Source organism: Pelotomaculum propionicicum (genome assembly GCF_048984525.1).
GTDB classification, from domain to species: domain Bacteria; phylum Bacillota; class Desulfotomaculia; order Desulfotomaculales; family Pelotomaculaceae; genus Syntrophopropionicum; species Syntrophopropionicum propionicicum_A.
Genome location: NZ_JBMGJC010000001.1, coordinates 56,670 through 113,240 on the forward strand (window position 1 = coordinate 56,670; position 56,571 = coordinate 113,240).

Consider the following 56,571-nt stretch of genomic DNA (forward strand, 5'->3'; position numbering starts at 1 on the left):
AAAAACCGGCCTGCTGAATACAGGATCAGGTAAAGGAGCATTATCTGGCCGTCAAATGATTTTCGTTTGAATAGATAAAAAAGAAATGAAAAGACAGCCAGGTCCCACAGGGATTCGTACAGAAACGCGGGATGGTGGTATTGGTTGCCGATATACATCTGCTTTTGGATAAAGACAGGAAAATGGCTGATATACTGCCTGCTTACAGGATAACCATAAGCCTCCTGGTTTATAAAGTTGCCCCACCTGCCTATGCTCTGTCCCAGGATAATGCTTGGGGCAACAACATCAGCGAATTTCCAGAAATTCAAATTATACTTTCTTATATAAAGGTAACCTACAATGACGCCGGCGAGCAGGCCCCCGTGTATGGCCAGGCCGCCGTGCCAGATCGCAAAAGCTTCCAGGGGGTTATACGCGTAACTTTTCCAGTTGAATATGACATAATATAACCTGGCGCCGATCATGGCCGCCGGAATGATTAAAATAATCATATTTAACAGGTGCTCTGTGCTTAGTTGAGATTTTTTCGCATGGTAGTACGCCAGCGCCACGCCGAAAATAAAAGCGGTATCGATAAGAATACCATACCAGTGTATGGATATTGGTCCGGCCTGGATGGCCACGGGGTCAATCATGACAGTTCCTCCATAGAATAAAAGGTTTCTTATCAATAATATTAAAGAAAGGCTGGTTTTTCAACCAGCCTTTCGGTTTTTCAACCATACTGTGGGTTTATAACGCATTTTATTTTTTATGATTTCATTTTAAAGGTTTCACATTTTGTCTGATCGGAATTATCAGCCATGCTGGCGTGGTTATGGTCCACCTGGATCATGGGAGCGTGGCACTCTACAGCGTTGTTCCACTTGCATTCTGTTACGGAACATTTTATATTTGGCAAATAAATCACCTCCAGTGATTGTTTTTATTATATTTTCCACAATTATAGGTTTTATACTTGCCGCAGGCAGTGGTTAAGTTTAAGATATCAATGAAATTAAATAACTATTGCGGCCATAAAGTGGCCGACGGTGAAACAGCTAATTGATAAAAAGCCCATATAAATATAAGGAATCCTATAAAAAATAAAACTCTAGCCCATTTCGGTAAATTTTCAAACCAGTCTTCATTGCGTGGTTTTTTACTATTTATCCAATTAGCCAAACCAATTGCCGCAATAACAGAGACAACAATATAACCAGCAATCTGCTCAATTTCCATTATTATAGCTATCTCCTTTTCGCAAAAACACTTATGGCATCAACACCTTAAAAAAACAAACAGTATTAACTCTATCATAAATTCGAACCTTCAGAGGCATTTTGCATTTTTTTAAAACTGGAGAGTGCTTTTGGCCGTAAAAGTAAAAAAAACAAGTCCTCAAAACCTGTTCCCCAAAATATATCTTGCCAAAATCCGTCTTTTAACTGGCGGGAGTGCGTGGGAATCGAACCCACCCAGGACAGGAGCACTGCCCCGCGACTGGTTTTGAAGACCAGGAGCACCACCAGGCACCATCCACCCCCGAGATATTGAAATTTAATCTTTGAACGAATTCATATTATATAAGATTTTTCGCGAAAAATCAAGCTGCCATGAGAAATGGATAACTAACATTATATGTATAGCGCCGCATTATGCCGCCTTGCTTTTTTGAAAAAAATATATATTATACTTTAAAGGAATATCTCATAACGTTCGAGAAATTATTTTATATTTCGCCTAAATATATAGATGCAAATTCTTTTTAAGGGTTGAATAAGCAGGTGGAGATATGCTGGAGTTATTCGTAGATATAAAAGATGAACTACAGGCCGTTGAAAGTGCATTAAGAAAAATAGTCCAGGCGGATTATCAAATATTAACGGAGACTTCCACCCACCTCCTTAACGCGGGCGGCAAGCGGCTGCGGCCGGCGCTTGCCATATTCGGGGCAAAATTTTACAATTTTGATTTGGAACGGGTAATACCACTGGCGGCGACCCTTGAACTTATCCATATGGCGTCCCTTGTCCACGACGATGTGGTCGACGCGTCTATGACCCGCAGGGGTAAGCCTACGGTGAAAGCCATGTGGGGAAACAGGATTTCAACCCATATAGGCTCATATCTTTTCGCAAAATCTCTAATCCTGATATCCAAATACGAAGACATGCCGATAATATCCGGGGTTTTATCCGACACAAGCGTGCAGATGTCCCAGGGTGAAATTATACAAATATCGTCTTCCTTTGATATAAACCAGAGCAAGAAGAACTATTTTTACCGCATCAAATGCAAAACCGCTCTTCTGATCGCCGCGAGCGCTCAACTGGGGGCGGTATCCTGCGGCGCTGACAAAAGCATATATTTACCACTGAGAAGGTACGGGTACAATATCGGGATGGCCTTTCAGATTACCGACGACATCCTCGACATGATCGCGGAACAGCGCCAGCTGGGCAAGCCGATCGGCGGTGACCTGAGGCAGGGTATTATAACGCTGCCGGTGATATACGCCCTAAAACGCTGTAAAGACAAGAAACGACTCGCTGAGCTGGTGACGAAAGTGGAAAAAAGCGAAGACGAGGTTAATGAAGCATTAGAAATTGTCAGGAACTCCGGGGCTATCGATTATTCTTTTAATATTGCGCATAAATATATCGTCAAAGCAAAAAGTGATTTAAAAGAGCTGCCTGATATTCCAACCCGGCGGACCCTGAGCATGGCGGCGGATTTTGTGTGTGCCAGGAAGTTTTAAGCAGGCTTAGTTTAAAAATAATTTATTTTGCAGGCGGTAGGCATGGCTGGACGCTACCTGGTATCTCTGGATTTAGAAAATAAAAAATGTTTGGTCGCCGGCGGGGGAAATGTCGCGGAGCGCAAGGTGCGCTCCCTGCTTGAGTGCGGCGCCCAGGTCAGCGTGGTCAGCCCGGTGATAACTCCCGCCTTGGCGTCCATGGCTGAAGAAGGTTTGATTTTATACAGGCGGGGCGGTTATCAGTGCTCGGATTTGGACGGTGTTTTCCTGGTCTTCGGAGCCACCGGCAGAGAAGAAGTAAACAGGCAGATAGCAGATGATTGTGCCAGCCGCGCACTGATCGTAAATATTGTTGACGACCCGGCGAAATGCAGCTTTTATGTGCCGGCTACCGTAAGGAGAGGGTCTCTGTCCATAGCAGTCTCAACCGGCGGAAAAAGCCCGCTGCTGGCCAGGAAGATCAGAGAAGAACTGGAGTCGGTTTACGGGCCGCAGTATGAAGAATTTCTGGAAATGCTTGGCGCCTTGAGAGAAGAAGTAATCAAAAATGTGTCTGATCCCGGAAAGAAGAAAAAAATACTGGAAGACCTTTTAAGTGATGTTATCTTGGACATGCTTAAAAATGGCCGGCTGGATCAGGCAAAGGAGATGTTATTAGGTGCTTATCACGGTAGTGGGTCTTAACCACAGGACCGCGCCCGTTGAGGTCCGGGAGAAACTGTCTTTTCCCGGATACACGCTAAAAGATGCTCTGAGGCGGTTGAAATCCTATCCTGTTATTGAGGGCTGTGTTATTTTATCCACCTGCAACAGGACTGAAATATATGCCGCGACCCTTGAGATGGACGAAGGGATAAATGCCATCTGGGATTTTCTCTCCCGCTGGTCGGGGGTAAACAAATCGGAAATTAAGAACTATACTTACTGCCACACTTTGTATGATATGATCCGCCATACTTTTCGCGTCGCTTCAGGGCTGGACTCGATGCTGCTGGGCGAGACTCAGATCCTGGGACAGTTAAAGTCCGCCTACATGGACGCTGTAGAATACGAGGCCACCAACCGTGTCATCAACACGCTTTTCCAGCTTGCGCTTACTGTAGGCAAAAGGGTCCGCACGGAGACAGGCATTGACCGCAACGCTGTCTCAATCAGCTATGCCGCGGTTGAATTGGCCAAACAGCACCTGGGGGACTTAAACAAGCGCCAGGTGCTGATTATCGGCGCGGGTAAAATGAGTGAGCTGACTGCCAGGCATCTCGTTGACAACGGTATTTCAGGCGTCATTGTTTCAAACCGCTCGTTTGAACGCGCGGAAGCCCTCGCCGCCCAGTTCAGGGGCAAAGCCGTCAGATTCAGCGAATTGTATAAGTATATGGAAAGCGCGGATATTGTTATCAGCTGTACCGCGGCGGCGCACTCTGTGGTCAAAGCTGAAGAGATGCGGCTGGTCATGGAGAAAAGAAAAGGCAAAAAGATATTCATGGTCGACATAGCGGTGCCGCGTGATATTGAAACTGAAGCGGGCAAACTGGCGGGAGTAACCCTTTATGATATAGACGACCTGAAAACCGTGGTTGACCACAACCTGACCGAGCGTAAAAACGCCGCCAACAAGGCCGAGTTAATCATTGAAGAAGAGCTTGAAAAGTTCATGAAATGGCACAGCACCCAGTTTGTCATACCCACTGTCGCAGCCCTTAAAAACTGGGGCGAAGAAATAAAGCAAAAAGAATTGCAGCGGGCCTTGAACCGCCTGGGTGACTTATCGGAACATGACGAAAAAGTTGTCTCCTCTCTGGCAAACTCAATAGTCAACCAGGTATTGCATGTTCCCATCACTCAGCTGAAAAAGTATGCCCTGACCGTGGAGGGGCACCTGTACACCGAAATCATGCAAAATTTATTTGACCTGGAAGTGCCGGGCCAGAAACCGAGGAAACAGCCGGACCAGGTTGAAACCGAAAAACACCGGATGATTAAATAACAATAAATTGCAAATCATAAGCAAAACACCACAGCAGGACAGTAAATTTGGTTCAAATAATTATTAGGGGATTTTGTATTGAAACAAGAGATTGTTGTGGGGACAAGAGAAAGCAGGCTTGCCATGTGGCAAGCCTGCTGGGTGGTTGAACGCCTGAAGAGTTTGAGCCCCGGACACAGCTACCGGATTAAAGGCATCCGCACTCAGGGAGATAACATCCTTGATGTCGCCCTGGCTAAAATAGGAGACAAGGGCCTTTTTACCAAAGAACTGGAGTACGCCATACTGCGCGGGGAAATTGATATGGCTGTGCACAGCATGAAAGACTTGCCCACAGACCTGCCGGACGGCCTCACCATCGGAGCGGTATGCGAGAGGGAATACCCTGGTGACGTATTAATTTCACGCGGCGCTAAAACCCTGGCAGAGCTTCCGGCAGGCGCGGTTATCGGCACCAGCAGCCTCAGGCGGGCCGCCCAGGTCCTTCACTACCGGAACGATTTAAAAACGGCAAACCTGCGGGGAAACGTCCAGACCCGTATCAAAAAACTGGATGAAAACAGGTTTGACGCGACAATTCTGGCTTACGCCGGGGTGCACCGCATGGGCCTCGACCACAGGGTAACACAGGTGATCCCTTTTGAAATACTCCTGCCCGCGGTTGGCCAGGGGGCGGTCGGGGTGGAAGCAGCCTCTGACAATGTTGAAATGCTCGCCCTGCTTAAAAACATAGATCACAAAGAGTCGCGCCTGGCTGTAAGCGCTGAAAGGGCATTACTAAGAAAACTCGAAGGCGGCTGCCAGGTGCCGATCGGTGCGCATGCTGCGGTTGAAGGAGAATGTCTGCGCCTGGAGGGAGCTGTTGTCAGCCTTGACGGCGCGGAAATGGTGCGCACATCCTTGATTGGAGACGCCGCGGACGCTGAAGACATTGGTGTCAGGCTGGCAGAAAAGCTTTTGGAAACAGGCGCGGGCGAAATATTAAACATGATGCGACAGGAGAACAGGTGCGATGGATAAAGGTATCGTTTATCTGGTAGGCGCGGGTCCCGGCGATCCAAAGCTGATCACTGTAAAAGGCCTGGAGTGCATCCAGAAAAGTGACACGATTATATACGACCGGCTGGTCAGTGATAGGATGCTCTCGTTCGCCAGGCCCGGAGCGGAGATAGTATATGTCGGCAAATCGCCTGAGCGCCATACCCTTACCCAGTCGGAAATAAACAGGCTCCTGGTTGAAAAGGCTTTAAAAGGTAAGACTGTTACCAGGCTTAAGGGAGGAGACCCTTTTGTTTTCGGCCGGGGCGGGGAAGAGGCTGAGGCTCTGGCGGCCGCCGGTGTGCTTTTTGAAATTGTGCCCGGAGTTACTTCCGCCATCGCGGCGGCGGCATACGCGGGGATCCCGGTGACGCACCGGGACTTCACCTCTACCTTCGCCGTCATTACAGGCAATGAAGACCCTTTAAAAGAGGATTCAAGCATAGATTGGGCCAAAATATCGACTGGGGCGGGCACCCTGGTCTTCCTGATGGGGATGGCGAACCTGCCGCACATTACAAAACGCCTGGTGGAAAACGGCCGGTCTCCCAAAACTCCGGCCGCCCTCGTAAGGTGGGGCACCAGGCCGGAGCAGCGCACGCTGGTGGGAACGCTGGAAGACATCAGCCGGAAGGCGGAAAGTGAAGGATTTAAGAATCCCGCCCTGATTATTATAGGAGAGGTCGTCAGGCTGCGGGAAAAACTGAGCTGGTTTGAAAAAAAGCCCCTATTCGGCAAAAGGATTTTAGTGACACGTTCAAGGGAACAGGCCAGTGTTCTATCAGAGGCGCTTGAGGCGTTGGGAGCGGAACCTCTGGAGTTTCCAACTATCAGCGTGGTGGAGCCGGAAGATTTTGGCCCTCTTGACCTGGCTTTGGATAACCTCGGGAGTTACCAGTGGGTAATTTTCACTAGCGTCAACGGCGTGGAGTCATTTTTTAAGAGGCTGCGTTATCACCGCAAGGATGTCCGTGAACTTTACGGTGCAAAACTTTGCGCTATCGGTCCCAAAACAAGGGAAGCCCTGGAAAATTACGGACTCATTGTGGATTATGTGCCTGTTGAATTCCGTGCCGAGGAAATACTGAAGGTTTTACAGGGAAAAGTGGCGGCGGGAGACAGGGTATTAATGCCGCGCGCCGACATCGCCAGAAAAATACTGCCGGAGTCATTGTCACGCCTGGGCGCCCAGGTTGACGAAGTGACTGCCTACCGCACCGTGCCGGGAGAGGGACAGGGCGGCCGCATAGCGGAGATGTTGAAAAAAGGCGAAATACATGGCATAACATTTACCAGTTCCTCCACTGTGCGTAATTTTGTCAATATGCTCGGCGCCACCGATATAAAAAGCTTACTGGGGAATGTGACCGTGGCCTGCATCGGGCCTGTCACTGCGGATACCGCCAGGGAGATGGGCATCGAGGCGGACCTGGTGGCGGAAGAGTATACGATTGAAGGACTGATCAAAGCCATATTGAATTATTATAAGAGTATATAAATTAAGGCCATTTAAAAAATTCAAAACATTTGAAAGAAATATAATTCGAAGTAAAGGTGTGAGATGGAATGATCAGTGTGACCAAGCTATTATGCGATACAGAATACTTTGGTGACTCGCTGCGCTACAGCCAGAATTCAGTGGGGCAGGTCAACGGCGCGTTTGCAGGACACGGCCCGGTAGTCGTCTGGAACAGCACCCGTACCTGCAACCTTAAATGCATCCACTGTTATTCAAACTCCGAGTCAAAAAAATACGAAGGCGAGCTGGACACCAAAGAAGCGCTGCGTTTTATCGACCACCTGGCTGAATTTAAGGTGCCGGTGATCCTTTTTTCAGGCGGGGAACCGCTGTTGCGGGAAGACCTGATGACCCTGGCGGCCCACGCGAAAAGCAAGGGGATCAGGCCGACCATTTCGACTAACGGTACACTGTTGAACCGTGAGCTGACCGCATCATTAAAGAACCTGGGTATAGGCTATATTGGTGTCAGCCTGGACGGTATCGGTGAAAACAACGACCGTTTTCGCGGCCGCGAGGGGGCCTTTGCAGCTGCCCTGGCAGGGATAAGGAGCTGCCGGGAGGCAGGCCAGAGAGTCGGGCTGCGCTTTACTATAAACAGGCATAATTACAGTGAATTGAACGCCATCTTCGATCTTATTGAAGAAGAGAATATACCCAGGGTATGTTTTTACCACCTGGTTTACGCCGGCCGGGGCAGCAAGATGGTGGACGAGGACGTTACCAGAGAAGAAGCCCGCCAGGCTTTGGACCTGATCATGGAACGCACCATGGAATTTCACAGGCGCGGCCTGCAAAAAGAAATCTTAACAGTTGATAACCATGCGGACGGAGTTTATATTTACCTGAAGCTAAAAGAAAAAGACCCGGAGCGGGCCAGGCAGGTGTTGGAGCTGCTGCGCCTGAACGGCGGCAACCGGACCGGCATAGCCATAGGCGCCGTTGACTGGTACGGCAACGTACACCCGGACCAGTTCACCCAGAACCACACCTTCGGCAACGTCAGGGAAAGGAAGTTCGGTGACATCTGGACGGATACCACACAGCCGGTCCTGGCCGGCCTGAAAAACCGCAAGCCCCTGCTCAAGGGCCGCTGTGCCGCCTGCAGGTGGCTGGACGTCTGCAACGGGAATTTCAGGGCCAGGGCTGAGGCGGTAACAGGAGATTTCTGGGCGTCGGACCCCGCCTGCTATCTGACCGACGAAGAGATCGGGTTAAGTTAAAAAAAACAATTTTCACAAGATTAACAGGATTTAGAGGATTAACAAGATTAAATAATCTAAATAAAATTAATATATATAATGATTTTTAAAATTATTGTAATATTGTATAAATATATTTCCAATTTATTATTTAATCCTGCAAATCTTGATAATCTTGTTAATCCTGTGTAAGTGCATTATTTAGTTCATTATTAATCCAGTAGATCTTAATAATATTCTAAATCCTGTGATAAATATTTAGTTTTTGGAGGGATTATGCATGCCATTTCCTGAACAGCGGCCGAGGCGGTTAAGAATTAATGAAAACATACGCCGCATGGTTCGCGAGAACAGCCTGTCTGTGGACGACCTGGTCTACCCTGTCTTTGTCTGCCACGGCAGCGGACAGTCCTTTCCCATAGATTCAATGCCCGGTATATACCGATATTCTGTGGACATGCTGCTCAGGGAGCTTGAAGAGATAGTAAAATTAAAAATACCCGCCATACTTCCTTTTGGCCTGCCGGCCCAAAAAGACGAAGCCGGCTCCGGGGCATATGCCGAGGACGGCATCATCCAGCAGGCAGTGCGGGCGGTCAAAAGAGAGTACCCGGACCTGACGGTTATCACTGATCTCTGCCTCTGCGAGTATACGGATCACGGTCACTGCGGCATTATTCTGGATAATTACGTTATGAATGACCCCACCCTTGAGCTGCTGGCAAGGACCGCGGTGTCGCACGCCGCTGCCGGGGCTGATATAATAGCACCTTCCGATATGATGGACGGCAGGGTGGGCGCCATACGCACAGCCCTTGATAAAAATGGTTATGTCAACATACCGGTCATGGCTTATTCAGCCAAATACTGCTCGGCCTTTTACGGGCCGTTCAGGGACGCGGCTGATTCAGCTCCCAAATTCGGTGACAGGAGATCATACCAGATGGACCCGGCCAATTCGGACGAGGCGCTGCGCGAGGTCCGGCTAGACATAGAAGAAGGGGCGGACATTGTTATGGTTAAGCCTGCCCTGGCCTATATGGACATTATAAGGCGGGTCAGGGATGAATTCGGCTTCCCCGTAGCGGCCTACAATGTCAGCGGGGAATACAGCATGGTCAAGGCAGCAGCCAATAACGGCTGGGTTGATGAAAAACGTATCGTGATGGAAATACTGACCGGCATCAAGCGTGCCGGCGCCGATATTGTGATCACCTACCACGCCAGAGAAGCAGCCAAGTGGCTGCAAGATTAGTCTTCGGACGTCAGACGTCGGAAAAGAAAAAACCACTTTATAGATTACGGAATGGGGAAACGCCACCTGTAGGTGCGGCTTCAGCCGCACAATGGCCGGATAAATCCGACCCTACAAAAGCAAAGCTAATTACTGCGGGATGAAACATGATAGGGAATTATATAATTCCCGATTAAATGCTCAGATAAATCCGACTTAAATTCTGACATCTGACCTCTGACCACCGACTTCTGAATAAGGGGGGATAAATTTTTGATTATTTCCTGGAACACAACCAACGCGTGCAACATGTACTGCAAGCACTGCTACCGCGACGCGGGCGCCAAAGCGGCGGATGAACTGGACACTGCTGAAGGGAAGGCGCTGATCGACCAGATTGCCGAAGCCGGCTTCAAGATAATGATCTTCAGCGGCGGCGAGCCGCTCATGCGTGAAGATATCTTCACACTGGTAAGCCACGCCAGGGAAAGAGGACTCAGGCCTGTCTTTGGCACTAACGGTACCCTTATTACCGGTAAGGTTGCGCAGAAACTGAAGGAATCAGGGGCGATGGCCATGGGCATCAGCCTGGACAGCACTGATGCTGAAAAACACGACCAGTTCAGGGCTACCCCCGGCGCCTGGCAGGGAGCTTTAGACGGCATGGCTGCGTGCCGGGAGGCTGGCCTGCCTTTTCAGATCCATACGACTGTTATGGACTGGAATATGGACGAGGTGGAAAAACTGACAGACCTGGCGGTGGAAATCGGGGCCATCGGGCATCACATATTTTTCCTGGTGCCCACGGGGAGGGCGGTTGATATCGAAGCGGAATCACTGAGGGCCGAACAGTACGAAGAACTTCTGCACAGGATCATGAAAAAGCAGGTTGAAACAAAAATAGAGCTCAAGCCCACCTGCGCGCCCCAATTTATGAGGATTGCTTCACAGCTGGGAATAAAGACCCGTTTCAGTAAGGGGTGCCTGGCTGGAATATCTTACTGCATAATCAGCCCCAAAGGAATAGTCCAGCCCTGCGCGTACCTGAACATATCCGCCGGAAATGTCCGCGAAACACCTTTTGGAGATATCTGGCGCAATTCGGAAATATTTAATAACCTGCGTACGGAGAAATACAGCGGCGGCTGCGGCGCCTGCGGTTATAAAAAAATCTGCGGCGGCTGCCGGGCCCGGGCTTATTATTACCATAATGACTACATGGCGGAGGAGCCATGGTGCCTGTACCAGGGGCGGAAGGGCTATTAAATTATGAAGACTGATCAAGTTGACAAGAAGCTGCTCAACCTGATCCAGGCAGATTTCCCGCTGTCGCCTGAACCTTACCGGGAAATCGGGGAGGCGCTGGGCATAACCGAGGAAGACGTGCTGGCAAGGCTCAGGCATATGATCGACAGCGGGCTGATACGACGCCTCGGCGGCATATTTGATTCGGGAATGATGGGCTACCACAGCACTCTCTGTGCCATGAAGGTTGATAAAAATAGGATAGATGAGGTCGCCGCCGTGGTTAACTCGCATCCCGGTGTCACTCACAATTATTTGAGAGAGCATGATTTCAACATGTGGTTTACGGTCACGGCCCCGTCTAAAGAAGAACTTGACGAAATTATATTTAAAATTAAAAGAGATACCGGCATTAAAGATGTTTTAAACCTCCCGGCGCAAAAGCTTTTTAAAATAAGAGTAAACTTTGAACTTTAATCGGGGTGTCTGTATGCTTTCAGGTTTGGACAGGCAAATTATTAAAGAACTGCAAAACGGGCTGCCCCTGGCAGTCCGTCCCTATAAAATAATCGGCGACAGGCTGAACATGACCGAAAAAGAGCTGATAGACCGGGTCAGGTATTTAATTGAAAACGGTTTTATCAGGCGTTTCGGCGCGGCTGTAAGGCACCAGGACCTGGGCTTTAAGGCCAACGCCATGGTCGTTTGGGATGTTCCAGACGAAAGGGTAAATGATATTGGCGTCATAATGGCGGGATTCAGGGAAGTTACCCATTGCTACCAGCGCCCCCGCTTTCCCAACTGGCCGTACAACCTTTTTACCATGGTGCACGGGCGCTCCAGGGAGGAGTGCGCCAAAATTGCCGGATTTATTTCACAGGCCGTTGGTATTAAAAAATACGATCTTTTGTTCAGCACCGCCGAGCTAAAAAAAATCAGCATGCGTTATTTTGAATGAAATAAAAAACCTTGATTGATTTTAAAGGGGGATAAATAAAAAATGCATAAAGGCTATGCCAGGTCCATATCTTTGTACAATGAAGCGCTGAAGTACATACCGGGCGGCGTCAACAGCCCTGTAAGGGCATTTAAATCGGTGGGTTTAAACCCAGTTTTCATTAAAAGAGGCGAGGGCTCGAAAATATATGATGAAGACGGCAATGAATACATAGACTACGTGGGGTCCTGGGGACCTCTAATCTTGGGGCACCGTCACCCGCGTGTTATTGAGGCGCTGGAGCGGTGCTTAAAAGATACCGGGACCAGTTTTGGGGCGCCAACCGAGCTTGAAACAATACTGGCCTCCATGGTTATTGAAGCAGTGCCGTCAGTCGAAATGCTAAGGCTGGTAAACTCCGGCACCGAGGCCACAATGAGCGCGTTGAGGCTGGCCCGTGGTTACACCGGAAGAAATAAAATAGTAAAGTTTGCAGGCTGTTATCATGGCCATGCCGATTTTTTATTAATAAAAGCGGGATCAGGCGCTCTTACGCTGGGAGTTCCCACCAGTCCCGGGGTGCCCGCTGAAACAGCTGTTAATACGATAACAGCTGACTATAACAACATAGATAAGCTGAAAGAGATATTTGAAAAAGTTGGAGAAGATATCGCCGCTGTTATTGTTGAGCCTGTGGCGGGCAACATGGGTGTTGTTCTTCCCGCGCCGGGTTTTCTGGAAGGCCTGAGGGAAATTACCAGCAGTTATGGCAGCCTTTTGATATTTGACGAAGTAATGACCGGTTTCCGGGTATCATACGGGGGGGCGCAAGAACTTTATGGCGTTACTCCCGATCTTACAACCCTGGGCAAGGTTATTGGCGGAGGTCTTCCAGTAGGCGCGTACGGCGGGAAAAAAGAAATAATGGAGCACGTCTCTCCGGCCGGGCCGGTATACCAGGCCGGAACATTATCCGGAAACCCTCTGGCGGTTACCGCCGGTATAGCCACCCTGGAAATATTAAAACAACCGGGTATTTACAATGACTTGGATAGGAAGGCGGCAATGCTGGAGGACGGGCTGAAAGAATCAGCCTCGGAGGCAGGGGTAGACTTGAGCGTAAACCGGGTAGGGTCCATGCTCAGCGCTTTCTTTACCGGCGGCAAAGTAACCGATTTTGCCACCGCATGTTTGTCAAACACTGAGTATTTCAAGTCCTTTTTTAAGTCGATGATTGAATGCGGCGTATATATCGCGCCTTCCCAGTATGAGGCGGCTTTTATATCCACCGCTCATAGTGATAATGATATTGTATACACATTGGCATCAGCCAGGAAATCAATACACTTAATCAAAAAGTATTAAAGATATTTTTCCAATTTTGTTTATCATTTAAAATATAAAAATGAATTAAATTCTTGCAATTATTAGATAATTTCTAACCATAAAAACCTTTATTTTAAAAATTTAATTTTATTAAGTATTTTTTTTAATACAGAAGTTTTTCCAGAAGGAATATTAACATTTTTACAGAATCCTTCTGGTTAATATTTGTTTAGGAGCTTAAATATATTTTATCTCTTAAGTGTGGGAGGAGGTGGATTGAGGCAAAAGTAGCTTTTTGAGTTCAGCTTTGTAGTTTTTTAGCGGTGTAAGACTTTAAGGTATTAAGCAAGGGAGGTACAGACTTGTGGTAGCATGTGCGAGCAATTGTGGTGGAGATGAATTAACCAAAAAACTAGATAAGATTATTGATCCGTACAGAGGTAATCCCGGCGGATTAATCCAGGTGCTTACAAAGGCCCAGAATCTTGTAGGATATCTTCCCAAATGGGTCCAGGTACAAATAGCAGAAGGGTTGGGGGTATCTCTTCAGGAAGTTTACGGGGTTATTACTTTCTATGCGTTCTTCTCCCTGATTCCCAGGGGCAGGCATAAGATCAGCGTGTGTGCCGGTACAGCCTGCTACGTGAAGGGAACTAAAATGGTTACCAAAACTCTCAGAGATCTGCTGGATATTAAACCAGGCCAGACTACTCCCGACAGCCGGTTCACCCTTGAGATCGTGCGCTGTATCGGAGCATGCGGTCTTGCGCCGGCAATGATTATAGACGGCAAAGACGTCCACGGCCGTCTTGAGCCAGAACTTATTCCCGCGGTGCTTGAGCAGTACGCATAGTAATAATGGAAATCCTACTTGATATCCCGTTTATTGAGTAATTCAATCAGTTAATCTTTATGACCAGGGATATCTTCAGAATTGGCTGGAGGATTTAAACGGAGGTGTAATTAAGTGAAGTCTTTGGACGAACTGGCAAAGATAAAGGAAAGCAGGCGGGCAGCCCTTAAAATTCGCGAGGGAGTTCCGTCCGCAACTGAAAAAGCACACGTAATGATGTGCGGCGGCGCGGGATGCATATCTTCCAAGTGCCTGGATGTAGTAGACGCCATGAAGGAAGCCCTCAGCAAAAACGGTATCGCTGACCAGGTGCAGATCATTCTTACCGGCTGCATGGGCCCCTGTGATATGGGCCCGGTTGCAATCGTGTATCCTGACGCAACCTTCTACCGCAGGCTGAAGCCTAAGGATGCCGAAGCGATTGTTGAGGAACACATCATGAAGGGGAACCTTGTACAGCGTCTCATGTACAGGTCACCCGGCGCGAAAGAACCTACTCCCAAGGTCGATGATATAGACCTGTTCGCAAAACAGAAAAAGATCGTGCTCCGCAACAACTTCTATATTGATCCCACATCGATTGAGGACTTTATTGCCAACGACGGGTATGCGGCCCTTGGTAAAGCTCTCACCCAAATGCAGCCCGCGGAAATTATCGAAGAGGTCAAAAAATCAGGCCTGCGCGGACGCGGCGGCGCTGGTTTCTCCACCGGCATGAAGTGGGGATTCACAGCATCTGCCAGCGGGTCACCAAAATATGTTGTCTGCAACGGTGACGAAGGCGACCCGGGCGCATTCATGGACAGGTCCGTCCTGGAAGGCGACCCGCACAGCGTCATTGAGGGTATGGCCATCTGCGGCCGCGCTATCGGCGCCGAGCAGGGTTATGTATATGTAAGGGCGGAATATCCGCTGGCAATTGAAAGATTGGACTATGCTATCCAGAAAGCCCGTGAAAACGGACTGCTGGGTAAAGATATTTTAGGCAGCGGCTTCAACTTTGACATTGAGATCAGGATCGGCGCCGGCGCATTTGTGTGCGGCGAAGAAACCGCCCTGCTTACGTCCATCGAAGGCAAGCGCGGCGAGCCGAGGCCAAGGCCTCCGTTCCCGGCCAACGCCGGAGTTTGGGGCAAGCCGACCGTTCTTAACAACGTTGAAACATGGGCAAACATTCCGGAAATCATTCTTAAGGGCGCTGACGCTTATGCGGCCATCGGCACTGAGAAGAGCAAAGGCACCAAGGTATTTGCCCTGGCCGGCAGAATTAACAACACCGGTATTATCGAAGTTCCGATGGGCACCACTTTAAGGGAAATCGTCTTTGAAATCGGCGGCGGCATCCCCAGAAAGAAAGCTTTTAAAGCCGTCCAAACCGGCGGTCCGTCCGGCGGCTGTATTCCTGCCGATTACCTGGACACTCCTGTCGATTATGACTCCCTCGGAGCCCTGGGCGCAATCATGGGTTCCGGCGGTATGATCGTCCTTGACGAAGACACCTGCATGGTTGACATCGCCAAGTTCTTCCTCGATTTCGTTGTTGACGAGTCCTGCGGCAAGTGCTCCCCCTGCCGGATCGGCACCAAGCGGATGTACGAAATTATTGACAACATCAGCAACGGCAAGGGCAAAGAAGGCGACATCGAGCTTCTGATCGAGCTTGCTACCACGATCAAAGCAACTGCGCTGTGCGGCCTCGGCCAGACTGCTCCCAACCCCGTTCTCAGCACAATAAGGTACTTCCGGAACGAGTACGAGGAGCACATCAAGGACAAGAAGTGTGCATGCAACGTCTGCGAGTTTAAGGAATAAAAGCCGCTCCCGCAGCTTTTTGAAAACGGTATGTAGAAAAATACGGGAGTTTGGAGGGAAAAAGTGAAAATGATAAATTTAACAATTGATAATCAGAAAGTAGCGGTTGAGCCAGGGACTTCGATTCTTGAAGCCGCTCAAAAAGTGGGAGCCAGGATCCCGACGCTTTGTTATTATAAAGACCTGAACGTAATTGGGGCCTGCCGTATCTGCATGGTAGAAGTGCAGGGGGCCAGGACCTTTATTCCGGCTTGCGTTGCTCCGGTTGCCGAGAACATGGTTGTTAAAACAAACACACCGGCAGTGATCAAGGCCCGCAAACTGATCCTTGAATTAATCCTTTCCGACCACCCGCAGGAATGCCTTACCTGCGCCCGTAACCAGAACTGCGAACTGCAGAAACTGGCGGAAGAGTTCGGTATTAAAGATGTTCGCTTTGACGGCGCCAAGACCGAGTACCCGATTGATGACTCCAGCCCGTCCATTCAAAGAGACCCGCGCAAGTGCGTGCTATGCCGCCGCTGTGTTTCAGTGTGCAGCAACGTTCAGACCGTGCAAGCTCTCTGCGCTGAAAACAGGGGCTTCGACACCCTGATCGCGCCTGCTTTCAACGAAAAGCTGGCCAACATGGAGTGCGTCAACTGCGGCCAGTGCTCACTGGTCTGCCCGACCGGAGCTATTGTTGAGAAGGATGAAACAGAAAAAGTCTGGGCCGCGCTGGCCGATCCCAAGAAGCACGTTGTCGTCCAGACTGCGCCTGCCACCAGGGTACAGCTTGGTGAAGCGGTTGGAGCGGAGCCGGGCAGCATCTTTACCGGGCAAATGGTTGCCGGTCTGCGCCGCCTTGGCTTTGACAAGGTGTTTGACACCGACTTTACAGCTGACCTGACCATCCTGGAAGAAGGCAATGAGCTGCTGCAGCGCGTGACCACCGGCGGCACCCTGCCTATGATCACCTCCTGCAGCCCCGGCTGGATTAAATTTATTGAACATTTCTACCCGGACTTGCTTGCTCACCTGTCCACCTGCAAGTCGCCGCAGCAGATGTTCGGCGCACTGGCAAAAACCTATTGGGCACAAAAGGCGGGCGTAGACCCGGCCGACGTTTATTGCGTATCAATCATGCCGTGCACAGCCAAGAAATATGAGTGCCAGCGGCCTGAGATGTTCAGCAGCGGTTACCAGGATGTAGACGTGGTCCTCTCTTCCCGCGAACTGGGACGAATGTTCAAGCAGGCCGGCCTTGACGCATCCAACCTGCCTGAAGAAGACTATGACGCTCCCCTTGGAATTTCCACCGGCGCAGGCGAAATCTTCGGCGCTTCCGGCGGTGTTATGGAAGCTGCGCTGCGGACTGTATATGAGGTTGTTACCGGACAGACTCTCGAAAACATTGACTTCGAAGTATGCCGCGGCCTTACCGGCGTAAAAGAAGCCACCGTCCAGGTGGGCGACCTGCCGGTCAAAGTGGCCATCACCAACGGCCTGGGCAATGCCCGCAAGGTCCTGGACAAGATCCGCGCCGGCACAGCTGACTACCACTTCATCGAAGTCATGTGCTGCCCCGGCGGCTGCATCGGCGGCGGCGGGTCACCAATTCCGACCAACACGGAAATCCGCCAGAAGAGGATCGACGCCACTTATACCGAGGACGAGCGCATGGTGCTGCGCAAGTCCCATGAGAACCCGGCTGTCACAAAGCTCTACGAGGAGTTCCTCGAGAAGCCTCTTGGCCACAAGTCCCACGAACTGCTGCACACCAAATACACCCCGAGAGGTGTGAACAAGTAATAACTTATTAATTAAGGTCCCTTTCCATAACTGGAAAGGGACCTTAATATTTTTATGTACCCTGTACCCAGGAGGCAATTAAAGGACCATGCAATTCTCGCTTCCCACGTTTCATTTCACACCTGCCATTTGACAGCCCATTAACCAGGTGTTATAAAAAATATGGAAATCAAATCAAGGGAGATGAGGGCCTTGAGCGTAAAAATATTCACAATAGAGGTGCAGACGCGGCAGAGAAGCCATTTTGTCGACATTACACCCGAAGTGGAGCGCATAGTGTCGCAGAGCGGCGTTAAGGAGGGCACAGCACGGATCTTTACCCTGCATACCACCGCCGGGCTGACTATCAACGAGAACGCCGACCCGGCCGTGACTGAGGACATACTGATGGAATTGAACAAGATTGTGCCTTTAAACGACGGGTACAGGCATATGGAAGGCAATTCGGCGGCGCACATTAAATCCTCGCTTTTTGGCGTATCCCTGTCGGTATTTATCACCGGCGGCAGGCTTGTCCTGGGCACCTGGCAGAGCCTTTACTTCTGCGAGTTCGACGGGCCCCGGCAGAGGAAAGTCCTCATAAAAGTTATAGAAGAATAAAATAAATTTTAAAAGTGGTGATTCGATAAATATTTACAAAAAGTTAATCCCCCTGTAAGATAAATTTAATATGAATATACTAAAATATTTATGTGATAGTTTTTGAGAGGGGAGGTAGATGCAGTGTCGCACTGGATGGTAAGATGGATAATCAATGTAATTGTGATCATTGTTGCAGCTTATATAATTCCAGGGTTTGATGTTACAATTATAGGTGCGATAGTGGGTTCCATTCTTCTGGGCCTGGTGAACGCCACGATCCGCCCGGTTATTCTTCTGGTTACCCTTCCACTTAACATTATGACGCTGGGCCTGTTTACCCTGGTCGTAAACGGCTTAATGTTGTGGCTGGTCAGTTCTATCATAAAAGGCTTTACTGTCCAGGGCTTTGGCGCCGCTTTCCTGGGAGCCCTGCTTATAACAGTCATCAGTTCTGTGATTAGCTTTCTGGTGAAAGATTAAACTGTTCTTCAATAAAAAATAACATTGTTTTATTTAAAAAACCTTTTCCTGCCGGAATCACCGGACAGAAAAAGGTTTTGTTATTACAGGTTTGCTAGTTGGTAAGGCTGCTGATTGGGGCGGGAATGCGTCCTCCCCGGCGGACAAACGCCGCCGATGAAAACGGTTTCACCGGGATTACGGGCGCCCTGCCCAGGAGGCCGCCGTATTCCACGTAATCGCCGACTTTTTTGTTTATGGCCGGGATCAAGCGCACAGCGGTTGTCTTTTTATTTATAACGCCAATCGCAGCCTCGTCTGCAATAATTGCCGCAATGGTCTCGGCGGAGGTGTCACCCGGTACCGCGATCATATCCAGGCCCACCGAGCAAACGCAGGTCATGGCCTCCAGTTTATCAAGGGTTAACGACCCGGCTTCTATCGCCTTGATCATGCCGGCGTCCTCGCTGACTGGAATAAAGGCGCCTGAAAGGCCTCCCACGTAAGATGAAGCCATAGCCCCGCCTTTTTTCACGGCGTCGTTCAGGAGCGCCAGCGCGGCCGTGGTCCCGTGCGTCCCACAGCGTTCCAGTCCCATCGACTCCAGTATCTCAGCCACACTGTCTCCGATGGCCGGGGTCGGGGCCAGCGACAAATCAACAATGCCGAAAGGGATACCCAGCTTGCTGGCCGCGGTGCGTCCGACGAGCTCTCCCATCCGGGTAATCTTGAAAGCAGTTTTTTTGATGGTCTCGGCCAGCAGGCCGAAGTCCCCGTCTCCCACTGTCTCAACTGCTTTTTTTACCACGCCGGGGCCGCTCACCCCCACATTAATAACGCATTCAGGCTCACCTATCCCGTGAAAAGCTCCTGCCATGAAAGGATTATCTTCGGGCACATTGGCGAATACCACCAGTTTGGCGCAGCCAAGTCCGTCTTTGTCAGCCGTAAGTTCCGCTGTCTTTTTTACAGCCTGTCCCATCCTGTACACGGCGTCCATGTTTATACCAGCTTTGGTTGTTGCCACGTTGACTGATGAGCAAACCCGTCCGGTCTCGGCCAGCGCCTCCGGGATGCTGTCGATCAGCTTGTGGTCGGCGTTGGTAAAACCCTTGTGCACCAGGGCTGAAAAGCCGCCGATGAAATTAACCCCGACCGCCTCCGCCGCCTTGTCAAGGGTCATGGCAAAGCCGGTAAAGTTATCTGTAAGGCTGCTTTCCGCCACAACAGCTATCGGCGTCACAGATATCCTTTTATTCACAATAGGGAGGCCGTATTCTCTTTCGATGTTTTCGCCTGTTTCGACCAGATTGCCCGCCAGCCTGCAAATTTTGTCGTAAATTTTTTGCCTGGCCGCGCGAGGGTCCGGGTCGGAGCAGTCCCGCAGGCTGATGCCCATGGTAATAGTGCGGATGTCCAGGTTCTCCTCCTGGACCATATTAATTGTTTCGATGATTTCCTGCAAAGTGAGCATAAAAAAAACCTCCCGGTTATATCCTGTGCATGAAACTGAACACGTCTTCGTGCTGGGCGTCTATCCTGACGCCGATTTCCCGGCCTTTCTCAGCAAGTTTGTCCTTGAGGTCAATCATGTCTTTGGTGCTTTCGCTCATATCCGCCACCATTACCATCACCAGGTATTCCTGGAGGATGGTCTGGCTTATATCGAGTATGTTAATTTTGTTGGAAGCGAGCACCTGTGCCACACCGGCAATAATACCGACCTTGTCCGGGCCAATAACGGTAACGATGATCCTGTTGCCTTTAGGATCTTCCTTTTTTATTTTTGAAAGCATGGGCGGCTGTCCCCCTTGTAAAAAAATTAAAGCTGTCTCGCAGCTTCACGTTTCCAAAAAGATTTACTCATGGGTCCAAAGGAAGTTAACATGAAATAATATTAACTTTGAGACAGGGAAATGTCAAACCTTTTTGACGGCTTTTAATCTATAAAAAACTGAAGGCGGGAGGGGCTCATACCGGTTGAATTATATTCTATCAGGGCTGGTAATAGCGCATTTTAAAGTTGTCAAAATCCCAGCTTGCAAAGAAGCTTTCAGCTGCGTTCACGCCTGATATGAAAAGGTCTTCCTTTTGTTTTTCAATAATGTCAAAGTCGGTCGTTTTGATCCCCATCGAGGTGATAGGAATGGTGCGGACCATACTCCTGGGGTCCAGCTCATAAAGCCTGTCGTGCGCTTCCAGCATGGTCGTAAGCGTAGCCTTGAACAGGTCAAAGGGATTGTAGATACGCATGGGATTTACACTGTCCGGTTCTATAATCTTGAAGCCGAAAGTAGGCCAGGGCGGCGTGTCATCCCCGTCAAATATCCAGACCGGGAAGTTGCTTAAAACCCCTCCGTCTATGATGTAACTGTATTTTTTGTTTTTTTTGTTTTCGAAATATGGCAGGGTGTACGGCTCGTAAAAAAACGGCAGGTTTGCGCTCATCCTCACTGCTGAGGCAACGTCAAGGTCGTCCGGTTTGATATTGTAATCTTTAATATCGTGGGGCAGCCTCAGCAGCCTGCCCCTGGATACATCAGTCGCAATAACAACAAGTTTGTAACGGCATTTGCTGTCGTTTTCAAATTCTTTCAATACAAGGTTCTTAAAAGTATGAATACCTTTCGCGGCCAGGATTTTTCTGACCCAATTTTCCAGGAAACCGCCTTTGTACAGGCCGTTTTTAAACCAGAGCCTGAGGGCCGGTCCTAAATAAGGTATTTGTCCGATCCAGTCTTTGTCCCTGAACTTTTTAAAATCAAGGCTCCACACCAGTTCCTTGATTTCCAAGGCGGTATAGCCTGCGGCAACAAAAGAAGCAATAATAGCCCCGGCGGATGTGCCGGCAACATTAACCCAGTTATAGCCCCTTTTCTCAGCCTCATAGAGGGCGCCAAGCATGGCAAAGGCTTTTACACCGCCCCCTTCGAATATACCATCAGCGAGCATTGTCAATTTCAATCACCCCCGGATATAAAATATTGGGGGGGATTTTAAAACGTTACAGTCAAAAAGAACCAGCCAAATTTTTTCGGCTGGTCCTTTTTGTCACTTTTTCTTAAAAGTTTCACACTTGGTTTGATCCGACTTTACTGCCTGTTCAATGTGATTGCGTGTGACTTCAATCATCGGGGCGCTGCACAGTACATCTTTATTGAAATTACATTCTGTAACAGTGCACTTTATTTGCGGCATCTGCACCACCTCCTTAGTATTTCAAAAAGTTTTAAGCGACTAATAGAGTTCTACAATTCTAATAAAAATATTCCAGCTATTATTAAAAACGATGTTGACAGAACACCAGTTCGCTGATAGTATATAAGCAAACATATGTACGAGCGGGGAGGGTTAACCATGGAAAGAACATGGAACGAAGATGATAGCTTCATGAAGACAGGGACTGGGTGTTGCAATATCGTTGATTATATTCTTAGTTGGCTGGAAAGTGATGACACTGAGTTTGAAGTGGTCTTTGGCTACAGTATCTGCCTGGCTGCGGTAACCTATTTTATTGCCCGGTTGTTTGTGTCCTGGTAGAATTGTTCCCGGTAACAATATCATACAGGTAAGACATCAGTAAAAGCCCGCCGATAAGTACGAAATAGCTGTACGTAATCTTCCAGTTGTGGTATTCGATGGCGCCGGCGCTGAACATTACTGCCTCTAAAGCCAATAGGAGCACCGAGAAATATATAGTATAAAGTATCCTTCGCCCCCAGGACCTGGGATTCCAGTTTAAAAACAGTATCGAGATTAAATAAATATAGACGGTGTGAAACACCGGTATCGCTCCGAAATATAGTATGCCTTCCGGGTAGCTGTAATAATTAAGCTTAATATTAAGGCTGTCGGCGAACAGCATTATCCCGACACCTATTGCGCCTCCTTTCCACATTTTTGTGACTTTTTCTTTAAGTAAACATATTGTGATTACTGCGCTGACCGCCGCAAGAATTAAGTGGTGCATTTTACTCCTTAGTAGTTTTTTATTAATTTGTTTATTTAGTGTTGTTATTATCCATAAAAAAAGTACAGGTTTCTTTTGTAGAAACCTGTACTTTTTTTGATGTTTGGTGCGGCAGAAGGGACTTGAACCCCCACGAGCGTACGCCCACAAGAACCTGAATCTTGCGCGTCTGCCAATTCCGCCACTGCCGCATGTTAAAATTTTCAATACCACAGCTCGCAAGCCGCTTTATAAATATAGCATAATGAAATGCTGCCTGTCAATAATTCCGGATGCTGAAAAATACTGTGCGGCAGGGAAAAGGAAGGAATAATGAGTATCCTGCCGGCATCATAATTTTAAAAATTAGAAATAGAATCAGAAAACCAGGGAAATAATTATGCTGAGGAGGGAGAAATATATGAATAAAATGAAAAAAGGAAACCAGAAATCATGCGGGAACAATGAAACTACGAAAAACGGATACCAGGAACTATGGGACACCGGCAGGGCACATAATATAAAAAACAAAAATAAGGTTACAGGTACAAACCGGCCCAGTGTATGAAACCAGTCTGGCTTTTCGGGTATCTATGTTACCTGAAAACCAGATACATATATTGTATGAGGTAACCCAGATCTGTTCTAAATGATGGATTAAGAATAATATAAATTGCGATTAGAATTAAAAACATCAGCACCCATTTCAAAAATATCACTTCCGGCAGACAAAATTTATTATATTTTGTGTCATTGCATTCAGTCCACAATGCATAGTTCTCCTATGCTTGCCTTCGTTTCCATAAATATATTAGCAGGAATAGATATGTTAATATATGGTACTTCAGTACCAATTTTAGGACAAAAGAAGCTATACTAAAGTATAGCCGCGATATAAAAAAAAGGCGCGACAATCGTCGCGCCGTGTCTATAAAACTGGTGACCCCACCGGGATTCGAACCCGGGTTACCGCCGTGAAAGGGCGGTGTCTTAGACCGCTTGACCATGGGGCCTGGACTTCAGGATGGTCGGGATGGAGGGATTCGAACCCCCGGCCTCTTGCTCCCAAGGCAAGCGCGCTAGCCAAACTGCGCTACATCCCGCAAAATCATACAAATAGAATTATAACTTACCCGGAAAAACGCGTCAAGTTATAACTGGGGCGCAGCAAACAAAAAAAATGTCCAGCTTGCGCTGGACGGGGAGAGATAGAACTCACCAAAGCGGAGTATCCATATTATGTACTGTTTAAAAACATATTATACAGAAAAATGTTTTTTTATTGCCTCGTGCACAAAAAATTGAAACAACAGGTAAATTCAGATAACTGCAGGAATAAAGGTCTCGTTTGTAGAAAAAGCAAGATATAGTTTATAAAGTTTGGAAGAAGGTGGACCGGTGATCATAGCGGAGCAAAAACCGCTGTCCGAAATAGCGGGACTGCTTGAAGGCTGTAAAAACATTCTCCTGCTCGGATGCGGAAGCTGTGTTACGGTATGCCTGACCGGCGGCGAAAAGGAAAGCGAAATACTGGCCAGCGCACTGCGGATTAAACGCCGTTTGGAAGGAAAACCAGTTAATATAAAAACTTTTACCGTCACCCGCCAGTGTGACCCCGAATTTATTGAAAGCCTGGGGGATATGGTAAGAGACTCCGACGCGGTTGTTTCCATGGCCTGCGGGGTGGGGCCGCAGTACCTGGCTGATAGATACAGGGATAAATATGTAATACCGGCTATGAATACAAGGTTCGTCGGTGGTTCAAAACAACAGGGGATATGGGAAGAGCAGTGCAGCCTGTGCGGAGACTGTACAATTCACCTGACCGGCGGTATCTGCCCGGTCACACGCTGTCCGAAGAGCATTTTAAACGGACCGTGCGGCGGCGCCCAAGACGGCAAATGCGAGATAGACAAAGAGCTTGACTGCGCGTGGGACTTAATCTGTAAGCGCCTGGAGGAGCAGGGCAGGCTGGATTTGCTGAAAACAGTCGCGCCGCCAAAGGACTGGTCCAAAGCACGTGATGGCGGGCCGCGCAGGATGACCAGGGAGGACATATAAAAATGCTGAAATCAGGTGGCAGCAACCTTGAAAAAATATTAAGAAGCGGCCTGCACGCTGTGACAGCGGAAATCGGGCCGCCCAAACATTCATCGCCGGAAAAAATAATAGGGCACACCGATATGCTCAGGGGCTATGTGGACGCGGCCAATATTACCGACTGCCAGTCTGCTGTCGTCCGCATGTCCAGTATCAGCGCGGCTCTGCATATTCAGAACAGCGGTCTTGAATCAGTTATTCAAATAACCTGCCGGGATCGGAACAGGATTGCCATTCAAAGCGATCTGCTCGGCGCTTACAGCCTTGGGCTGAAAAATGTGCTCTGCCTGTCCGGAGACCACCAGGTCTTCGGCAACCACCCGACGGCTAAAAATGTGTATGATATAGACTCAGTCCAGCTGATCCAGCTTACAAGAAGAATGCGGGATGAAAAGCTGTTCTTCTCCGGGGAGCCAATAAAAGAACACGAGCCGAGATTTTTTATCGGAGCGGTGGCCAACCCGTTTGCAGACCCGTTTGAATACCAGGTCGACCGGTTGGAGAAAAAGATAAACGCCGGGGCTGAATTCATTCAAACCCAGTGTATCTATGACATGGAACGGTTTGCCCGGTTCATGGAGTTATGTGTGGAGCGCGGAATCCACGAAAGAGCTTATATCCTGGCTGGAGTCACGCCTCTTAAAAGTGGGCGCGCCGCCAGGTTCATGCAGACCTGCGTGCCGGGAATCACAGTGCCGGAGGATATAGTACGGCGGCTGACGGACGCCCCGGATCCAAAAGCGGAAGGAATCTCGATTTGTAAAGAACAAATCAGGTTTATAAGTGAAAATATTAAAGGCCTGTCCGGATTCCATATCATGGCTATTTCCTGGGAAGAAGCAGTGCCTGAAATTGTAAAAGGCGCCGGCTTGTGCCGGCGCCAGTAATCAGTTATCTCCACCGCCTGCCGATATAGGCAGCCAGGTCCACGACCCTGTTTGAATATCCCCACTCATTGTCATACCACGCCACGACCTTTGCCAGAATGCCGTCCACAACCATTGTCGACAGGCTGTCCACTATTGATGAGTGGCGGTTGCCGTTGAAATCGCGTGACACCAGGGGCAGTTCGCAAAACTGCATGACGCCCTTTAGCGGTCCTGACGCGGCATTTTTTAGCTCGCCGTTTATTTCTTCTACTGAAGCCGGTTTTGCCAGTTCCGCCACCAGGTCCACAACGGAAACATTAGGTGTGGGAACACGCATGGACAGCCCGTTCAGTTTTCCTTTCAGCTCCGGTATTACAAGCGCAACAGCTTTTGCCGCGCCGGTGGTTGTCGGAATAATGGACATCGCCGCGGCCCTCGCCCGCCGGAGGTCCTTGTGAGGCAGATCTAAAATTTGTTGGTCATTGGTGTAAGAGTGGACTGTAGTCATTAGACCGCGCACCACGCCAAACTTATCGTGTATGACCTTGACAACCGGCGCCAGGCCGTTTGTGGTGCATGAAGCATTTGAAATTATATGGTGTTTTTCCGGATCATATTTATCCTCATTAACACCCATCACTATCGTTATATCTTCATTTTTAGCGGGGGCGCTGATTAAGACTTTCTTAGCGCCGCCGTTCATATGTTTTGAGGCCCCTTCCCGGTCAGTAAAGCGGCCGCTGGATTCGATCACCACCTCAACGCCATATTCGCCCCACGGGATGGCGCCTGGGTCCGGTATAGCGAAAGCCTTGATGTCTTTGCCGTTTACCCTGAATTCCCTTTCTTCGTTGGCGTAAATTTCAGCTTCAAGAGTCCCGTGCACGGAATCATACTGCAGCAGGTGGGCGAGAGTACAGGCATTGGTAAGGTCATTAACAGCCACAATTTCAATTTCATTACTGTCCATAGCCGCCCTGAAAACATTTCTGCCTATCCGGCCAAAACCGTTAATTCCTACCTTTAGCGCCATAAGAAAAATACCTCCTGTTCTTAATATTTTAGACTGCCCAATGAAATAGAGATATACTATTGAAATAATATGGTAATAAATGATGGCAGGTTTTGCCTGTAAGAACTATTAATAAATAATAACATTTTTAGTCGAAATTTATATACAAAAAAAATAAATATGTTTTAATAAAATAATATTATTATGTCCCAATATTACCCGAGTGGTCAAAAATGACGCTTGAATGGATAATTATGAGTCTTAATAGCATTGTATTTTATTCAAAATCCTGTATACTGAATTCATAATGCTATAATCCAGAATTATGTATTAAATTTTGGGGGGAAGACTCATCATGCATCCTTTTATTCAGCCGGTTCAAGCCTCAAAAATGATTGTTAACCCGAGCCTGAAACAGTTGAGGGAAATGGCCAGCCCGGAAGAGAAAACTACATGTTTCGGCAGTGCCAGCTTCATTTCAAAGGTAAGGAACCGGAGCGCCAAAAGCACCTACATACTCGACGGTGACTACCTGGGGGTGGACCAGCACGGAATTCCGCTGTCCAAAGAAAAAGAAATAGCGTCCAGGGTTTATGAATACCTGAGAAAAAAAGAAGTAATCAGCTTGACCCGAAAACTTGGCAATAACCCAAGCTTCGACCTGAATTGCAGATTATACATTACAAAGGAATATGCCCGCATCCCGTTTATGTGGTACAACATGCTTTTCGATCCTGACCTGACGAAATCTGAGCCGGATCTGATCAGCGTCTATGTGCCGGAATGGCCGGAGCGGGTTATTTTTGTGCACCCGGAAGCCGGCATAACCTTTATCCTCGGCACTGACTATTTCGGTGAAGTAAAGAAATCATTTTTAAGAATGGCGTTATATATGTGGAAAAAACGGGGCGGACTTGGTTTTCACGCGGGAAGCAAGGTCTTAAGAGTCCGTACCGCCAAAGGCGCCCTGGAGGATATCGGCTTTATCCTGTTTGGCCTGAGCGGGACAGGCAAGACTTCTCTTACCATCCACGACCACGGGCTGACGGGCGAGGAGACAGTCTTTATCAGGCAGGACGATATGGTTATGATGGACGAAAGGGGATACTGCTTCGGCACTGAAAACGGTTTTTATATTAAGACAGAGGGGCTGGAGCCAACCCAGAAAGTATTGTACGACGCCGCCATATCCCCCAACGCTATCCTGGAAAACGTAAAGGTTTTTGAAGACGGCAGCGTGGACTTCACCAACTCTGAGCTTACTTCCAACGGCCGGGCGGTCATTAAAAGGTGCGAAGTGGCCGACACGGACAACAGAATTGACCTGGACAAGGCCAACCGGATCATTTTTATCACCAGGAGAGACGACATTATTCCAACAGTGGCTAAACTAAACCCCGAACAGGCAGCGGCATACTTCATGCTGGGCGAGTCAATTGAGACTTCCGCCGGAGACCCGACACGCGCCGGAGAATCAAAGCGCGAGGTGGGGACAAATCCGTTCATGATCGGCAAGGAATCCGAGGAAGGGAACAGGCTTCTGAGCATTCTCAGAAAGAACCCGGATATTGAATGCTACCTGTTAAACACCGGAAGCGTCGGCAAGGGCGGTAAAATGCCGGGTGAAAAGATCTCTATCAAAATATCGACTGCCTTAATGAAACACATTGCCAAAGGCGATATCAGGTGGGCCGTTGACCCTGACTGGCACTACCTGGTACCGGTGGAGATGCCGGAGATCGACATTGCCAGATATAACCCAATTAACTATTTCGATAAGTCGGATTATCAGGACCGGGTTTCAAAACTCCGCGCGGAACGACTTTGCTGGCTGAATAAGTATAAAGGTCTGAAAGACGAAATTGTTGAGGCAATAAAATAAATTATGGAAAGAAGAAACGGCCTGATAAGGCCGTTTCTTCTTTCCATAGTACTCTTAAAAGGCCATTTTTGTTTTTTACACTTGAGAGCAGGAAGAGGGAGACATAAAGTTGAATTATTGTTTATCGTAAAATGGGAGGTAAGAGTGCTATGCCGATAAAAAAATATTTGTGCCTGGCTGCGGTGCTGATACTGCTTGCCGTCAGCGGCTGCGCCGGGGAAAAGTCTTCCGGGATGAAAATCGGCCTGCTGCCGAATGTTGAATCCCTGCCTTTCTATGCAGCTTTAGAAAAAGGTTACCTGAACGATGAGGGTATAAATGTTGAGCTGGTGGTTTTCGAAAGCGCAGTGGAAAGAGACAGCGCTATTCAGGCCGGCGAGGTCGACGGCGCCCTGGGGGATATCCTGGCGGTTGCCGCTCTGAACAACAGCGGCGCGCCTGTCAAGATAGTGTCCCTGGCCCTTGGTGAAACAGGAAGGGAAGGAAGGTTTGCTGTCCTATCTTCACCGGAATCCGGCATCACCAGGCCGGACCAGCTGATAAATATACCTGTGTCAATATCAACAAACTCAATAATTGAATATGTGACTGACAATCTTTTAAAAGACGCCGGTCTAAAGCCTGATGAAATAAAAAAAGAAGCCATACCGAAAATACCGGTCCGGTATAACCTGTTGATGGAAAATAAAATAAAGGCCGCCTGTCTTCCCGATCCCCAGGCAGCCCTGGCTGAAAGCAAAGGCGCCCGGCTGGTGTTGGACGATACTTCTTCGAACCTGTCCCAGACAGTAATATACTTCAGTGACAAATACCTGGATAAAAATAGTAAGTCCGTGCAGAAATTCTTAAACGCGTATGCCAGGGCGGCAAAGGATATAAACGATAACCCGGCTGCTTTCAAAGATCTGCTGATAGAAAAGGCCCGCGTGCCGAAAGAAGCGGTTGAAGTCTTTACCATGGATCACTACCCTGCGCCCAGGCTTCCGGAAAAAGAACAGGTAGACCGGGTTGTAAGCTGGATGTCGTCCAAGGGACTGATAAAAACGCATTTTACTTATGAGGATCTGGCCCGGACGGATCTTCTCCCCACCAGATAGCATGATCAAAGTTGAAGATCTTGAAGTGGTATACCAAAATAAAAACAGCCGCTTAGTCGCCCTTAGTGATGTAGACTTCGACCTGTCTGATGGAAAGACATGCGCCATTATCGGGCCGTCCGGCTGCGGTAAAAGCACCCTTTTATATGTGCTGGCCGGCCTGATGAAACAACACAGGGGGTCTGTCTCCATCAATAATGAGCCCGTGCGCCCAAACAGGCGGGAAACCGCTTTAATCCTGCAGGATTACGGTCTCCTGCCATGGAAGACCGCCTTCCAAAACACCTCGCTGGGCCTGGAAATCAGGGGTGTTTCCCGCGATGACAAGTATGCTGCCGTCAAGGAGGCAATGACCGAACTGGGAATCTGGGATTTCAGATATCACTATCCGGCCCAGTTGAGCGGCGGGCAGCGCCAGCGGGTGGCCATAGCCCGCTCTCTCACCCTGAAGCCCAACCTTTTCCTGATGGACGAGCCATTTTCGTCCCTTGACGCCCTGACCAGGGAAGCCCTTCAGGACACCCTGCTGGAATTCTGGAAGAAAAAAAAGGCCGCCATAGTGCTGGTTACGCACAGTATTGAGGAGGCGGTTTTCCTGGGCCAAAAAATACTGATTTTCTCTAAAAGCCCGGGCAGGATTTTGAACGTTGTTGAAAACAATGAAATGGGCGACCACAGTTACCGGAACAAGCCCTTGTTTTACCAGCGCTGCTCACTGGTCCGCGAGATGATCGAGAGAGGTGCCTGAGGTTGCCTAAAAACAATAATTTAAAAAAAATAAACGATTATATTATCGCCATCTTCATCCTGTTAATAATCTGGGAGATAACCTCACTCTGGTTAAATAGACCCTACTTCCCCGGTCCCTGGACAGCCCTGGCGGCTTTCGGCCAGGAACTCGGCAAAGACCTGGGACAGCACCTTCTGGTAAGCACCGCCAGAGTGCTGGTAAGCCTGGTGACGGCGCTTCTTCCCGCTGTTTTGCTGGGAATGGTCCTGGGCCACGTGGAAAGTCTTGACCGATTCGCGGCGCCGCTTATTTACCTGACTTACCCGGTGCCAAAAATAATATTCCTGCCTCTCGTTGTTACCCTGATGGGGCTTGGCAACCTGTCAAAAATATTTCTGATATGGATTGTTGTGTTTTTTCAGATCCTTGTCACAACCAGGGACGCGTCAAGGCAGGTCAGTAAAAGTATGGTCGATTCAGTGCTTTCCCTGGGGGCATGCCGGCGCCAGATTTACTATCACGTTATTTTTCCGGCCTGCCTGCCAAAAATATTAACCGCGCTTAGAATAAGCCTGGGCACTGCGATTGCAATCCTGTTTTTTTCTGAAACTGTTGCCAACACCGGGGGGTATGGCGGTATAGGGTACTTTGTGATGGAGGCGTGGGCGAGACTGGAATGGAACGACATGTTCGCCGGCATTATAGCCATGGGAATTATGGGTTTTGTCCTCTATCTTTTCCTGGACTGGCTGGAAAAAAAGATTTGCCCGTGGGAGTTTCTGTAAAATCAGGCGCACATGGATAAGAGGACCTGCGTTAATAGGGGGGGAAGAGGCATTTGAAATGCGGTGTCCTGTTTGATTTTGACGATACACTGGTTGAGACCACCATCCATTTTAATGCCGCCAAGGAAAAGTTCGCCGGCATAATGTCGTGCCTGGACTTCCCGGCAGAGGAAGCGCTGGAGGTCCTCAACCGGAATGATATAAGGAATGTCAGGCAGTGCGGCGGCTTTTTCAAAGAATGCTTCCCGCGCGCCCTGGGCGAAACATACGAATATTACTGTAAAATTTTCAACCGCGAAATGGACCTGGCCTTGAAAAAAGAGATCGAGGACCTGGGCTGGCAGGTTTACGAACAGCCCGCGGAACCGGTTAAAGACGCGGGCATGGTCCTGGAAAGCCTGCAACGCAGGTACCCGCTCTATCTGGCAACGCGGGGAGAGCTGTCAGTTCAGGAAGCCAGGCTGGAACAAAGCGGGTTGGCGCGCTGGTTCAAAAAGATTTATGTGCTGTCTGAAAAAAATTGTGCCGCCTACCGGCAAATAGCCCTGGAGCAGCGGCTCACACCACAGTCATCCTGGGTTGTCGGCAACAGCATGAAGTCGGATGTAAACCCGGCTCTCAGGGCGGGCTTTAAAAGTATCTATATATATCATCCTCACACGTGGGACTACGAAGACGAAGAACCCATCGGGGGTCATGTGAATGTTGACAGCCTGCTGGACGTGCTGAGTATAATTTGTTAATAAATACTTCAGGTGGACAAAGTTACGGCATATGCCATAAAATAAGAAAGTGACAGAAGGAAGAGGCCGGATCTTATGACGAAAGGCAACGAAAATATTATAAAATGCGACCATAAAGTTAACATAACCGCAACCTTTGGAGCCGACCTGGTACTGGAGGGGTTTACATCTGTTCCCAATACGCTGATTAAGGTTTACAGCCGTATTGGCATCACTGATTTTCAAATGATACTCCTGATCCATTTAATCAGGTTTAAAGTGGAAGAAAAGGAATACTACCCGGACCCGGAGGCAATCGCCGAGGTCATGGAGACAAATCCCGCCAGGATAAAAAAAGAACTGGCTGACTTGTTGGAAAAAGATATTATTGCAGTCAGTGAATACTACAATAAAAAGAATAATGTGATATTCGAAGGATATGATTTCGAGCCGCTGTTTCTAAAAGTTTCAGACGTATGGGCCAGTACCAGGGCCAGAGAAATTGCGGAATCGGAAAATCTGATCAAAGCGGCTGCCCTGGACCATGATTTTTTAAACATAAAATTACGTGACAAACCTACAGGATTAGTTTCCACATTTGAAAAGGAATTCGGCAGGCCGCTGTCTCCTATAGAAGTGGACCAAATTCAGCAATGGGCGGGAGAAGTGGAGGCATTTCTTGTAATTGAAGCACTAAAAAGGGCGGTGCTGAGAGGAAAGCACAACTTTAAATATATTAACAGCATCCTGATGGAATGGAAAAAGAACAACCTCCAAACGCTTGAAGCTATTGGGGAATACGAACGTGATTTTCTGAAGCGGCGCTCGGCGAGAGGCGCTCTGAAAAAAAACCAGGATGGCTCCGCAAATGGAACGCAGGATGGCGGGAAAGACTCAAGAGAAAAAGCTTTTATCAGATCGCTGTATAGAAAAGGTTAAATATAAATATTTACCCGAATTTCAATGCAATCATTGTCAGAAAGGAAGGTAAAATCTTTGTGGCCTGCGAGATATGTGGCGACCGGGGCATAATACTTGAAGGAGAGGCCGCCGTTCCCTGCGGCTGTGTGAAACTGGCGAAAATTAAAAACCTGATCAAAAATGCGAACCTGCCGGAAAAGTATATCGGCTGTTCACTGGATGTTTTTAGTTTTAAATATTATCCTAAAGACGTAATTGATCCGGAAACAGGCCTTTCCTGCCTTGAACTGGCTAAAATTGCCCACAGGGCAGCGGGGGATTTTATTCAAAGGTTTTTAAAGGACCCCAAAACCGACGGTTTGTTGTTTGCCGGTATGGTCGGCAGCGGGAAGACCCACCTCGCCTGCAGCATTGCCAACGCTTTAATTAAGCACGGGCGTTTGGTGCTTTTTGTAGAGGTATCCGACTTGCTGGACAGGATACGTTCAACCTATGACCCTGGCCGGAGCCCTGACGACCTTTCTGAATTTCAGCTGCTGGACACCGCCAGACAGGTGCCCCTGCTGATACTGGATGACCTGGGTGCGCATAACTACACGGAATGGACTAAAAACAAGATCTATTCCATAATAAATTATCGCTTAAACCAGCGCCTTCCTGTAATTGTCACAACCAATATTAAACTTGACGATATTACTGAATACCTGGGAGAAAGGACGACATCCAGGCTGTTGGAAATGTGCAGTTCTTACCGGCTGACGGTCGACATCGATATACGCGCGGTGAGGCGAAAAGAAAAGGATTTAAAGTATTAATACCGGCGCAACTGTCCTAAATCGCCACCTTAAATGGTGGCCTTTATTTTTCCGCTGGGGCTCAATAAATTGACTGTATGAGCCTTTACCATCTTTACAAGGTGGTATTTTATTCTTTTATATGCAGATAATATTATACGCGGCTAAAAATGTATGTATATAAAAATTTTCGCTGTGCAAAAATACTCTCTGGAATCGGGAAAGGAGGAAATAATGAAAAAACTGGTTCACAAGAACGTTTTAAGACTGGCCGTATTTTTAATTGCAGCGATATTTGCCTTAAATGTATTCGCGCCGGTTGGCGAGTGTTCACAGAGCACAGAAGACACATCTATTCACTGTACCGATTCCGATGTGGAAAAACATACTGTCCGGGACGGCGACACTCTTTACGACATAGCGTCGGAATACCGGATTGCGCTTGACGAGTTAATTAAAGCCAACCAGCTGAAAGACAGCATGATTTTACCCGGACAAACCCTCTTATTGCCGGCTGAGGCGGCCGCTGCCGAGAGCAGGTCACGTATAAATTTATCAACGGAGGAAATGATGCTTCTGGCCAGGCTGATCCATGCCGAAGCAAGAGGTGAAAGCTTTGAAGGGCAGGTGGCAGTGGGCGCGGTTATTTTAAACAGGCTGGCCAGCCCGCATTTCCCCAAAACCATACATGATGTGGTTTTTCAGAGGAGTAAACATGTCTACCAGTTTTCTCCCGTTGGTGACGGATCTATCAACCTGGAGCCAGATGATAGAGCTGTCAGGGCAGCAATTGAGGCCATATCCGGGGAAGACCCCAGCAGGGGGGCGCTCTTTTTCTACAATCCTGATATCAGCGCTGATAAATGGATCAGGACGCTGCCTGTGATCACCAGGATTGGGAACCATGTTTTCGCGACCAGCTATTAAGAATGACGGACACTTTCACAATAAGGTAGGTGCGGCTTCAGCCGCACAACGGTCGGATAAATCCGACCCTACAGGAATTCCCGCATTCTCACGACTCGCTACTCACGTCCCACGACCCAAATATTTTTTGAGGCGACCTTACACGGTAGCCTCAGATACTTTTTTATTCTCAAAGCTGAGCCCTTTTACCTGCACATTGACCGTTTTAACCTGCAGCCCGGTCATTTCCTCCACGGCAACTATAACCCGCTCCTGGATCTCCGCGGCTACCAGGTGCAGCGGATAGCCGAATGTCAGCACAGGGGCAATATCAATGTTAACAATGCCCTCCTGTTCGACGTGTATATTGATTTTCCCGGCCTGGCTGACGCCTGCCACTGAACTGGCGGCATGTCCGGCGATAGCCTCAAGGGCGCTGTTGGAAATGGACAGCTTGCCGTGATAAGTAAATGTCGGGCGGATAATTGACTGCTCCAGCCAGTCCTTTTTGCCGGAAACGCCTCTTTTTTTTAAAAACACCTGCAGCGGGTCAACAAGCGTACCGGGGAAGCTCCTTTTTACCTCCAGGGTGGGAGCGGGAATAACATGCTTGCTGAACTGTGTCCGCTGATATTTTGCTTTCCTGATTTCCTTTTCGCTGGCGATATCCTCGATATTCAGAATTTGGGAAGGGGCGGGCAGTCCCAGCCTGGCTGCTATTTTTTCGGTCATTTCCTGTGATGTGCCCAGTATCAGCACTTTATCAGGAGCTAAGTCTGATAGAGCTTTTTTAATTTCCTGGACTTTATTTTCATCTATAAAGAGAGCTGATTTGATCGCTCCAATTCTTGTCGGCTGCCGTTTGGCTGATGAACCCGCGAGGATGCGGTTCCCCTGGATCAAAATACCGTCGTCAATAATAGCCTGCGCTTCCAGTTGGTGGGCTATGTTTGCCGCCCTGTGGCTTTTGCCGGTGCCGCTGGGGCCTACCAGAGATATGACTTGCAATCATGACACCTACTTTAATTTAGTATTATTGTCACTTTTATCATAACATATTCGGGTCTGGCGGCATAGCCGCCGGTATAGATGATATAAATCAGGATAGAGTATTAAAGTTGAATAAAATAACGGAGGTATAAAGTTTGCAGTGTGCAGGAACATAATCGCTGTCATGCTTGTAGTCCTCTCCATCATGTTAGCAGGGTGCTCCGCGGATAAATATTTAAATGCTGTGGTTCCCGCCGCGTCAAAGGTCCTGGACTCAAACGGCGAATTAATTACTTTCATCAGCCAGGAAAACAGGCTGCCGGTAACCCTGGACAATATTTCGCCATATATGAAGCAGGCAGTTATCGCTATTGAGGACTCCCGCTTTTACAGCCACCACGGGATTGATCCGGTGGGCATTACCAGGGCGCTGTACCGGAATATTAGAGCCCGCAGCGTGGTGGAAGGCGGCAGCACCATCACCCAGCAGCTGGCAAAAAACCTTTTTCTTGATCCCCGCCGGACAGCCGGTAGAAAGCTTGAAGAGCTGGTTCTTACAATAGAATTGGAAAGAAAATATACTAAAAATGAAATCCTGGGCATGTATTTGAACGAGATTTATTTCGGTCAGGGAGCTTATGGCATAGAATCAGCCTCCAGAACGTACTTTAATAAGCCGGCGAAAGACCTGGGCCTGGCGGAAAGCGCCATGCTGGCCGGAATACCAAGGGCGCCCAGTATTTACAACCCTTCTGCCAACCCGGCGGCTGCCAGGGAAAGGCAGGTTATCGTACTGGACAGGATGGCCGCCCTCGGCATGGTCGATGAAAAAAAAGCGGAACAGGCTAAAAATCAATATCTGCAGCCATTAAAAGCCCCTGCACAAATTCTGGGCGCACCATATTTTACAAGCGAAATAATAAGGCAGCTGGAACAAAAGTACCAGGACGATCTAGAAACAGTATATTCCGGTGGCCTGACAATATATACCACATTGGATAAAAACATGCAGGACGCCGCTGAAAAGGCCATGGCGGACGGGCTCAGGGGAAAGGACCCCAACCTGAACGGGGCGCTGGTGGCGATTGAGCCAAAAACCGGCCAGATAAAAGCTATGGTGGGCGGTAAGGATTACATCCAGTCTCAATTCAACAGGGCTCTGTCAAAGATTCAGCCGGGATCAACTTTTAAACCATTTTTATACGCTGCAGCTGTTGATCACGGTTATACCGCAGGCACTGTTGTGACATGCGAACAGGTTTCCTTCACCCAGGCCATGGGGAACCCTTACCAGCCGAAAGACTTCCAGGGCGGCTACCACAACCGCCCGTTCACGCTGAAAGAAGCCCTTTATACCTCTGACAATGTAGTGGCGGTGAAGCTGAACGACATGGTGGGTCCGTCTGTCGCTGCGGCTTACGCCAGGCGGATGGGCGTCGCATCGGCAGTGCAGCCTGTTCTTTCTCTGCCTCTGGGCACTTCAGAAGTCACACCTCTTGAAATGGCCGGTGCTTACTCCACCCTGGCAAATGGCGGTCTCAGAAACGAACCTTATTATATCTCAAAAATAACCGACAGTAACGGGCGCATTCTTGAGGAGCACAGGCCACAACCTGAGCGGGCGCTTGATGAAAGGACTTGTTATATTATTACTGATATGCTGACGGGGGTATTAAAGGCGGGCGGCACGGCGCCTGATGTTTATAATTCCGTTAAGAGGCCCGCGGCAGGTAAAACGGGAACAACCGAGAACTTTAAGGACGCCTGGTTTATCGGGTATACTCCAGACCTGGCTGCCTCGGTATATGTAGGTTATGATGAAAAAACCAAAGGATCGGGACAGACGGGATCCCAGGCAGCCGCGCCTGTCTGGTCGATGTTTGTAAAAGAGGCGTTAAAAGAAGTCCCGGCCAGGGAATTCCCGGCGCCCCAGGGTATTGTTAAAGTAAATATTTGCGCTGATGACGGGATGCTGGCGGGGGGGGTAAACACGCGGGCTATAGAAGCGGCCTTTATTAAAGGGACTGAACCTACGGAAATATGTCCTGGAGCGGGAGCGGGTGTATTCATTGAGCAGTTAACGCCGCAAAATAATGGAGAACGCGACAGCCGGTGGCGTATTAATGACCTGGACAGTTACCTGCCTGGCTTTAACCGGCTGAAGATAAGGGAATATCACGGCTCTGATCGATGAAATACACATGTTTATATATAAAAACACTCTTAATCAAAGAAGTTTTTCTTGCGAAAATAAAGGTATGTCACGATAGCCAGCGGGAACAGAGGCGGAGTCATAAAAATCGCCCAGCCTATAATTTCCGATAAAGGCCTGCCTTTTCTGCGCGTGTCTTTAATAACCCAGACCATCGTGGCCAATGATATAAGCACATATACTACAAGGACTGCGTTTGAAAGAACACTTGACTGGGATTCAGGCAAATCATTTTCCCCCTAAAAATAATATTATTGTATTTTTCGACAAGGCTTAACTTAAAACCTTTAACAGCCATTATTAATACTTGACTTTTTAAGTGGACTGTGACAAAATTATTTTTGCGTCATAAAGGTTCAACGGGGCATAGCTCAGTTTGGTAGAGCGCACGGTTCGGGACCGTGAGGTCGCACGTTCAAGTCGTGTTGCCCCGACCATTATTATTAAAATTACCCGCGGAGTAACTCATGTATTCCGCGGGCTTTTTATCTAAAATATTTTCGGGTAATAAACCGGGCCATAAGCTTTCAGTGATAATGCTTACATGTTATAATAAGCTAGTCTGGTTTTCCAGGAAGATCAAATATTTGTGAGGGATGGCTTGTGAATCTTTTAATTATGGGGCCCCCGGGAGCGGGTAAAGGGACCCAGGCCGAAACACTGGTAAAAAAATTGGGAATCACACATATCTCGACCGGTGACATGTTCAGGTCGGCTATTCAGGCTGGCACTGAAATGGGTTTAAAGGCTAAAGAGTATATGGATAAAGGCGAGTTGGTACCAGATTTTGTCGTTGTGGGCATGGTAAAGGAGAGGCTCTCACAACCGGACTGCGCGCGCGGATTTCTTCTGGACGGTTTCCCGCGGAATGTCGTTCAGGCGGAAGAGCTCGATGAAACCCTGAAATCTATCGGGAGCAGCCTTGACGGTGTTATTAATATAGTCGTGCCGCGTGAAAAACTGATCAAGCGGGTTACCGGACGGCGTATCTGCCGCTCCTGCGGGGCAAGCTACCACACATTGTTTAAGAAACCGCGGGTAGATGATATCTGCGACAACTGCGGCGGCGAACTCTACCAGCGCACCGACGATAATGAAACAGCGGTGAAAAACCGTCTTTACGTATATGAGGCGAGCACAACGCCGCTTATTGATTATTATTCAAAAAGAGGGCTCCTCAGGAATATTAACGGAGACCAGGATATTGACAAGGTTATGGAAGACATTTTTAAGAATATATGCAGTTAAAGTTTTCGCTGGGGCGTCGCCAAGCGGTAAGGCACCGGACTCTGACTCCGGCATTACGTTGGTTCAAATCCAGCCGCCCCAGCCATAACTTTTTTATTGTATAAATATATATTTTCCGGGCCATTAGCTCAATTGGTAGAGCAGGCGACTCTTAATCGTCAGGTTAAAGGTTCGAGTCCTTTATGGCCCACCATTTACAAGTCCTTAAAAGGGCTTTTTTTATCATTTATACATCTTACGCGGCGTCAGAATTTTTATTGATTTGGTTGACTTGGATAACAGCGGTAAGATAAGATTGTAAAAATGGCTGGAAGTTCACGTTTGCCAGGAGGGTGAGAATATGGATAAGAGAGATCTAGTAATCATCGGTGGCGGTCCCGCCGGGCTTTCCGCGGGGATTTACGCCGCGAGGGCTTCTATCGACACCGTCCTTTTGGAACGGGGGGTTCCCGGCGGCCTTGTGATCAGCACCCACTTAATAGAAAATTATCCTGGTTTCAGCGAAGGTATTAGCGGACCGGATTTAATGATCCAGATGGAAAACCAGGCCAGACGTTTTGGAGTCGATATTTCATCAGCTAATGTGCAAAGGATAGAAATTGACGAAAGAAAATTTACTCTGCTGACTGATCACGGCGGGATTGAAACCGGCGCGATTATCCTGGCCACAGGCGTGCAGCCGCAGCTGCTGGGCGTGAAAGGAGAAAAAGAACTGATAGGCCGCGGCGTTTCCTACTGCGCGACCTGCGACGGGGCCTTTTTCCGCGGTAAAAAAGTAGCGGTGGTCGGAGGCGGCGACGCCGCGGTGGAAGAAGCTATCTTTCTGACCAGGTTCGCGGAAAAGGTTTATATAATCCACCGCAGGGGTGAGCTGCGCGCGACTAAAATAGTACAGCACAGGGCGTTTCAGAATCCGAAGATTGAATTTATCTGGCATGGCGTGGTCGATCAGATCCTTGGCACAAATTCGGTGGAAGGAATCAATGTCAGGGATGTCCGGGACAACAGCAAATCGTTATTAGCCGTCGACGGTGTGTTTATTTATATTGGCAGCACCCCAAATTCTTTTTTATTGAAAGAACATGTAAAAACTGATGATAAGGGTTATATAATAACGGATGAAAATATGCTGACTTCGCAAAAGGGTATTTACGCGGCCGGAGATGTTCGCCAGAAGCTGCTCCGCCAGGTGGTAACCGCTGTGGCCGATGGCGCCATAGCAGCTGTTGCAGCGGAAAAATACCTGGCTGAAATAATATTTTAGTCTAAAATTATGAGACATTCATTTGTGCTGATGTGCAAGAAGAAAGAAATTAAAACAAAAGACATAATTAACATGATTTAAATCGATTAACATGATTTAAAAACATATTATGTTTTAATTTAATATTCTATTTAAAATCATGTTAATTCAGTCAAATTGTTTAAGGTGAAATGCCAGACTTATATAATATACTGGATTGGATTTTCATATATTTTTATATTTATGTTTATAGCTTTTATTAGCAAAATGGATATTTCTTTAAAGGATTATCCTGTTTTGCGAAGAATTTATAGAATAAATAGATTTATTTTTCTGACTTTACCATTTTTCATGGTAGTGACGTTTATTATTTGGAATGGGGGGAGTAATTTTGGCAGGAATACCACAGGGATTTTGGGCTGGTGAACACCGGATGCTGGCCAGGGTTATTTCGCTGGTAGAAGATGATATGCCCAATAAGGAGGAAGTCCTCCGCGAGTTATATCCGCATACCGGGCGCGCCTATATTTTAGGGATCACCGGTTCACCGGGCGCCGGAAAGAGCTCTCTGGTTGACAGCATTATGCGTGAAATCAGAAAGCGAAACCAAACAGTGGGAGTCATAGCTGTTGATCCGTCAAGCCCCTTCTCCGGCGGCGCGTTTCTTGGTGACCGCATTCGCATGAATGAACATGCCATGGACGAAGGTGTTTTTGTCCGCAGTATGGCTACCAGGGGCAGCCTCGGCGGTTTGGCCAAAACCACTAAAGAAGTGGTAAAGGTAATGGATGCTTTTGGTATAGACTGGATTATAATCGAGACAGTGGGCGTAGGCCAGTCTGAACTCGATATCATGTACATCGCGGACACCACAGTGGTGGTGCTGACCCCGGGCGCCGGCGACAGTATCCAGTCCATGAAGGCCGGCATAATGGAGATAGCGGATGTTTTTGCTATCAACAAATGTGATATGCCCGGCGCCGATACGCTTTCACTGGAAGTAAATTTAATGCTTGACATGCAGGACGACCATATTAAATGGCGCCCTCCGGTCAAATTAACCGCGACCATAAACAAAGGCGAAGGTATCACTGAACTGCTTGAAGCGATCGAAACACACAGAAATTATCTTAATGAAAAAGGCTTCTTTGCCGAAAGGCGCAGGGAAAGGACAAAAAACGAAACGCTGGATATAGTCAATTACCAGTGGCAGCGGCTGGTGCGCGAGGAAGTTAACCGGCCGGGCCGGGTCAGCGAGCTTCTTGAAAAGGTGGCTGTCAGGGAGATCGACCCCTATACAGCCTCAGACAGCATTATTAATTGGATTATCGCTGATCTAAAAAAGGTTTAGTATTTTAATATTACAATGTGTAGGTTTGTAATTGCGTCTTTATAGACGCAATTTTTGTTTTATAATTTTATGGAAAAGAAGTGAAATCAATAAAATTTTTGGGTATAATTTAAAAGAATATAACAGGGAGGAGATGAAAGAGTGAAAATCAATTTTTTAGGGCACGCCGCGTTCTTAATTGAAGGAAGTAAAAATATCTTAATTGATCCATTTTTGACCGGTAATCCAGTGGCGAAAAATAATCCAAAAGACATAAAAGCCGATCTGATTCTGGTTAGCCACGGGCACGGTGACCATTTTGGCGATACATTGTCAATAGCCAAGCAGTCAAAAGGGACAGTGGTTTCCATGAATGAACTGGCTGTTTTCTGCGGGAGTAAAGGTGTAAATACACACGGCTTGCATATAGGCGGCAGCCATGTCTTTGATGGCGTAAAAATAAAACTTACACCCGCCTGGCACGGTTCCGGGTATGATGCTGAATTCCCAATACACCTGGGCACACCGTGCGGTTTCATCATTAATCTTGATGGCAAAACCATTTATCATGCCGGTGATACCGGACTTTTTGGAGACATGGAACTGATCGGCAGGCTGAACAAGATCGACCTGGCCATGCTGCCTATCGGGGACAACTATACCATGGGTCCGGAGGACGCCCTTGAAGCGGTAAAAATGCTCAAACCGGGCCTGGTCATTCCCATGCACTACAACACCTTTCCATTGATAAAACAGGATCCGTTTAAATTCAAATCAGAAGTAGAGTCACAAACAGGTAGTAGAGTTGCTGTGATATCACCCGGCGAAAGCCTGGAATTTTAAAAAAATGAGGTGCTTTTTTGAAAAAGGCAGTTATAGAAACTGAAAAAGGAAATATCGAAATCGAACTTTTTGAGAAAGACGCTCCAAACACGGTAGCAAATTTTGAATCTTTAATTAACAAGGGATTTTATGACGGCCTCATCTTTCACAGGGTGATACCGGGTTTCGTGGCCCAGGGAGGCTGTCCTGAAGGCCGCGGCACAGGCGGTCCGGGTTATACCATTAAATGCGAGATAAATCCCAACAAACACCTGCGCGGCTCGCTTTCAATGGCGCATGCCGGCAGAAACACGGGTGGCAGCCAGTTTTTCATCTGCTATGACGCTTTCCCGCACCTGGACGGAGTACATACCGTCTTTGGCAAAGTGATTAACGGCATGGACGTGGTGGACAAGATAAAGCAGGGTGACAAGATGGTCAAGGTCACCGTCTCTGACGAAGAGTAAACTTCAACCCCGGCTTTACGCCGGGGTTGAAGTTTATTATTATTTGGTACCGGGTACCTAAGTTATTAAGTTGTTAATAATTTTGAAATTTCAATAACTTAGTAACTTAGGTACCCGGTACCTTTGACAAACGGTATGCAAGAATATAATATTACCTTGCAGTTACTATTATTTTCCCCGCGGAGATTGAAATGGAAAGAAACTATGTTGTTTGCGACCTGGAGACAACCGGCCTGAATCCCCAGACAGACAGGATCATTGAGGTAGGCCTGGTCCGTATCCGGCAGGGTGAAATAGTTGACAAATACCATACCATGGTCAACCCGGGTATGCCGCTGCCATTAAAGATCAAAAGGATTACCGGGATTGATGACTACGACCTGGCAGACGCGCCTGCGATTGCTGATGTGATAAGCAATGTGGTTGATTATATAGGCAATGACGCCATAGTAGGACATAATATCAATTTTGATCTCGGCTTTTTGTCTGCCGCGCACGGCCTTCCCTTAAACAACCCTCATTATGATACTGTTGAACTGGCCCGTCTTTTATTGCCCGGTGCGGTCAGTTACCGCCTGGAATCGCTTTGTTCCAAACTTGAAATCGACGCAGGCGGCAGCCACAGGGCACTTAATGACGCGCTGGCCGCGGCCAACCTTATGGTTATGCTGCTGCGGAAAATGCGTGACCTGGACCTGGGTATATTGATCCAGTTGAATAAATTGCTTGGTGAAGCTCATTCGGAATGGAACGGGCCGGCCAGTGAATTAATAAAAGAACTCCTGACAAAGTTCCCGGACAGGAAAATATCACACCTATCTTACCTGCGCCGCGCAGCGGAAAAGGAAAACCAGTATCCCAGGTCCGTAAGAGGACCATCTGCCGGTGAAAAATTAATACTTGAGCAGGAAGATGTGGTGTCGCTCTTAAAAGAAGGCGGGCCGCTGGCGGATGTCCTTCCGGCATACGAATACCGTCCCCAGCAGGAGGCTATGGTTTGCGAGGTTACCCGCGCCCTGAACGAAAGCAAGTTTTTGCTTATGGAAGCAGGGACGGGTGTCGGCAAGTCCATCGCTTACCTGTTGCCGGCGATACTGTGGAGCATAAAAAACAAAGAAAGAGTACTGGTGGCCACTCATACCATCAACCTGCAGGAACAGCTGTGGTTTAAAGATATTCCCATGCTCACTGAAATAATCAAAGATCCTTTCCATGCCGCTCTGGCCAAAGGACGCCAGAACTATATCTGCCTGCGCAGGTGGTTTGGCGCGCTGGACAGCCCGCACCAGCCTGACGAAGCAGCTTTTTTTGCCAGGGTGCTGTTGTGGCTTGGAGTTACCGAAACCGGCGACAGAAGTGAATTGAACACTACCCCGGCAGAAAGCGATATCTGGCTTACTATCTGCGGGGAGACCGAGGGCTGTCTCGGACCGCGCTGTCCGTACCAAAAAGATTGTTTTGTCAGCAAGGCCAGAAAGAACGCTGAAAACGCCGACCTGATTATCACCAATCACTCTCTTCTTTTTTCTGATATCAAGGCTGAAAACAGGGTGCTTCCCTCTTTTGGGCCTTTAGTCATAGACGAGGCGCATCACCTTGAAGAGTCGGCCACTACTCACCTGGGAATACAGTTCAACAAGAAATCATTTAACAGGTGGCTGTGGATCGCAGGCAGGGAGCTGGCCAAACTTTCGGAAAAGGCTCCGCCGGCCGACGGCGCCAAATGGTTCCAGATGCTCAAAACAGCCCAGGAGACAAGGTTGGAATTACTTGAAGCGTCGCGCCTGTTTTTTGAGCAACTTTATGAAATGGTATCAGGCAGCGCCGCCGATACCGATTACGTTTACAGCAGCATCTCTCTCCGGTTGCCATTTACAGGCGAGAGTTTTGAGGTATTCCTGGAAAACGGCAGGCGCTGCGTAAACCTGCTGCGGAACTTTGCCGGGGATATCAAAGCCTGCGCCGGCTTAATGGAAATATGGGCGCTGTCGGAAGAAGCATGGGCGGGTTTGCTGAGGGATACCGCCAGCCTCGGCCTTGCGGGAGAAACCCTGGCGGGTGACCTGCATTTTATTTTAGAAAATATTGACACGAGGTTTGTTTACTGGGCTGATCTGGAGGTCAGTTCACGCGCTGTGAACAGGAACTGCTCTTTAAACGCCGCCCCGGTTGATGTAGGCAGGTTGTTATTTGACCGACTTTTTAATAATAAAGAAACAGTCGTCCTGACTTCTGCTACACTCACTGTCAGCGAGGGGTTCGACCATATAATCGAAAGGACCGGACTAAACTACCTGAGCGGGGAAAGGCTGTTGAAAACCAGTTTTGATTCACCATTTTCTTATGACAGCCAGGCTATGCTTTGCATAAACCGCGATCTGCCGGTGCAGGGTGCGGTGAATGACGATATTTACCTGGAAAAGCTCGAAAACGCTCTCAATAAACTAATCGTGACTGCCGGCGGCAGGACCCTGGTATTGTTCACGTCACACAGAATTCTCCGCGAAGCTTACAGACGGCTGAAACCCCTTTTGGAAATCCATGATATCTGCCTGTTGGGCCACGGTATCGATGGCAGCAGGTCGCGCCTGCTGGAAGAGTTTAGAGGAGAAGGCAGGACAGCTTTATTTGGATCATTAAGCTTCTGGGAAGGAATTGATGTGCCGGGTGATGCCCTGGCCTGCGTTATTATTGTAAAACTTCCCTTTGCATCGCCTTCCGTGCCGGTTATTGAAGCCCGCCTGGAGGACCTTGCCAGCCAGGGTAAGGACGGATTTAAGTTATTAAGCGTGCCCCAGGCAGTAATACGTTTCAAACAGGGTTTTGGCAGGCTGATCAGGAGCAGCAGCGACCATGGCTGCGTGGTTGTCCTGGACGGGAGGGTCCTGAACAAGAGCTATGGCAGGCAATTCCTTATTTCTCTCCCCGTCCGGCGGCACCTCAGGGGAGGAATAGATTTTATCGCCAAAAAGGTCGCCGAGTGGCTGGAAAACAACCAGGACCGCTGTCCGCGATGTTAATATATGGCACAAAAAAAATAGCACATTCAGGCAGGGCCTGAAATAATATATTAACAGCTAACCTAATGAAGGGATGTGATTATCCTTGCGTATATATTTTGTGAGACTTCCGTCATTTTTGAGATCATGGCTGATGAGAATATGGAAGTAATACATTGCGGCAGGCTGTCATAGTCTGCCTTTTTAATTTAAAAAACAAGTAAATAAATTTATGGGTGTAAAATAATTTACTTTTATTATAATGAGCAGTATAATTGTAACGATTTATGGCCCTTTTTGCCGTGCCGTATTACTCCATGTAATATAATATTAACCACTATCATATTCATAGGTATAGCACACTAGACACATCGCTTCAAAAATCTTATAATATCAAGAGGTCTTGGATTATCTGATTTATTAGTCAATTAAAATAATTATGTTTTAATTGATGTTTTTTGGTTTCTTTAAGCTGCGTGAACGTTGCATCACTTGGTTTATAATTTTCGTTATGGAGAATGGCAGGTGAATGGCATCACGTAACAAAAAATAAATATTTTTCAATGCGGCCGTAGTTTTGTGTGAAGATTTGCCCTTTTGGTTAAGATTTTTCTGCAAAGAGGGGTCTATTATGGAGTCAATTAATGTAAATCAGTCAATTACAAAGAATGCGGATTTTATTGAAGAAATAGGTATTGAGAGCGGACAACCTGTTCAAAAATGCTACCAGTGCGGCAAGTGCACCGCCGGCTGCCCGGTGGCCTTCGCCATGGATTATCCGCCGCAACAGGTTATTCGCATGGTCCAGCTCGGCATGAAAGATGAATTGCTGAAGAGCAATACGATCTGGATCTGCGCGTCCTGCTCCACCTGTTCAACCCGCTGCCCGTGTGAAGTGGAGATCGCCCACGTTATGGAAACCCTCCGGATCATGGCCGGAAAAGCAGGCACCGCGCCTGCAGGAAAAGCCAAATATGTGGAGGTAATGTATAACGCACTGCTCAACACAGTAGAAAAATACGGGCGTACCTATGAAGTCGGGTTGGTAATGGAAAACAATTTAAAAAGCGGAAAACTGTTCAACGGCGCGGACATGGGGCTGCCCATGTTCCAGAAAGGCAAACTCCAGCTGATGCCGTCCAAAGTACAGGGCGCGGCTGAAATTGCCCGTATATTTGCCGAAGTGCGCAAAATGGAAGGTGGTGTGAAATGAGATACGCTTACTTTCCGGGATGCAGCTACCACGGTACCGGCAAGGAATACGAGTCATCAACCCAGGCTGTAGCTAAAAAGCTCGGCATGGAACTGGTTACCATACCGGACTGGAGCTGTTGCGGCGCCACCGCGGCACACGGCAAAAGCCACCTCTTAAACGTGGCCCTGCCGGCGCGCAGCCTGGCCATAGCAGAGGGCATGGGCATTGGTCAAGTGACGACAGGATGCGCGGCCTGCTACCAGCAGCTGGCGCATGCCAATAAAAGAATGGTTGAAAACGGCGAAATCAGGGATAAGGTTAACAAGGTAACCGGGAAAGAATACAAGGGAACCCTTAAAGTAAAATCACTGGTTGAAGCAATCGGCACAGTGGATCCTGAAGCTGTTAAAGCCCAGGTTGTCAAACCGCTGACCGGCCTGAAAGTTGCCGCCTATTACGGCTGCCTGCTGGTCCGGCCGCCTGAAGTCACCGGTTTTGACGATCCTGAGAACCCCATGTTTATGGACAATATGATGAAGTTGGCCGGCGCCGAGGCGCTGGACTGGGCCCATAAGACCGAGTGCTGCGGGGCGTCTCTGGGTGTTTCCAACCTGGATATCGCGGTAAAGATGATCAACAAGATCCTTAAAGCCGCGGTGGAGGCCGGCGCGGACTGTATGGTCGTGGCCTGCCCGTTCTGCCATCTCAACCTTGACTGGCACCAGAAGAGTGTGAATAAACAGCTGGGAACATCCTACGACATGCCGGTATTTTATTTTACCGAGCTCTTAGGTTTGGCAATGGGCATCAGCCCGGACGAACTCGGGCTTAAGACGCACTTTACCGACACCCAGAAAGTATTGAGCCTGGTTGGTTAATTATTTCCTTACAGGAGCGATGTATTATGGCAAAGAGGATTGGTCTTTTCGTTTGCTGGTGCGGCTCCAATATCGGAGGTGTAATTGACGTCCCGAAAGTCGTTGAAGAGGCGAAAAATTTTCCGGGAGTCGCTTTTGCCACCGATTACAAATACATGTGTTCGGAGCCTGGCCAGGATACGATAATAAAAGCAATCAAGGAACACAACCTGGACAGGGTGGTCGTGGCCTCATGTTCACCGAGGCTGCACGAACCCACCTTCCGGAAAACCTTAGTCAAGGCCGGCTTAAACCCGTACATGTATGAGATGGCCAATATCCGCGAGCAGTGCACCTGGGTCCACTCTGATGATAAAGAAGGCGCCACCAGGAAAGCGATCGCCCTTATCAAAAGGGCTCTTTCAAAGGTTTCCAAGGTGGAACCTCTGTTTGAATCATATATCCCGGTCACTAAAAAGGCGCTTGTTATCGGCGGCGGTATTGCCGGCATGCAGGTGGCCATAGATATTGCCGACACAGGACACCAGGTCATCCTGGTAGAAAGGGAGCCAACCATCGGCGGGAAAATGGCCATGCTGGACAAGACGTTTCCCACCCTTGACTGCTCCGCCTGAATAAGCACGCCAAAGATGGTTGCTGCGGGTCAGCATCCTAACATTCAGTTAATGACTTATTCTGAAGTAACAGAAGTAAGCGGCTATATCGGCAACTTTGAAGTTACCATCAAACAGAAGCCGCGCTATGTAGACCACAAGGTATGCACAGGCTGCGGCACATGCTGGGAAAAATGCCCCACCAAGGTGCCGAGCCAGTATGACCTGGGTATAGGCACAAGGAAGTGCATTTATATCAACTTCCCGCAGGCTGTACCAGGCAAACCGATCATAGATCCGGAAAACTGCCGCTATTTAAAAACAGGAAAATGCGGCGTCTGCAAGAAAATCTGCCCCACCGGCGCGGTTGATTTTGAGCAGAAAGAAGAAATTATCAAGGAAAAAGTGGGAGCCATCGTGATGGCTACCGGCTTTGACCTATTCAACTGGGAAGAAGCATACGGAGAGTACGGGTACGGCCGCTTTAAAGATGTTATCACCGGCCTGCACTTTGAGCGTATGTCAAACGCCTCGGGCCTGACAGGGGGCAAAATCATACGTCCTTCTGACGGCAAAGAGCCAAAATCGGTTGTATTTATCAAGTGCGTTGGTTCAAGGGACGAGGCCAAAGGCAAGGAGTACTGTTCCCGCGCCTGCTGTATGTACACGGCCAAGCACGCCCACCAGGTCCTCGATAAAATCGAAGGCTCCAGCGCGTATGTATTTTACATGGACGTGCGCACACCGGGCAAGGCCTATGACGAGTTTTACCGTCGCACGGTTGAGGAAGGCGCCCAGTATATCAGGGGCCGGGTCTCAAAAATATACCAGCAGGGTGACAAGCTGATCGTTATGGGAGCCGATACCCTGCTTGGCAGACCGGTTACAGTGGAAGCCGACCTGGTAGTACTGGCCACGGCCATGATCCCGAGCGAAGGGTCGGACAAAATTGCCCAGATGGTCAGCTGCCCGACGGACAAGGACGGTTTCTTCTCAGAAGCCCACCCGAAATTAAGGCCTGTTGAAACAATGACCGGCGGCTTGTTCCTGGCCGGCGCCTGCCAAGGCCCGAGAGACATCCCTGACACGGTGTCCCAGGCCAGCGGCGCGGCGGTTAAGGTTGTGGCCCTGCTGAACAATGACCAACTGGCCACCGACCCGATGATTACCCAGATAGACGAAAAAATGTGCTCCGGTTGTCTTGTCTGCAAGGGCGTTTGTCCCTACAAGGCAATTGAAGAAAAAACCATTACCGAACGTATTGCTGGCAAACCTGTGGAGCGTGTGGTTGCCAGCGTCAACACCGGTCTTTGTCAGGGTTGCGGCAACTGCACGGTGGCATGCCGGGCCGGCGCCGCGAACCTGAAGGGATTCACTAACCAACAAGTGCTTGCGGAGGTGGACGCCCTGTGTCGATAGCGACTGAATATAATCCGATAATAGTTGGTTTTAACTGTAACTGGTGCAGTTACGCGGGCGCCGACCTGGCCGGGGTCAGCCGGATGAAATATCCCGCCAACGTGCGGGTCATCCGTGTTCCATGTTCCGGCCGGGTTAATCCGTCGTTTGTTTTAAGGGCCTTCCAAAAAGGCGCTGACGGCGTACTGGTCTCAGGGTGACACCCGGGGGACTGCCACTATTCTAGTGGCAATTATTTCACACGGAGACGCTACCTGTTGTTAAAGCGGCTGCTTGAATATGTCGGCTTTGAGCCGGGCCGCTTCCAGGCGCGCTGGATATCCGGTTCTGAAGGGGCTAAATTTACCACGACAATCAAGAATATGACGGAAAAAATCAAATCCCTGGGTCCTAATAAAAAGATGAGGGATGATATCGTATGATGGACGTTATTCAGCAGCTGAGGGAGCAGGCTAAAAAGCTCCTGGAAGAGAAAAAAGTTGATTTGGTAATAGGTTTTGGCCAGGGAACGGAGTTAGCCCGGACTACGCCTGTCTTTATAGACAGCCCCGAAGGCGTATCCGCACTGACCTGGGGACCGTTCTGCGCCAACAACCTGGCCAAGTATGTGGCTGATTATAAAAACGCGCCGGGCAATGTCGCTGTCGTGGTTAAAGGCTGCGATTCCAGGTCTCTGATCAGGCTTCTGGACGACAACCAGATCAGCAGGGACAAGGTAGTAGTAATCGGCGTTCCCTGCCCGGGCCAGCTCGAGTGGCAGAAGGTGGCGGCTGAAGTCAAGCCGGGCGCCAGCCTGAAAGAAACAGCCGACAACGGGGAGAGTTTCTCCGTTAAAACTGACGCTGGCGATTACAGCTTCAACAAAAAAGACTACATGCTGCACAGGTGCCTGGTCTGTGAAAATCCGAACCCGGTAGTGTCAGACATTACCATCGGCAAAGAGCTTCCGGTTAAGAACTACGAGGAAAGATTCGCTGAAGTATCGGAACTGGAGCAGAAGAGCACCGAGGATAAAAGTGATTACTGGGACAAGCAGTTCAGCCGTTGCCTGCGCTGTTACGCCTGCCGTAACGTCTGCAGCGTCTGCACCTGCCAGGTCTGCGTGTTTGACCAGATGCTGCCCATGTGGGTCTCGAAGAGGACTAACCTCTCCGAGAACACGGCATTCCATATTACCAGGGCTTTCCACGTGGCTGGCCGCTGCGTTGACTGCGGGGAATGCGACCGTGTCTGCCCAATGGATATACCGCTGCGCAAACTGAACCAGAAGATCCACAAGGATCTTGGAGATTTATTCGATTCTCCGACACCGGGATCAAAACCGGGAATACCTTCGGCGCTGGGCGACTTCTCGCCTGGTGATCCTGAGGAGTTTATGTAAAAGGAGGTGCTGAGCATGGAAGCAAGAGTTGTAAATAAAGGACAACTGCCTGAATTGCTGGATAAACTGGCGAATGACTATGACCTGGTCGCGCCGGTACAGGATGAATCTGTAGTGCTTTTCAGAAAGATATCAGGCGCCAAGGACGCGTTCCTGGAATACACCAATTCAGACGTGTCTCCCAAAGGGTGTTTTCTGCCGCAGAACGAAAAGACATTCAATTACACTTATACGGGAGACTCCATTGAGATCATCAAGCCTGAAGCCGCGAAGAAAGCTGTCCTCTTCGGAGCGCGCCCCTGCGACATCAAGGCGATCACGACGCTTGACCCTGTTTTCGAGGGGGAGAAGTTCGGTGACGAATATTACTCCGCCAAGCGGGAAAACACAGTAATAATCGGTTTGAGCTGTGCAAAGGTCCTCAGCACCTGCTTCTGCTATGCTTTCGAAGGCGGGCCGTGTGACGGGACCGGTGCGGACCTGTTGTTTACTGAGATCGGCGACAAGTATTATGTCGAGGTTTATACTGATAAAGGCAAAGCCCTGGCGGACGCTTACAGCCAGATTTTCAGCAAGGGCGGGGAGCAGCTGGCCAAGGACAAGGAAGAGCTGGCCAAGAAGCTGGCCGGCGAATTTGTCAGGAAAGTCGACCTGACCGGCGTCAAGGAACTGATGGACAACAATTTCGAACTGCCGTACTGGAACGGGGACGACCAGAAGAAGTGTATCGGCTGCGGGACATGCACATATGTATGCCCGACCTGCCACTGCTTCGATATCTTCGACTACCCGACCGGTGACTTTACCGGCGCCCGGCTGCGCTGCTGGGACTCCTGCATGTACCCGGAATACACGCTCATGGCCGGCGGACACAACCCGCGCCCGACCAGGAAAGAGCGTGTGCGCAACCGCTTCATGCACAAGATTAAATACCACCTTGACCGCTATAACATGGTCGGCTGCGTGGGATGCGGCCGCTGTGTCAGGAAGTGCCCGGTCAATATCGACATCACTAAAATTATCAACGACCTGAAGGAGGTGGCGCAGAATGGCTAATAATCCTACTGCTCTGACGCCATATCCAGTGACAATTACCAAAATCGTCGACGAGACCAGCGACGTTAAAACCTTTACCGTGGTGTTTGACGATCAGGATTTAATGGAGAATTTCGGAAACTTACCGGGCCAGGTATGCATGCTGTCTATATTTGGCGAAGGCGAGTCCACCATTTCCATCACATCCGCGCCGACCAGGGGTAAATTCCTCGAGTTCACTGTTAAAAGAGTCGGCCGGCTGACCAACATCCTGCACCAAATGGAAGTGGGCCAGAAGTTCGGCGTCCGCGGACCGTACGGCAACTGGTTCCCCTTCGATATCATGAAAGGCAAGGACCTGTTCTTCGTGGGCGGCGGTTTCGCCCTGGCGCCTATCCGCTCCCTGATCGACTACGCGCTTTCCGATCAACACCGTAGTGAATACGGCAAGGTGGAAATCCTTTACGGATCACGTTCTTATGAAGACCTCTGCTTTAAGGGCGACTTGTTTGAGCGCTGGCCGGGCCTGTCCAATACAGCGGTATATACCACTGTCGACCGCGGGGGTGACAATTGGCAGGGACGCGTAGGACACGTCCCAGGTTACGTGGAAGAAGTAGCCCCCTCACCGGAAAATAAATTCGCCATCATTGCCGGGCCGCCGATCATGATCAAGTTCGCCCTGCCGGTTATGGAAAAGCTGGGCTTTAAGAACGATCAGATCATAACCACCCTGGAAATGAGGATGAAGTGCTGCCTGGGCAAGTGCGGCCGCTGCAACATCGGCTCCAAGTTCGTATGCGTGGACGGGCCGGTATTCAGCCTGGCCCAGCTAAAAGGCATGCCCCAGGAGTATTAAACAGAACAATGCCATAGCAAACCCCCGGGAAACCCCGGGGGTTGTTTTTATATTATGACAGTCCCACTCCGACCATGCCGCCAAGCGCTCCGGCAAAGGCCGTAACGATAAGTTTATATACAACTCCCACTGCGGCCGCGCCTGTCAGGAAGAGTCCTCCCACCAGCCAGATTACAAAGAAGAAAACTATACCTACAGCGGCGCCGTGATAAATACCCAGGCGGCCTGCATTTTTACCGGCGCTGACAGAACCAAAGAACGAGCTGGCGGCGAGGATCGAAACGGCCAACCATGGAACAGCGTGGTCAGTTATTGATGTAAAATGATAGACCAGGCCGGCGGCCAGACTGAAGATAAGTGACAGCGCCAGGGTTACTGCTGTGCCCCGTATAACAGAGAGCGAATTAATGTTGAGCATAAAATTATCCTTATTTACCAAAGGCATTGCATCACCTCCAGAAACTATTTATAATTATTTTTATGTAACTGGTTGTTTAATATAACTTAAATCTAAACAAACCGACAGGATTAACAAAACTCTTAAAACAATCTGACAGGATTAACAGGATTAAAAACAGATTAAGATAACAAAAATACTAAAATAAACCCATATTTTAAATTTATAAGAATAATTAATCCTGTAAATCTTTAATAATCCTGTAAATCCTGTCAATATGTTTTCCTGAAAAAAAGAACTGCAGATAATGCATCAGTTTGTTTTATTACTTAACTTGTCATATTTTTTTAATTTATTATTAGTAGTATTTACCTTGTTTTTTTTACCGGCTGCGGTATTATCATCAACAAAGTCATGTTCCCATTCGCCGTCCAGGTTAACCATCGTCGCAGACCCGGTTTTTTCCCTGACAAAGCTGCCGCCCTTTTCAAATTTATCCAATCACGAAAACCTCCTTTGTGATAGTATGAAAATGACCTGGTTTTCTTATGCTTAATTGCCACAGAGAATATCGATTTTAAGCAGGGGTAAAATGATATTAGCAGGGAAGGAGTGTACTGATGGATAAAATAACTTTACATGTTGAGGGAATGAGCTGCGGACACTGCAAGGCCGCTGTTGAAAAAGCGCTGAAGGAGCTGGCCGGGGTCCTGGGAGCTGAAGCTGATGTAGCTGCAAAAACAGTTGCGGTAACCTACGATCCAGGTAAGGTAGGCAGGGACGACCTCGCGGGAGCTGTTGCCGGCGCGGGCTATGAAGTTAAAGATTGAGGTTTGAATAGAATGTACGAAATTACAGTGCGGACCCGCTTTGCCGCGGCACATTATTTAAAAGACTACGACGGCCCCTGTGCCAGGCTGCACGGCCATACCTGGCATATTGAGGCGACCTTCAGGGGAAACATGCTTGACAGCAAAGGGATGCTGCTCGACTTTGGAGAAGTTAAAAGAAAAATCAAGGCCATTGTGGATGAACTGGACCACAACACCCTGAACGAAGTAGAACCTTTTTGCGGCAGCAGTGAAAATAACCCGACCGTGGAAAACCTGGCCAGGTACATTTATTACCGTTTGAAAGGCCAGGGTGACGGCCATGACCAGGCTGCTAAAATTTCCCGCGTGCGTGTCTGGGAATCGCCTGATACTTCAGCGACCTATGCGGAGGTATGAGGAGGTATGACATGAAGAGCATCGTGCTTTTGTCCGGCGGGCTCGATTCCGCTGTTTCCCTGGTCCAGGCCATAAAAGAAACAGAAGTCTTATTGTGTCTCACCTTTGATTACGGCCAGCGCTCCGCGCAAAAAGAAAGGGAATCTGCCGCTTTTCTGGCTGCCTATTATAAAGTTAAGCACAGGCTGGTGAAACTGGGTTTTCTGGAAAACATTACAAAGACCGCACTGGTTGCAGCCGCTGCGGATATCCCAGAACCGGAACAGGTCGATCTTGATGATTACAATAAATCCAAAGCAGCGGCCGCAGCAGTCTGGGTGCCGAACAGGAACGGACTGTTTATCAATATCGCGGCAGCTTTCGCTGAAGCTAACGGCTGTGAAATTATAGTCGCTGGTTTTAACCGCGAGGAAGCTGCGACTTTCCCGGACAACAGCGTGGAATTTGTTAACGCGGCAAACAGCGCGCTTAGTTATTCCACATTAAATAAAGTCAAACTGGTAAGTTACACGCAGCCGCTTGATAAAATAGAAATTATCAAACAGGGCATGAAAGAAGGACTTCCTTTTCAGCATATCTGGAGCTGCTACAGGGGCGAAGATAAAATGTGCGGACGCTGCGAAAGCTGCCGGCGCTTTCAGAGAGCCGCGAAAGCGGCAGGCCTTGCCGGGGACTTTTTTATCAATTCATAATTTTATATGCGGAGGATTAAGGGTGAAGAAGCGCTTTACCAGTGAAATTATAAAATATGACGGGACCCAGCTGGGTTCGCTGTGGGCTTTTCGCAATTTTGGCCTGCAGGGTGACAGCATCGTTTCTTTTCAGGGGCCGTGCCAGGTTAACCTTTCAGAAATGGTCGACCTGGCGGACGTGCGCGATAATTCCCCCATTTACAGTGAAAACATGCTGCATTTTATAATTGAGCACTTTGACCTGGACCTGGAAAAGACCATTGTAAGACAGAGGCTTTTGATGGCCATCATTAAAGACACGTTGCAGCAATTCACCGGGGTGGCCCTGCGCCGGTCCGGCGATGATCTGTACCATGAAGATAAAAAATTATCAGTATCCATTGCAACTCTGACGCCGGTTTCCACCATGATCCATACCGGTTTGAACATATTAAGCGACAATGTGCCCGTACCCGCAGTCGGCCTGGCTGACCTTGGGCTGACTGAACAAGACGCGCCGGGATTAGGAGCTGCCATATGTGATTTGTACACCAGGGAGTGCTCGGACATCCGGATGGCCCGCTGCAAAGTGCGGGGAGTGAAATGACATGAGATATCCTGTTACTGAGATCTTTTCCTCAATACAGGGCGAAGGGCTGCTGGTGGGATGCCGCCAGGTTTTCATAAGGATGCATGGCTGCAACCTCAGCTGTGCTTACTGTGATACTATAACAGGTGAATTTCCGGCGTGCTGCCGCGTTGAGGCAACACCCGGCAAAAGTGATTTTAAACTGATCGCAAACCCCCTCGGCGCCGCTGATATAGCCGAAGCGACAGCGTCTCTTGATCTTTCCCGCCACCATTCAGTCAGCCTGACCGGCGGAGAGCCGCTTCTTTACCCGTCCCTGGTCAAAGAACTTACCCCCTTGATCAAGGGAACCAGGCAAGGCATATACCTGGAAACAAACGGGACACTGCCGGACTCCCTGGCTGAAGTAATTGACTGCGTCGACATGGTAGCGATGGATTTTAAACTTCCCGCTATGACCGGGTGCGCCCCCCTCTGGGAAACGCACAGGCGTTTTTTAAAAACAGCTGCCTCTAAATA

Annotated in this window: 60 protein-coding genes and 7 tRNA genes (2 of these 67 running past the window's edge); 50 read left to right on the forward strand and 17 right to left on the reverse strand. The window is 48.7% G+C overall.

Translation table 11 applies throughout. The features are described 5' to 3' along the window. The 4 genes from lgt to ACOBQJ_RS00325 all read right to left on the reverse strand — a co-directional run. Positions 1 to 638, reverse strand: the 5' portion of a protein-coding gene (gene lgt, locus ACOBQJ_RS00310) for a prolipoprotein diacylglyceryl transferase (protein WP_421069721.1). It extends 133 nt beyond the left edge of the window; 638 of the gene's 771 nt are visible here — the first part of the coding sequence; the start codon lies at positions 636 to 638; its stop codon lies off the left edge, out of view. Between the two features lie 116 nt (positions 639 to 754). Then, positions 755 to 904, reverse strand: a complete 150-nt coding sequence (locus ACOBQJ_RS00315; protein WP_421069722.1) for a DUF1540 domain-containing protein — start codon at positions 902 to 904, stop codon at positions 755 to 757. A 104-nt stretch (positions 905 to 1,008) separates the two neighbouring features. After that, the gene (locus ACOBQJ_RS00320) at positions 1,009 to 1,224 is read right to left on the reverse strand and encodes a hypothetical protein (RefSeq protein WP_421069723.1); all 216 of its coding nucleotides are present in this window, start codon (positions 1,222 to 1,224) and stop codon (positions 1,009 to 1,011) included. A 207-nt stretch (positions 1,225 to 1,431) separates the two neighbouring features. Further along, positions 1,432 to 1,529, reverse strand: a tRNA-Sec gene (locus tag ACOBQJ_RS00325). A gap of 248 nt (positions 1,530 to 1,777) precedes the next feature. Here ACOBQJ_RS00325 and ACOBQJ_RS00330 point away from each other — a divergent pair. From ACOBQJ_RS00330 to ACOBQJ_RS00405, 16 genes are all read left to right on the forward strand, one after another. Then, positions 1,778 to 2,743, forward strand: a complete 966-nt coding sequence (locus tag ACOBQJ_RS00330; RefSeq protein ID WP_421069724.1) for a polyprenyl synthetase family protein — start codon at positions 1,778 to 1,780, stop codon at positions 2,741 to 2,743. 42 nt (positions 2,744 to 2,785) lie between these two features. Beyond that, positions 2,786 to 3,427, forward strand: a complete 642-nt coding sequence (locus ACOBQJ_RS00335; protein ID WP_421069725.1) for a precorrin-2 dehydrogenase/sirohydrochlorin ferrochelatase family protein — start codon at positions 2,786 to 2,788, stop codon at positions 3,425 to 3,427. Continuing rightward, positions 3,402 to 4,730, forward strand: coding sequence for a glutamyl-tRNA reductase (hemA, locus tag ACOBQJ_RS00340; protein WP_421069726.1), 1,329 nt, complete (start codon positions 3,402 to 3,404; stop codon positions 4,728 to 4,730). The genes ACOBQJ_RS00335 and hemA overlap by 26 nt, the downstream gene beginning before the upstream one ends. A gap of 78 nt (positions 4,731 to 4,808) precedes the next feature. Then, positions 4,809 to 5,750, forward strand: a complete 942-nt coding sequence (gene hemC, locus ACOBQJ_RS00345; RefSeq protein WP_421069727.1) for a hydroxymethylbilane synthase — start codon at positions 4,809 to 4,811, stop codon at positions 5,748 to 5,750. Further along, the gene (cobA, locus tag ACOBQJ_RS00350; protein ID WP_421069728.1) at positions 5,743 to 7,266 is read left to right on the forward strand and encodes a uroporphyrinogen-III C-methyltransferase; all 1,524 of its coding nucleotides are present in this window, start codon (positions 5,743 to 5,745) and stop codon (positions 7,264 to 7,266) included. The genes hemC and cobA overlap by 8 nt, the downstream gene beginning before the upstream one ends. Before the next feature lie 68 nt (positions 7,267 to 7,334). After that, entirely contained in the window at positions 7,335 to 8,510 is a 1,176-nt protein-coding gene (gene nirJ1, locus ACOBQJ_RS00355) for a putative heme d1 biosynthesis radical SAM protein NirJ1 (protein WP_421069729.1), read from the forward strand. Between the two features lie 259 nt (positions 8,511 to 8,769). Further along, positions 8,770 to 9,744, forward strand: a complete 975-nt coding sequence (gene hemB, locus ACOBQJ_RS00360; protein ID WP_421069730.1) for a porphobilinogen synthase — start codon at positions 8,770 to 8,772, stop codon at positions 9,742 to 9,744. Between the two features lie 252 nt (positions 9,745 to 9,996). Further along, on the forward strand, positions 9,997 to 10,989 hold the full coding sequence (gene nirJ2, locus ACOBQJ_RS00365; protein ID WP_421069731.1) for a putative heme d1 biosynthesis radical SAM protein NirJ2: 993 nt from the start codon (positions 9,997 to 9,999) through the stop codon (positions 10,987 to 10,989). A 3-nt stretch (positions 10,990 to 10,992) separates the two neighbouring features. Beyond that, a complete protein-coding gene (locus tag ACOBQJ_RS00370) occupies positions 10,993 to 11,445 on the forward strand; it encodes an AsnC family transcriptional regulator (protein ID WP_421069732.1) in 453 nt (150 codons plus the stop codon). Between the two features lie 25 nt (positions 11,446 to 11,470). Beyond that, positions 11,471 to 11,926, forward strand: coding sequence for an Lrp/AsnC family transcriptional regulator (locus tag ACOBQJ_RS00375; protein WP_421069733.1), 456 nt, complete (start codon positions 11,471 to 11,473; stop codon positions 11,924 to 11,926). A gap of 42 nt (positions 11,927 to 11,968) precedes the next feature. Beyond that, a complete protein-coding gene (gene hemL, locus ACOBQJ_RS00380) occupies positions 11,969 to 13,270 on the forward strand; it encodes a glutamate-1-semialdehyde 2,1-aminomutase (RefSeq protein ID WP_421069734.1) in 1,302 nt (433 codons plus the stop codon). Between the two features lie 325 nt (positions 13,271 to 13,595). Continuing rightward, positions 13,596 to 14,084, forward strand: a complete 489-nt coding sequence (locus ACOBQJ_RS00385; RefSeq protein ID WP_421069735.1) for an NAD(P)H-dependent oxidoreductase subunit E — start codon at positions 13,596 to 13,598, stop codon at positions 14,082 to 14,084. 213 nt (positions 14,085 to 14,297) lie between these two features. Then, on the forward strand, positions 14,298 to 15,896 hold the full coding sequence (nuoF, locus tag ACOBQJ_RS00390) for an NADH-quinone oxidoreductase subunit NuoF (RefSeq protein WP_421070103.1): 1,599 nt from the start codon (positions 14,298 to 14,300) through the stop codon (positions 15,894 to 15,896). 63 nt (positions 15,897 to 15,959) lie between these two features. After that, positions 15,960 to 17,687 (forward strand): NADH-dependent [FeFe] hydrogenase, group A6, encoded by a 1,728-nt coding sequence (locus ACOBQJ_RS00395; RefSeq protein WP_421069736.1) that lies wholly within the window; start codon positions 15,960 to 15,962, stop codon positions 17,685 to 17,687. A gap of 162 nt (positions 17,688 to 17,849) precedes the next feature. Then, complete coding sequence (locus ACOBQJ_RS00400) at positions 17,850 to 18,287, forward strand: secondary thiamine-phosphate synthase enzyme YjbQ (RefSeq protein WP_421069737.1); 438 nt, start codon at positions 17,850 to 17,852, stop codon at positions 18,285 to 18,287. Between the two features lie 123 nt (positions 18,288 to 18,410). Next, positions 18,411 to 18,749 carry a phage holin family protein gene (locus ACOBQJ_RS00405; RefSeq protein ID WP_421069738.1) on the forward strand — a complete coding sequence of 113 codons (339 nt, stop codon included), beginning with the start codon at positions 18,411 to 18,413 and terminating at the stop codon, positions 18,747 to 18,749. 94 nt (positions 18,750 to 18,843) lie between these two features. Here the strand turns inward: ACOBQJ_RS00405 and ACOBQJ_RS00410 are convergent, their stop codons facing one another. The 4 genes from ACOBQJ_RS00410 to ACOBQJ_RS00425 form a co-directional block, all read right to left on the reverse strand. Beyond that, on the reverse strand, positions 18,844 to 20,202 hold the full coding sequence (locus ACOBQJ_RS00410) for a PFL family protein (protein ID WP_421069739.1): 1,359 nt from the start codon (positions 20,200 to 20,202) through the stop codon (positions 18,844 to 18,846). Positions 20,203 to 20,218: 16 nt separating this feature from the next. Next, on the reverse strand, positions 20,219 to 20,524 hold the full coding sequence (locus ACOBQJ_RS00415; protein WP_421069740.1) for an ACT domain-containing protein: 306 nt from the start codon (positions 20,522 to 20,524) through the stop codon (positions 20,219 to 20,221). A gap of 199 nt (positions 20,525 to 20,723) precedes the next feature. Next, entirely contained in the window at positions 20,724 to 21,680 is a 957-nt protein-coding gene (locus tag ACOBQJ_RS00420; RefSeq protein ID WP_421070104.1) for a patatin-like phospholipase family protein, read from the reverse strand. A gap of 99 nt (positions 21,681 to 21,779) precedes the next feature. Then, entirely contained in the window at positions 21,780 to 21,926 is a 147-nt protein-coding gene (locus tag ACOBQJ_RS00425) for a DUF1540 domain-containing protein (RefSeq protein ID WP_421069741.1), read from the reverse strand. A gap of 159 nt (positions 21,927 to 22,085) precedes the next feature. Between ACOBQJ_RS00425 and ACOBQJ_RS00430 the strand changes: the two genes are divergently transcribed. After that, positions 22,086 to 22,268 carry a hypothetical protein gene (locus ACOBQJ_RS00430; protein WP_421069742.1) on the forward strand — a complete coding sequence of 61 codons (183 nt, stop codon included), beginning with the start codon at positions 22,086 to 22,088 and terminating at the stop codon, positions 22,266 to 22,268. Here the strand turns inward: ACOBQJ_RS00430 and ACOBQJ_RS00435 are convergent. Further along, positions 22,240 to 22,698, reverse strand: coding sequence for a CBO0543 family protein (locus ACOBQJ_RS00435; protein ID WP_421069743.1), 459 nt, complete (start codon positions 22,696 to 22,698; stop codon positions 22,240 to 22,242). The two genes, ACOBQJ_RS00430 and ACOBQJ_RS00435, sit on opposite strands and share 29 nt — an antisense overlap. A 104-nt stretch (positions 22,699 to 22,802) precedes the next feature. Then, positions 22,803 to 22,889, reverse strand: a tRNA-Leu gene (locus ACOBQJ_RS00440). 209 nt (positions 22,890 to 23,098) lie between these two features. Between ACOBQJ_RS00440 and ACOBQJ_RS00445 the strand changes: the two genes are divergently transcribed. Next, on the forward strand, positions 23,099 to 23,245 hold the full coding sequence (locus ACOBQJ_RS00445) for a hypothetical protein (RefSeq protein WP_421069744.1): 147 nt from the start codon (positions 23,099 to 23,101) through the stop codon (positions 23,243 to 23,245). A 369-nt stretch (positions 23,246 to 23,614) separates the two neighbouring features. On the opposite strand, the gene ACOBQJ_RS00450 is transcribed toward ACOBQJ_RS00445, so the two are convergent. Together ACOBQJ_RS00450 and ACOBQJ_RS00455 are read right to left on the reverse strand one after the other, a co-directional pair. Then, positions 23,615 to 23,690, reverse strand: a tRNA-Glu gene (locus tag ACOBQJ_RS00450). A 12-nt stretch (positions 23,691 to 23,702) separates the two neighbouring features. Next, positions 23,703 to 23,780 (reverse strand) — tRNA-Pro (locus ACOBQJ_RS00455). A 277-nt stretch (positions 23,781 to 24,057) separates the two neighbouring features. Between ACOBQJ_RS00455 and ACOBQJ_RS00460 the strand changes: the two genes are divergently transcribed. Continuing rightward, complete coding sequence (locus tag ACOBQJ_RS00460) at positions 24,058 to 24,738, forward strand: methylenetetrahydrofolate reductase C-terminal domain-containing protein (RefSeq protein ID WP_421069745.1); 681 nt, start codon at positions 24,058 to 24,060, stop codon at positions 24,736 to 24,738. A 2-nt stretch (positions 24,739 to 24,740) separates the two neighbouring features. Continuing rightward, positions 24,741 to 25,664: a methylenetetrahydrofolate reductase gene (locus ACOBQJ_RS00465; RefSeq protein ID WP_421069746.1), complete on the forward strand. Its 924-nt coding sequence runs from the start codon at positions 24,741 to 24,743 to the stop codon at positions 25,662 to 25,664. A 4-nt stretch (positions 25,665 to 25,668) separates the two neighbouring features. Here ACOBQJ_RS00465 and gap read toward each other — a convergent pair whose 3' ends face one another. After that, positions 25,669 to 26,679, reverse strand: a complete 1,011-nt coding sequence (gene gap, locus ACOBQJ_RS00470; RefSeq protein ID WP_421069747.1) for a type I glyceraldehyde-3-phosphate dehydrogenase — start codon at positions 26,677 to 26,679, stop codon at positions 25,669 to 25,671. Positions 26,680 to 27,013: 334 nt separating this feature from the next. Here gap and ACOBQJ_RS00475 point away from each other — a divergent pair, with 334 nt between their 5' ends. The 8 genes from ACOBQJ_RS00475 (at position 27,014) to ACOBQJ_RS00510 (ending at position 34,516) form a co-directional block, all read left to right on the forward strand. Continuing rightward, the gene (locus ACOBQJ_RS00475) at positions 27,014 to 28,540 is read left to right on the forward strand and encodes a phosphoenolpyruvate carboxykinase (ATP) (RefSeq protein WP_421069748.1); all 1,527 of its coding nucleotides are present in this window, start codon (positions 27,014 to 27,016) and stop codon (positions 28,538 to 28,540) included. Between the two features lie 149 nt (positions 28,541 to 28,689). Beyond that, the gene (locus ACOBQJ_RS00480; protein WP_421069749.1) at positions 28,690 to 29,637 is read left to right on the forward strand and encodes an ABC transporter substrate-binding protein; all 948 of its coding nucleotides are present in this window, start codon (positions 28,690 to 28,692) and stop codon (positions 29,635 to 29,637) included. A 1-nt stretch (position 29,638) separates the two neighbouring features. Then, positions 29,639 to 30,385 carry an ABC transporter ATP-binding protein gene (locus ACOBQJ_RS00485; RefSeq protein ID WP_421069750.1) on the forward strand — a complete coding sequence of 249 codons (747 nt, stop codon included), beginning with the start codon at positions 29,639 to 29,641 and terminating at the stop codon, positions 30,383 to 30,385. Between the two features lie 2 nt (positions 30,386 to 30,387). After that, on the forward strand, positions 30,388 to 31,152 hold the full coding sequence (locus ACOBQJ_RS00490; RefSeq protein WP_421069751.1) for an ABC transporter permease: 765 nt from the start codon (positions 30,388 to 30,390) through the stop codon (positions 31,150 to 31,152). A 53-nt stretch (positions 31,153 to 31,205) separates the two neighbouring features. Further along, a complete protein-coding gene (locus ACOBQJ_RS00495) occupies positions 31,206 to 31,895 on the forward strand; it encodes an HAD hydrolase-like protein (protein ID WP_421069752.1) in 690 nt (229 codons plus the stop codon). A gap of 75 nt (positions 31,896 to 31,970) precedes the next feature. Then, the gene (locus tag ACOBQJ_RS00500) at positions 31,971 to 32,813 is read left to right on the forward strand and encodes a DnaD domain-containing protein (RefSeq protein WP_421069753.1); all 843 of its coding nucleotides are present in this window, start codon (positions 31,971 to 31,973) and stop codon (positions 32,811 to 32,813) included. A 59-nt stretch (positions 32,814 to 32,872) separates the two neighbouring features. Then, a complete protein-coding gene (locus tag ACOBQJ_RS00505) occupies positions 32,873 to 33,610 on the forward strand; it encodes an ATP-binding protein (RefSeq protein WP_421069754.1) in 738 nt (245 codons plus the stop codon). A gap of 213 nt (positions 33,611 to 33,823) precedes the next feature. Continuing rightward, entirely contained in the window at positions 33,824 to 34,516 is a 693-nt protein-coding gene (locus ACOBQJ_RS00510; RefSeq protein WP_421069755.1) for a cell wall hydrolase, read from the forward strand. A gap of 138 nt (positions 34,517 to 34,654) precedes the next feature. On the opposite strand, the gene ACOBQJ_RS00515 is transcribed toward ACOBQJ_RS00510, so the two are convergent. After that, positions 34,655 to 35,503 carry an Asp23/Gls24 family envelope stress response protein gene (locus ACOBQJ_RS00515; protein ID WP_421069756.1) on the reverse strand — a complete coding sequence of 283 codons (849 nt, stop codon included), beginning with the start codon at positions 35,501 to 35,503 and terminating at the stop codon, positions 34,655 to 34,657. Between the two features lie 142 nt (positions 35,504 to 35,645). On the opposite strand from ACOBQJ_RS00515, the gene ACOBQJ_RS00520 reads away from it, so the two are divergent. Next, the gene (locus ACOBQJ_RS00520) at positions 35,646 to 37,679 is read left to right on the forward strand and encodes a transglycosylase domain-containing protein (protein ID WP_421069757.1); all 2,034 of its coding nucleotides are present in this window, start codon (positions 35,646 to 35,648) and stop codon (positions 37,677 to 37,679) included. Between the two features lie 29 nt (positions 37,680 to 37,708). On the opposite strand, the gene ACOBQJ_RS00525 is transcribed toward ACOBQJ_RS00520, so the two are convergent. Beyond that, the gene (locus ACOBQJ_RS00525; RefSeq protein ID WP_421069758.1) at positions 37,709 to 37,924 is read right to left on the reverse strand and encodes a hypothetical protein; all 216 of its coding nucleotides are present in this window, start codon (positions 37,922 to 37,924) and stop codon (positions 37,709 to 37,711) included. A 133-nt stretch (positions 37,925 to 38,057) separates the two neighbouring features. Here ACOBQJ_RS00525 and ACOBQJ_RS00530 point away from each other — a divergent pair. The 16 genes from ACOBQJ_RS00530 to ACOBQJ_RS00605 all read left to right on the forward strand — a co-directional run bounded on the left by ACOBQJ_RS00530 (position 38,058) and on the right by ACOBQJ_RS00605 (position 53,166). Further along, positions 38,058 to 38,134, forward strand: a tRNA-Pro gene (locus tag ACOBQJ_RS00530). Between the two features lie 166 nt (positions 38,135 to 38,300). Beyond that, a complete protein-coding gene (locus ACOBQJ_RS00535) occupies positions 38,301 to 38,945 on the forward strand; it encodes an adenylate kinase (protein ID WP_421069759.1) in 645 nt (214 codons plus the stop codon). 9 nt (positions 38,946 to 38,954) lie between these two features. Continuing rightward, positions 38,955 to 39,030 (forward strand) — tRNA-Gln (locus tag ACOBQJ_RS00540). 32 nt (positions 39,031 to 39,062) lie between these two features. Beyond that, positions 39,063 to 39,138: transfer RNA gene (locus ACOBQJ_RS00545), tRNA-Lys, on the forward strand. A gap of 147 nt (positions 39,139 to 39,285) precedes the next feature. Continuing rightward, a complete protein-coding gene (gene trxB, locus ACOBQJ_RS00550) occupies positions 39,286 to 40,209 on the forward strand; it encodes a thioredoxin-disulfide reductase (protein ID WP_421069760.1) in 924 nt (307 codons plus the stop codon). Positions 40,210 to 40,579: 370 nt separating this feature from the next. Further along, entirely contained in the window at positions 40,580 to 41,539 is a 960-nt protein-coding gene (gene meaB, locus ACOBQJ_RS00555) for a methylmalonyl Co-A mutase-associated GTPase MeaB (protein ID WP_421069761.1), read from the forward strand. Between the two features lie 141 nt (positions 41,540 to 41,680). Continuing rightward, positions 41,681 to 42,361, forward strand: coding sequence for a metal-dependent hydrolase (locus ACOBQJ_RS00560; RefSeq protein WP_421069762.1), 681 nt, complete (start codon positions 41,681 to 41,683; stop codon positions 42,359 to 42,361). Positions 42,362 to 42,378: 17 nt separating this feature from the next. Further along, entirely contained in the window at positions 42,379 to 42,807 is a 429-nt protein-coding gene (locus tag ACOBQJ_RS00565; RefSeq protein ID WP_421069763.1) for a peptidylprolyl isomerase, read from the forward strand. Between the two features lie 191 nt (positions 42,808 to 42,998). Further along, positions 42,999 to 45,827 carry a helicase C-terminal domain-containing protein gene (locus ACOBQJ_RS00570; protein WP_421069764.1) on the forward strand — a complete coding sequence of 943 codons (2,829 nt, stop codon included), beginning with the start codon at positions 42,999 to 43,001 and terminating at the stop codon, positions 45,825 to 45,827. A gap of 610 nt (positions 45,828 to 46,437) precedes the next feature. Beyond that, a complete protein-coding gene (locus tag ACOBQJ_RS00575; protein ID WP_421069765.1) occupies positions 46,438 to 47,019 on the forward strand; it encodes a 4Fe-4S dicluster domain-containing protein in 582 nt (193 codons plus the stop codon). Further along, positions 47,016 to 47,879, forward strand: coding sequence for a CoB--CoM heterodisulfide reductase iron-sulfur subunit B family protein (locus ACOBQJ_RS00580; RefSeq protein WP_421069766.1), 864 nt, complete (start codon positions 47,016 to 47,018; stop codon positions 47,877 to 47,879). Before ACOBQJ_RS00575 ends, ACOBQJ_RS00580 begins: the two co-directional genes overlap by 4 nt. Before the next feature lie 26 nt (positions 47,880 to 47,905). Beyond that, on the forward strand, positions 47,906 to 49,891 hold the full coding sequence (locus ACOBQJ_RS00585) for a 4Fe-4S binding protein (protein WP_421069767.1): 1,986 nt from the start codon (positions 47,906 to 47,908) through the stop codon (positions 49,889 to 49,891). Next, entirely contained in the window at positions 49,882 to 50,313 is a 432-nt protein-coding gene (locus tag ACOBQJ_RS00590; RefSeq protein WP_421069768.1) for a hydrogenase iron-sulfur subunit, read from the forward strand. The genes ACOBQJ_RS00585 and ACOBQJ_RS00590 overlap by 10 nt, the downstream gene beginning before the upstream one ends. After that, a complete protein-coding gene (locus tag ACOBQJ_RS00595; protein ID WP_421069769.1) occupies positions 50,310 to 51,272 on the forward strand; it encodes a Coenzyme F420 hydrogenase/dehydrogenase, beta subunit C-terminal domain in 963 nt (320 codons plus the stop codon). The genes ACOBQJ_RS00590 and ACOBQJ_RS00595 overlap by 4 nt, the downstream gene beginning before the upstream one ends. 15 nt (positions 51,273 to 51,287) lie before the next feature. Beyond that, entirely contained in the window at positions 51,288 to 52,328 is a 1,041-nt protein-coding gene (locus tag ACOBQJ_RS00600; RefSeq protein WP_421069770.1) for a 4Fe-4S dicluster domain-containing protein, read from the forward strand. Further along, entirely contained in the window at positions 52,321 to 53,166 is an 846-nt protein-coding gene (locus ACOBQJ_RS00605) for an FAD/NAD(P)-binding protein (RefSeq protein ID WP_421069771.1), read from the forward strand. The genes ACOBQJ_RS00600 and ACOBQJ_RS00605 overlap by 8 nt, the downstream gene beginning before the upstream one ends. A 52-nt stretch (positions 53,167 to 53,218) precedes the next feature. Here the strand turns inward: ACOBQJ_RS00605 and ACOBQJ_RS00610 are convergent, their stop codons facing one another. Both ACOBQJ_RS00610 and ACOBQJ_RS00615 read right to left on the reverse strand, forming a co-directional pair. After that, the gene (locus tag ACOBQJ_RS00610) at positions 53,219 to 53,611 is read right to left on the reverse strand and encodes a TIGR04086 family membrane protein (RefSeq protein WP_421069772.1); all 393 of its coding nucleotides are present in this window, start codon (positions 53,609 to 53,611) and stop codon (positions 53,219 to 53,221) included. 264 nt (positions 53,612 to 53,875) lie between these two features. After that, positions 53,876 to 54,064, reverse strand: coding sequence for a hypothetical protein (locus ACOBQJ_RS00615; protein WP_421069773.1), 189 nt, complete (start codon positions 54,062 to 54,064; stop codon positions 53,876 to 53,878). A 119-nt stretch (positions 54,065 to 54,183) separates the two neighbouring features. On the opposite strand from ACOBQJ_RS00615, the gene ACOBQJ_RS00620 reads away from it, so the two are divergent. The 5 genes in view from ACOBQJ_RS00620 to ACOBQJ_RS00640 are tightly spaced (at most 22 nt apart) and all read left to right on the forward strand, a layout consistent with a single transcriptional unit that may run on beyond the window. Beyond that, positions 54,184 to 54,393: a heavy-metal-associated domain-containing protein gene (locus ACOBQJ_RS00620; protein WP_421069774.1), complete on the forward strand. Its 210-nt coding sequence runs from the start codon at positions 54,184 to 54,186 to the stop codon at positions 54,391 to 54,393. Between the two features lie 12 nt (positions 54,394 to 54,405). Continuing rightward, the gene (queD, locus tag ACOBQJ_RS00625; RefSeq protein WP_421069775.1) at positions 54,406 to 54,792 is read left to right on the forward strand and encodes a 6-carboxytetrahydropterin synthase QueD; all 387 of its coding nucleotides are present in this window, start codon (positions 54,406 to 54,408) and stop codon (positions 54,790 to 54,792) included. Between the two features lie 11 nt (positions 54,793 to 54,803). Continuing rightward, a complete protein-coding gene (queC, locus tag ACOBQJ_RS00630; protein WP_421069776.1) occupies positions 54,804 to 55,484 on the forward strand; it encodes a 7-cyano-7-deazaguanine synthase QueC in 681 nt (226 codons plus the stop codon). 22 nt (positions 55,485 to 55,506) lie between these two features. Continuing rightward, positions 55,507 to 56,070 (forward strand): DUF366 family protein, encoded by a 564-nt coding sequence (locus ACOBQJ_RS00635; protein WP_421069777.1) that lies wholly within the window; start codon positions 55,507 to 55,509, stop codon positions 56,068 to 56,070. A 1-nt stretch (position 56,071) separates the two neighbouring features. Next, positions 56,072 to 56,571, forward strand: the 5' portion of a protein-coding gene (locus tag ACOBQJ_RS00640; protein ID WP_421069778.1) for a 7-carboxy-7-deazaguanine synthase QueE. It continues 238 nt past the right edge of the window; only the first 500 of its 738 coding nucleotides appear in the window; its start codon is at positions 56,072 to 56,074; its stop codon lies off the right edge, out of view.

Bases quoted from the DNA above. Each gene is read 5' to 3' on its own strand.
- queC (WP_421069776.1), top strand. From the start codon at position 54,804: ATGAAGAGCATCGTGCTTTTGTCCGGCGGGCTCGATTCCGCTGTTTCC.
- ACOBQJ_RS00510 (WP_421069755.1), top strand. From the start codon at position 33,824: ATGAAAAAACTGGTTCACAAGAACGTTTTAAGACTGGCCGTATTTTTA.
- ACOBQJ_RS00480 (WP_421069749.1), top strand. From the start codon at position 28,690: ATGCCGATAAAAAAATATTTGTGCCTGGCTGCGGTGCTGATACTGCTT.
- ACOBQJ_RS00435 (WP_421069743.1), bottom strand. From the start codon at position 22,698: ATGCACCACTTAATTCTTGCGGCGGTCAGCGCAGTAATCACAATATGT.
- nirJ1 (WP_421069729.1), top strand. From the start codon at position 7,335: ATGATCAGTGTGACCAAGCTATTATGCGATACAGAATACTTTGGTGAC.
- ACOBQJ_RS00465 (WP_421069746.1), top strand. From the start codon at position 24,741: ATGCTGAAATCAGGTGGCAGCAACCTTGAAAAAATATTAAGAAGCGGC.
- ACOBQJ_RS00605 (WP_421069771.1), top strand. From the start codon at position 52,321: ATGGCTAATAATCCTACTGCTCTGACGCCATATCCAGTGACAATTACC.
- ACOBQJ_RS00320 (WP_421069723.1), bottom strand. From the start codon at position 1,224: ATGGAAATTGAGCAGATTGCTGGTTATATTGTTGTCTCTGTTATTGCG.
- ACOBQJ_RS00410 (WP_421069739.1), bottom strand. From the start codon at position 20,202: ATGCTCACTTTGCAGGAAATCATCGAAACAATTAATATGGTCCAGGAG.
- ACOBQJ_RS00570 (WP_421069764.1), top strand. From the start codon at position 42,999: ATGGAAAGAAACTATGTTGTTTGCGACCTGGAGACAACCGGCCTGAAT.
- queD (WP_421069775.1), top strand. From the start codon at position 54,406: ATGTACGAAATTACAGTGCGGACCCGCTTTGCCGCGGCACATTATTTA.
- ACOBQJ_RS00610 (WP_421069772.1), bottom strand. From the start codon at position 53,611: ATGCCTTTGGTAAATAAGGATAATTTTATGCTCAACATTAATTCGCTC.
- gap (WP_421069747.1), bottom strand. From the start codon at position 26,679: ATGGCGCTAAAGGTAGGAATTAACGGTTTTGGCCGGATAGGCAGAAAT.
- hemL (WP_421069734.1), top strand. From the start codon at position 11,969: ATGCATAAAGGCTATGCCAGGTCCATATCTTTGTACAATGAAGCGCTG.
- ACOBQJ_RS00420 (WP_421070104.1), bottom strand. From the start codon at position 21,680: ATGCTCGCTGATGGTATATTCGAAGGGGGCGGTGTAAAAGCCTTTGCC.
- cobA (WP_421069728.1), top strand. From the start codon at position 5,743: ATGGATAAAGGTATCGTTTATCTGGTAGGCGCGGGTCCCGGCGATCCA.
- ACOBQJ_RS00580 (WP_421069766.1), top strand. From the start codon at position 47,016: ATGAGATACGCTTACTTTCCGGGATGCAGCTACCACGGTACCGGCAAG.
- ACOBQJ_RS00415 (WP_421069740.1), bottom strand. From the start codon at position 20,524: ATGCTTTCAAAAATAAAAAAGGAAGATCCTAAAGGCAACAGGATCATC.
- ACOBQJ_RS00500 (WP_421069753.1), top strand. From the start codon at position 31,971: ATGACGAAAGGCAACGAAAATATTATAAAATGCGACCATAAAGTTAAC.
- ACOBQJ_RS00575 (WP_421069765.1), top strand. From the start codon at position 46,438: ATGGAGTCAATTAATGTAAATCAGTCAATTACAAAGAATGCGGATTTT.
- ACOBQJ_RS00485 (WP_421069750.1), top strand. From the start codon at position 29,639: ATGATCAAAGTTGAAGATCTTGAAGTGGTATACCAAAATAAAAACAGC.
- ACOBQJ_RS00475 (WP_421069748.1), top strand. From the start codon at position 27,014: ATGCATCCTTTTATTCAGCCGGTTCAAGCCTCAAAAATGATTGTTAAC.
- ACOBQJ_RS00595 (WP_421069769.1), top strand. From the start codon at position 50,310: ATGATGGACGTTATTCAGCAGCTGAGGGAGCAGGCTAAAAAGCTCCTG.
- ACOBQJ_RS00600 (WP_421069770.1), top strand. From the start codon at position 51,288: ATGGAAGCAAGAGTTGTAAATAAAGGACAACTGCCTGAATTGCTGGAT.
- ACOBQJ_RS00370 (WP_421069732.1), top strand. From the start codon at position 10,993: ATGAAGACTGATCAAGTTGACAAGAAGCTGCTCAACCTGATCCAGGCA.
- ACOBQJ_RS00330 (WP_421069724.1), top strand. From the start codon at position 1,778: ATGCTGGAGTTATTCGTAGATATAAAAGATGAACTACAGGCCGTTGAA.
- ACOBQJ_RS00400 (WP_421069737.1), top strand. From the start codon at position 17,850: ATGGAAATCAAATCAAGGGAGATGAGGGCCTTGAGCGTAAAAATATTC.
- ACOBQJ_RS00445 (WP_421069744.1), top strand. From the start codon at position 23,099: ATGAATAAAATGAAAAAAGGAAACCAGAAATCATGCGGGAACAATGAA.
- ACOBQJ_RS00335 (WP_421069725.1), top strand. From the start codon at position 2,786: ATGGCTGGACGCTACCTGGTATCTCTGGATTTAGAAAATAAAAAATGT.
- nuoF (WP_421070103.1), top strand. From the start codon at position 14,298: ATGATGTGCGGCGGCGCGGGATGCATATCTTCCAAGTGCCTGGATGTA.
- ACOBQJ_RS00425 (WP_421069741.1), bottom strand. From the start codon at position 21,926: ATGCCGCAAATAAAGTGCACTGTTACAGAATGTAATTTCAATAAAGAT.
- ACOBQJ_RS00620 (WP_421069774.1), top strand. From the start codon at position 54,184: ATGGATAAAATAACTTTACATGTTGAGGGAATGAGCTGCGGACACTGC.
- ACOBQJ_RS00430 (WP_421069742.1), top strand. From the start codon at position 22,086: ATGGAAAGAACATGGAACGAAGATGATAGCTTCATGAAGACAGGGACT.
- hemB (WP_421069730.1), top strand. From the start codon at position 8,770: ATGCCATTTCCTGAACAGCGGCCGAGGCGGTTAAGAATTAATGAAAAC.
- trxB (WP_421069760.1), top strand. From the start codon at position 39,286: ATGGATAAGAGAGATCTAGTAATCATCGGTGGCGGTCCCGCCGGGCTT.